The sequence below is a fragment of the Vulcanisaeta distributa JCM 11216 genome (assembly GCF_001315985.1).
Taxonomy (GTDB): Archaea; Thermoproteota; Thermoprotei; order Thermoproteales; family Thermocladiaceae; genus Vulcanisaeta; species Vulcanisaeta distributa_E.
Map to the genome: position 1 here is coordinate 220,710 of NZ_BBBI01000001.1, position 53,426 is coordinate 274,135.

79 protein-coding genes and 7 pseudogenes (1 of these 86 only partly in view) are annotated in these 53,426 nt (G+C 47.3%); 27 read left to right on the forward strand and 59 right to left on the reverse strand.

Translation table 11 applies throughout. The features are described 5' to 3' along the window. Nucleotides 1–826, reverse strand: partial view of an NAD(P)-dependent oxidoreductase gene (locus tag JCM11216_RS01285; RefSeq protein ID WP_054853050.1) — the 5' portion only. It extends 65 nt beyond the left edge of the window; only the first 826 of its 891 coding nucleotides appear in the window; it begins with the start codon at nt 824–826; its stop codon lies beyond the left edge, outside the window. A 93-nt stretch (nt 827–919) separates the two neighbouring features. Between JCM11216_RS01285 and JCM11216_RS14825 the strand changes: the two genes are divergently transcribed. Genes JCM11216_RS14825 through JCM11216_RS01295 form a run of 3 tightly spaced genes read left to right on the forward strand, consistent with a single transcriptional unit; the run spans nt 920 to nt 2,447 of the window. Continuing rightward, on the forward strand, nt 920–1,252 hold the full coding sequence (locus JCM11216_RS14825) for a hypothetical protein (RefSeq protein WP_243674732.1): 333 nt from the start codon (nt 920–922) through the stop codon (nt 1,250–1,252). Continuing rightward, nucleotides 1,249–1,917 carry a molybdopterin-binding protein gene (locus JCM11216_RS01290; protein WP_243674733.1) on the forward strand — a complete coding sequence of 223 codons (669 nt, stop codon included), beginning with the start codon at nt 1,249–1,251 and terminating at the stop codon, nt 1,915–1,917. Before JCM11216_RS14825 ends, JCM11216_RS01290 begins: the two co-directional genes overlap by 4 nt. Before the next feature lie 50 nt (nt 1,918–1,967). Next, complete coding sequence (locus JCM11216_RS01295) at nt 1,968–2,447, forward strand: PaREP1 family protein (protein WP_054853051.1); 480 nt, start codon at nt 1,968–1,970, stop codon at nt 2,445–2,447. Nucleotides 2,448–2,996: 549 nt separating this feature from the next. Here JCM11216_RS01295 and JCM11216_RS01300 read toward each other — a convergent pair. The 3 genes from JCM11216_RS01300 to JCM11216_RS01310 form a co-directional block, all read right to left on the reverse strand. Further along, a complete protein-coding gene (locus tag JCM11216_RS01300; RefSeq protein WP_054853052.1) occupies nt 2,997–3,473 on the reverse strand; it encodes a PaREP1 family protein in 477 nt (158 codons plus the stop codon). A gap of 32 nt (nt 3,474–3,505) precedes the next feature. Continuing rightward, entirely contained in the window at nt 3,506–3,979 is a 474-nt protein-coding gene (locus JCM11216_RS01305) for a PaREP1 family protein (protein ID WP_054853053.1), read from the reverse strand. A gap of 166 nt (nt 3,980–4,145) precedes the next feature. Next, entirely contained in the window at nt 4,146–4,553 is a 408-nt protein-coding gene (locus JCM11216_RS01310) for a PaREP1 family protein (protein ID WP_243674734.1), read from the reverse strand. A gap of 392 nt (nt 4,554–4,945) precedes the next feature. Here JCM11216_RS01310 and JCM11216_RS14830 point away from each other — a divergent pair, with 392 nt between their 5' ends. Further along, nucleotides 4,946–5,107, forward strand: coding sequence for a hypothetical protein (locus JCM11216_RS14830; RefSeq protein ID WP_243674735.1), 162 nt, complete (start codon nt 4,946–4,948; stop codon nt 5,105–5,107). Nucleotides 5,108–5,111: 4 nt separating this feature from the next. Here JCM11216_RS14830 and JCM11216_RS01315 read toward each other — a convergent pair. From JCM11216_RS01315 to JCM11216_RS14880, 14 genes and pseudogenes are all read right to left on the reverse strand, one after another. Further along, a pseudogene (locus tag JCM11216_RS01315) lies at nt 5,112–6,113 on the reverse strand (glucose 1-dehydrogenase). A 110-nt stretch (nt 6,114–6,223) separates the two neighbouring features. Next, the gene (locus tag JCM11216_RS14835) at nt 6,224–6,664 is read right to left on the reverse strand and encodes a transketolase C-terminal domain-containing protein (RefSeq protein WP_243674736.1); all 441 of its coding nucleotides are present in this window, start codon (nt 6,662–6,664) and stop codon (nt 6,224–6,226) included. Nucleotides 6,665–6,741: 77 nt separating this feature from the next. Continuing rightward, nucleotides 6,742–7,542, reverse strand: a complete 801-nt coding sequence (locus JCM11216_RS14840; RefSeq protein WP_243674737.1) for a hypothetical protein — start codon at nt 7,540–7,542, stop codon at nt 6,742–6,744. A 66-nt stretch (nt 7,543–7,608) separates the two neighbouring features. After that, a complete protein-coding gene (locus tag JCM11216_RS14845) occupies nt 7,609–8,160 on the reverse strand; it encodes a 2-oxoacid:acceptor oxidoreductase family protein (RefSeq protein WP_243674738.1) in 552 nt (183 codons plus the stop codon). A 126-nt stretch (nt 8,161–8,286) separates the two neighbouring features. Continuing rightward, nucleotides 8,287–8,538: a zinc-binding dehydrogenase gene (locus JCM11216_RS14850; RefSeq protein WP_243674739.1), complete on the reverse strand. Its 252-nt coding sequence runs from the start codon at nt 8,536–8,538 to the stop codon at nt 8,287–8,289. Further along, nucleotides 8,538–9,296: an alcohol dehydrogenase catalytic domain-containing protein gene (locus JCM11216_RS01325; protein WP_243674740.1), complete on the reverse strand. Its 759-nt coding sequence runs from the start codon at nt 9,294–9,296 to the stop codon at nt 8,538–8,540. The genes JCM11216_RS14850 and JCM11216_RS01325 overlap by 1 nt, the downstream gene beginning before the upstream one ends. 45 nt (nt 9,297–9,341) lie before the next feature. Continuing rightward, nucleotides 9,342–10,136, reverse strand: coding sequence for a hydroxyethylthiazole kinase (thiM, locus tag JCM11216_RS01330; protein WP_054853139.1), 795 nt, complete (start codon nt 10,134–10,136; stop codon nt 9,342–9,344). A gap of 109 nt (nt 10,137–10,245) precedes the next feature. Beyond that, nucleotides 10,246–12,223, reverse strand: a pseudogene (locus JCM11216_RS01335) (hydantoinase/oxoprolinase family protein). A 91-nt stretch (nt 12,224–12,314) separates the two neighbouring features. Then, nucleotides 12,315–12,587: a hypothetical protein gene (locus JCM11216_RS14855; protein ID WP_243674741.1), complete on the reverse strand. Its 273-nt coding sequence runs from the start codon at nt 12,585–12,587 to the stop codon at nt 12,315–12,317. Then, entirely contained in the window at nt 12,520–12,828 is a 309-nt protein-coding gene (locus tag JCM11216_RS14860) for a hypothetical protein (RefSeq protein WP_243674742.1), read from the reverse strand. The genes JCM11216_RS14855 and JCM11216_RS14860 overlap by 68 nt, the downstream gene beginning before the upstream one ends. Next, entirely contained in the window at nt 12,815–13,504 is a 690-nt protein-coding gene (locus JCM11216_RS14865) for a hypothetical protein (RefSeq protein ID WP_243674743.1), read from the reverse strand. Before JCM11216_RS14865 ends, JCM11216_RS14860 begins: the two co-directional genes overlap by 14 nt. 38 nt (nt 13,505–13,542) lie before the next feature. Beyond that, complete coding sequence (locus JCM11216_RS14870; RefSeq protein ID WP_243674744.1) at nt 13,543–14,145, reverse strand: hypothetical protein; 603 nt, start codon at nt 14,143–14,145, stop codon at nt 13,543–13,545. Nucleotides 14,146–14,147: 2 nt separating this feature from the next. Then, nucleotides 14,148–14,420, reverse strand: a complete 273-nt coding sequence (locus JCM11216_RS14875) for a hypothetical protein (RefSeq protein ID WP_243674745.1) — start codon at nt 14,418–14,420, stop codon at nt 14,148–14,150. After that, entirely contained in the window at nt 14,417–14,707 is a 291-nt protein-coding gene (locus JCM11216_RS14880; RefSeq protein WP_243674746.1) for a hypothetical protein, read from the reverse strand. The genes JCM11216_RS14875 and JCM11216_RS14880 overlap by 4 nt, the downstream gene beginning before the upstream one ends. Before the next feature lie 109 nt (nt 14,708–14,816). Here JCM11216_RS14880 and JCM11216_RS01350 point away from each other — a divergent pair, with 109 nt between their 5' ends. From JCM11216_RS01350 to JCM11216_RS01360, 5 genes are all read left to right on the forward strand, one after another. After that, a complete protein-coding gene (locus tag JCM11216_RS01350) occupies nt 14,817–15,581 on the forward strand; it encodes an A24 family peptidase (RefSeq protein ID WP_054853054.1) in 765 nt (254 codons plus the stop codon). 38 nt (nt 15,582–15,619) lie between these two features. Continuing rightward, the gene (locus JCM11216_RS14885) at nt 15,620–16,126 is read left to right on the forward strand and encodes an ATP phosphoribosyltransferase regulatory subunit (protein WP_243674747.1); all 507 of its coding nucleotides are present in this window, start codon (nt 15,620–15,622) and stop codon (nt 16,124–16,126) included. Between the two features lie 20 nt (nt 16,127–16,146). Further along, nucleotides 16,147–16,473 carry a hypothetical protein gene (locus JCM11216_RS14890; RefSeq protein ID WP_243674748.1) on the forward strand — a complete coding sequence of 109 codons (327 nt, stop codon included), beginning with the start codon at nt 16,147–16,149 and terminating at the stop codon, nt 16,471–16,473. 84 nt (nt 16,474–16,557) lie between these two features. Continuing rightward, a complete protein-coding gene (locus tag JCM11216_RS14895) occupies nt 16,558–16,920 on the forward strand; it encodes a His/Gly/Thr/Pro-type tRNA ligase C-terminal domain-containing protein (protein ID WP_243674749.1) in 363 nt (120 codons plus the stop codon). 41 nt (nt 16,921–16,961) lie between these two features. Beyond that, a complete protein-coding gene (locus JCM11216_RS01360) occupies nt 16,962–17,453 on the forward strand; it encodes a DUF151 domain-containing protein (RefSeq protein ID WP_054853055.1) in 492 nt (163 codons plus the stop codon). Between the two features lie 11 nt (nt 17,454–17,464). Here JCM11216_RS01360 and JCM11216_RS01365 read toward each other — a convergent pair whose 3' ends face one another. Genes JCM11216_RS01365 through JCM11216_RS01380 form a run of 4 tightly spaced genes read right to left on the reverse strand, consistent with a single transcriptional unit; the run spans nt 17,465 to nt 18,919 of the window. Then, the gene (locus tag JCM11216_RS01365; RefSeq protein ID WP_054853140.1) at nt 17,465–17,875 is read right to left on the reverse strand and encodes a secondary thiamine-phosphate synthase enzyme YjbQ; all 411 of its coding nucleotides are present in this window, start codon (nt 17,873–17,875) and stop codon (nt 17,465–17,467) included. 39 nt (nt 17,876–17,914) lie between these two features. Further along, nucleotides 17,915–18,295, reverse strand: a complete 381-nt coding sequence (locus JCM11216_RS01370; protein WP_054853056.1) for a roadblock/LC7 domain-containing protein — start codon at nt 18,293–18,295, stop codon at nt 17,915–17,917. 52 nt (nt 18,296–18,347) lie between these two features. After that, nucleotides 18,348–18,611 (reverse strand): hypothetical protein, encoded by a 264-nt coding sequence (locus JCM11216_RS01375; protein ID WP_054853057.1) that lies wholly within the window; start codon nt 18,609–18,611, stop codon nt 18,348–18,350. Nucleotides 18,612–18,625: 14 nt separating this feature from the next. Then, nucleotides 18,626–18,919 (reverse strand): ArsR family transcriptional regulator, encoded by a 294-nt coding sequence (locus JCM11216_RS01380; RefSeq protein ID WP_054853058.1) that lies wholly within the window; start codon nt 18,917–18,919, stop codon nt 18,626–18,628. 148 nt (nt 18,920–19,067) lie between these two features. Here JCM11216_RS01380 and JCM11216_RS01385 point away from each other — a divergent pair, with 148 nt between their 5' ends. Beyond that, nucleotides 19,068–19,451 (forward strand): dTDP-4-dehydrorhamnose 3,5-epimerase family protein, encoded by a 384-nt coding sequence (locus JCM11216_RS01385; RefSeq protein ID WP_243674750.1) that lies wholly within the window; start codon nt 19,068–19,070, stop codon nt 19,449–19,451. Between the two features lie 345 nt (nt 19,452–19,796). Here JCM11216_RS01385 and JCM11216_RS01390 read toward each other — a convergent pair whose 3' ends face one another. Then, entirely contained in the window at nt 19,797–20,342 is a 546-nt protein-coding gene (locus tag JCM11216_RS01390) for a hypothetical protein (protein ID WP_054853059.1), read from the reverse strand. Between the two features lie 60 nt (nt 20,343–20,402). Between JCM11216_RS01390 and JCM11216_RS14900 the strand changes: the two genes are divergently transcribed. From JCM11216_RS14900 to JCM11216_RS14915, 4 genes are read left to right on the forward strand one after another with little or no spacing between them, the layout of a single operon-like run. Next, nucleotides 20,403–20,663, forward strand: a complete 261-nt coding sequence (locus tag JCM11216_RS14900) for a hypothetical protein (protein ID WP_243674751.1) — start codon at nt 20,403–20,405, stop codon at nt 20,661–20,663. 22 nt (nt 20,664–20,685) lie between these two features. Then, nucleotides 20,686–21,300: a THUMP domain-containing protein gene (locus tag JCM11216_RS14905; protein WP_243674752.1), complete on the forward strand. Its 615-nt coding sequence runs from the start codon at nt 20,686–20,688 to the stop codon at nt 21,298–21,300. Beyond that, nucleotides 21,252–21,512 (forward strand): hypothetical protein, encoded by a 261-nt coding sequence (locus tag JCM11216_RS14910; RefSeq protein ID WP_243674753.1) that lies wholly within the window; start codon nt 21,252–21,254, stop codon nt 21,510–21,512. Before JCM11216_RS14905 ends, JCM11216_RS14910 begins: the two co-directional genes overlap by 49 nt. Beyond that, complete coding sequence (locus JCM11216_RS14915; protein WP_243674754.1) at nt 21,500–21,646, forward strand: hypothetical protein; 147 nt, start codon at nt 21,500–21,502, stop codon at nt 21,644–21,646. The genes JCM11216_RS14910 and JCM11216_RS14915 overlap by 13 nt, the downstream gene beginning before the upstream one ends. On the opposite strand, the pseudogene JCM11216_RS01400 reads toward JCM11216_RS14915, so the two are convergent. After that, nucleotides 21,647–21,974 (reverse strand): annotated as a pseudogene (locus JCM11216_RS01400) (50S ribosomal protein L21e). Nucleotides 21,975–22,088: 114 nt separating this feature from the next. On the opposite strand from JCM11216_RS01400, the gene JCM11216_RS01405 reads away from it, so the two are divergent. Further along, complete coding sequence (locus tag JCM11216_RS01405; RefSeq protein WP_054853060.1) at nt 22,089–22,442, forward strand: RNA polymerase Rpb4 family protein; 354 nt, start codon at nt 22,089–22,091, stop codon at nt 22,440–22,442. 15 nt (nt 22,443–22,457) lie between these two features. Further along, a complete protein-coding gene (locus JCM11216_RS01410) occupies nt 22,458–23,027 on the forward strand; it encodes a DUF655 domain-containing protein (protein WP_054853061.1) in 570 nt (189 codons plus the stop codon). Between the two features lie 6 nt (nt 23,028–23,033). On the opposite strand, the gene JCM11216_RS01415 is transcribed toward JCM11216_RS01410, so the two are convergent. After that, a complete protein-coding gene (locus JCM11216_RS01415) occupies nt 23,034–23,435 on the reverse strand; it encodes a translation initiation factor IF-5A (protein ID WP_054853062.1) in 402 nt (133 codons plus the stop codon). A 98-nt stretch (nt 23,436–23,533) separates the two neighbouring features. Here JCM11216_RS01415 and JCM11216_RS14920 point away from each other — a divergent pair, with 98 nt between their 5' ends. The 3 genes from JCM11216_RS14920 to JCM11216_RS01425 are packed head-to-tail and all read left to right on the forward strand — an operon-like array spanning nt 23,534 to nt 24,717. Next, nucleotides 23,534–23,704 (forward strand): hypothetical protein, encoded by a 171-nt coding sequence (locus JCM11216_RS14920; protein ID WP_243674755.1) that lies wholly within the window; start codon nt 23,534–23,536, stop codon nt 23,702–23,704. Continuing rightward, nucleotides 23,698–24,345, forward strand: a complete 648-nt coding sequence (locus tag JCM11216_RS01420; protein ID WP_054853063.1) for an NAD(+)/NADH kinase — start codon at nt 23,698–23,700, stop codon at nt 24,343–24,345. Before JCM11216_RS14920 ends, JCM11216_RS01420 begins: the two co-directional genes overlap by 7 nt. Before the next feature lie 15 nt (nt 24,346–24,360). Further along, the gene (locus tag JCM11216_RS01425; protein WP_243674756.1) at nt 24,361–24,717 is read left to right on the forward strand and encodes a twitching motility protein PilT; all 357 of its coding nucleotides are present in this window, start codon (nt 24,361–24,363) and stop codon (nt 24,715–24,717) included. On the opposite strand, the pseudogene JCM11216_RS01430 reads toward JCM11216_RS01425, so the two are convergent. The 25 genes and pseudogenes from JCM11216_RS01430 to JCM11216_RS01520 form a co-directional block, all read right to left on the reverse strand. Further along, nucleotides 24,711–25,269 (reverse strand): annotated as a pseudogene (locus tag JCM11216_RS01430) (50S ribosomal protein L22). The gene JCM11216_RS01425 and the pseudogene JCM11216_RS01430 sit on opposite strands and share 7 nt — an antisense overlap. Before the next feature lie 66 nt (nt 25,270–25,335). After that, nucleotides 25,336–26,392: pseudogene (locus tag JCM11216_RS14925) on the reverse strand (M20/M25/M40 family metallo-hydrolase). Between the two features lie 133 nt (nt 26,393–26,525). Continuing rightward, on the reverse strand, nt 26,526–26,876 hold the full coding sequence (locus JCM11216_RS01445; RefSeq protein WP_054853067.1) for a glycosyltransferase family 4 protein: 351 nt from the start codon (nt 26,874–26,876) through the stop codon (nt 26,526–26,528). Next, the gene (locus tag JCM11216_RS01450) at nt 26,873–27,217 is read right to left on the reverse strand and encodes a hypothetical protein (RefSeq protein WP_054853068.1); all 345 of its coding nucleotides are present in this window, start codon (nt 27,215–27,217) and stop codon (nt 26,873–26,875) included. The genes JCM11216_RS01445 and JCM11216_RS01450 overlap by 4 nt, the downstream gene beginning before the upstream one ends. 388 nt (nt 27,218–27,605) lie before the next feature. Then, entirely contained in the window at nt 27,606–28,271 is a 666-nt protein-coding gene (locus tag JCM11216_RS14930; RefSeq protein ID WP_243674757.1) for a helix-hairpin-helix domain-containing protein, read from the reverse strand. Between the two features lie 196 nt (nt 28,272–28,467). Beyond that, nucleotides 28,468–28,788, reverse strand: coding sequence for a hypothetical protein (locus tag JCM11216_RS14935; protein WP_243674758.1), 321 nt, complete (start codon nt 28,786–28,788; stop codon nt 28,468–28,470). After that, nucleotides 28,785–29,189, reverse strand: a complete 405-nt coding sequence (locus JCM11216_RS14940) for a helicase-related protein (RefSeq protein WP_243674835.1) — start codon at nt 29,187–29,189, stop codon at nt 28,785–28,787. Before JCM11216_RS14940 ends, JCM11216_RS14935 begins: the two co-directional genes overlap by 4 nt. A 222-nt stretch (nt 29,190–29,411) precedes the next feature. Next, nucleotides 29,412–29,770: pseudogene (locus tag JCM11216_RS14945) on the reverse strand (DEAD/DEAH box helicase); the annotation flags it as partial. A gap of 260 nt (nt 29,771–30,030) precedes the next feature. Beyond that, the gene (locus JCM11216_RS01460; protein ID WP_243674759.1) at nt 30,031–31,092 is read right to left on the reverse strand and encodes an FAD-dependent oxidoreductase; all 1,062 of its coding nucleotides are present in this window, start codon (nt 31,090–31,092) and stop codon (nt 30,031–30,033) included. A 26-nt stretch (nt 31,093–31,118) separates the two neighbouring features. Beyond that, on the reverse strand, nt 31,119–32,063 hold the full coding sequence (locus JCM11216_RS01465; protein ID WP_054853069.1) for a homoserine kinase: 945 nt from the start codon (nt 32,061–32,063) through the stop codon (nt 31,119–31,121). A gap of 225 nt (nt 32,064–32,288) precedes the next feature. Beyond that, nucleotides 32,289–32,549 carry a hypothetical protein gene (locus JCM11216_RS14950; protein WP_243674760.1) on the reverse strand — a complete coding sequence of 87 codons (261 nt, stop codon included), beginning with the start codon at nt 32,547–32,549 and terminating at the stop codon, nt 32,289–32,291. A 5-nt stretch (nt 32,550–32,554) separates the two neighbouring features. Further along, on the reverse strand, nt 32,555–32,767 hold the full coding sequence (locus JCM11216_RS14955; RefSeq protein WP_243674761.1) for a hypothetical protein: 213 nt from the start codon (nt 32,765–32,767) through the stop codon (nt 32,555–32,557). 5 nt (nt 32,768–32,772) lie between these two features. Next, nucleotides 32,773–33,297, reverse strand: a complete 525-nt coding sequence (locus tag JCM11216_RS14960) for a thiamine pyrophosphate-dependent enzyme (protein WP_243674762.1) — start codon at nt 33,295–33,297, stop codon at nt 32,773–32,775. 54 nt (nt 33,298–33,351) lie between these two features. Further along, a complete protein-coding gene (locus JCM11216_RS01475; protein WP_054853070.1) occupies nt 33,352–34,542 on the reverse strand; it encodes a pyruvate ferredoxin oxidoreductase in 1,191 nt (396 codons plus the stop codon). 70 nt (nt 34,543–34,612) lie between these two features. Next, nucleotides 34,613–35,350: a 4Fe-4S binding protein gene (locus JCM11216_RS01480; protein ID WP_243674763.1), complete on the reverse strand. Its 738-nt coding sequence runs from the start codon at nt 35,348–35,350 to the stop codon at nt 34,613–34,615. Between the two features lie 2 nt (nt 35,351–35,352). Beyond that, nucleotides 35,353–35,649, reverse strand: a complete 297-nt coding sequence (locus tag JCM11216_RS14965) for a hypothetical protein (protein ID WP_243674764.1) — start codon at nt 35,647–35,649, stop codon at nt 35,353–35,355. 195 nt (nt 35,650–35,844) lie between these two features. Beyond that, complete coding sequence (locus JCM11216_RS14970; protein ID WP_243674765.1) at nt 35,845–36,075, reverse strand: hypothetical protein; 231 nt, start codon at nt 36,073–36,075, stop codon at nt 35,845–35,847. Beyond that, nucleotides 36,026–36,214: a hypothetical protein gene (locus JCM11216_RS14975; RefSeq protein ID WP_243674766.1), complete on the reverse strand. Its 189-nt coding sequence runs from the start codon at nt 36,212–36,214 to the stop codon at nt 36,026–36,028. Before JCM11216_RS14975 ends, JCM11216_RS14970 begins: the two co-directional genes overlap by 50 nt. Before the next feature lie 57 nt (nt 36,215–36,271). Then, nucleotides 36,272–38,345, reverse strand: a pseudogene (locus JCM11216_RS01490) (minichromosome maintenance protein MCM). After that, nucleotides 38,342–38,851 carry a hypothetical protein gene (locus JCM11216_RS01495; RefSeq protein WP_054853071.1) on the reverse strand — a complete coding sequence of 170 codons (510 nt, stop codon included), beginning with the start codon at nt 38,849–38,851 and terminating at the stop codon, nt 38,342–38,344. The pseudogene JCM11216_RS01490 and the gene JCM11216_RS01495 overlap by 4 nt, the downstream one beginning before the upstream one ends. A 242-nt stretch (nt 38,852–39,093) precedes the next feature. Further along, nucleotides 39,094–39,495, reverse strand: a complete 402-nt coding sequence (locus JCM11216_RS01500) for a hypothetical protein (RefSeq protein ID WP_054853142.1) — start codon at nt 39,493–39,495, stop codon at nt 39,094–39,096. A gap of 4 nt (nt 39,496–39,499) precedes the next feature. Further along, the gene (locus tag JCM11216_RS01505; RefSeq protein ID WP_243674767.1) at nt 39,500–39,856 is read right to left on the reverse strand and encodes a hypothetical protein; all 357 of its coding nucleotides are present in this window, start codon (nt 39,854–39,856) and stop codon (nt 39,500–39,502) included. Nucleotides 39,857–39,903: 47 nt separating this feature from the next. After that, complete coding sequence (locus JCM11216_RS01510; protein WP_243674768.1) at nt 39,904–40,104, reverse strand: hypothetical protein; 201 nt, start codon at nt 40,102–40,104, stop codon at nt 39,904–39,906. 102 nt (nt 40,105–40,206) lie between these two features. After that, entirely contained in the window at nt 40,207–41,406 is a 1,200-nt protein-coding gene (locus tag JCM11216_RS01515; protein ID WP_054853074.1) for an AAA family ATPase, read from the reverse strand. Between the two features lie 21 nt (nt 41,407–41,427). Further along, nucleotides 41,428–41,898, reverse strand: a complete 471-nt coding sequence (locus JCM11216_RS01520; protein ID WP_243674769.1) for a hypothetical protein — start codon at nt 41,896–41,898, stop codon at nt 41,428–41,430. A gap of 623 nt (nt 41,899–42,521) precedes the next feature. On the opposite strand from JCM11216_RS01520, the gene JCM11216_RS14980 reads away from it, so the two are divergent. Beyond that, entirely contained in the window at nt 42,522–42,722 is a 201-nt protein-coding gene (locus JCM11216_RS14980; RefSeq protein WP_243674770.1) for a hypothetical protein, read from the forward strand. Beyond that, the gene (locus JCM11216_RS01525; protein WP_054853076.1) at nt 42,682–43,356 is read left to right on the forward strand and encodes a hypothetical protein; all 675 of its coding nucleotides are present in this window, start codon (nt 42,682–42,684) and stop codon (nt 43,354–43,356) included. The genes JCM11216_RS14980 and JCM11216_RS01525 overlap by 41 nt, the downstream gene beginning before the upstream one ends. Here JCM11216_RS01525 and JCM11216_RS01530 read toward each other — a convergent pair. Then, nucleotides 43,353–44,843: a hypothetical protein gene (locus JCM11216_RS01530; RefSeq protein ID WP_243674771.1), complete on the reverse strand. Its 1,491-nt coding sequence runs from the start codon at nt 44,841–44,843 to the stop codon at nt 43,353–43,355. The genes JCM11216_RS01525 and JCM11216_RS01530 overlap by 4 nt on opposite strands. Nucleotides 44,844–45,422: 579 nt before the next feature. Between JCM11216_RS01530 and JCM11216_RS01535 the strand changes: the two genes are divergently transcribed. After that, a complete protein-coding gene (locus JCM11216_RS01535) occupies nt 45,423–45,881 on the forward strand; it encodes a hypothetical protein (RefSeq protein WP_054853078.1) in 459 nt (152 codons plus the stop codon). A gap of 64 nt (nt 45,882–45,945) precedes the next feature. Here JCM11216_RS01535 and JCM11216_RS14985 read toward each other — a convergent pair whose 3' ends face one another. The 4 genes from JCM11216_RS14985 to JCM11216_RS01550 form a co-directional block, all read right to left on the reverse strand. Next, on the reverse strand, nt 45,946–46,125 hold the full coding sequence (locus JCM11216_RS14985; protein ID WP_243674772.1) for a hypothetical protein: 180 nt from the start codon (nt 46,123–46,125) through the stop codon (nt 45,946–45,948). After that, on the reverse strand, nt 46,097–46,519 hold the full coding sequence (locus JCM11216_RS14990) for a hypothetical protein (RefSeq protein ID WP_243674773.1): 423 nt from the start codon (nt 46,517–46,519) through the stop codon (nt 46,097–46,099). Before JCM11216_RS14990 ends, JCM11216_RS14985 begins: the two co-directional genes overlap by 29 nt. Next, on the reverse strand, nt 46,447–46,818 hold the full coding sequence (locus tag JCM11216_RS01545; RefSeq protein ID WP_054853080.1) for a hypothetical protein: 372 nt from the start codon (nt 46,816–46,818) through the stop codon (nt 46,447–46,449). The genes JCM11216_RS14990 and JCM11216_RS01545 overlap by 73 nt, the downstream gene beginning before the upstream one ends. Nucleotides 46,819–46,955: 137 nt before the next feature. Continuing rightward, a complete protein-coding gene (locus JCM11216_RS01550) occupies nt 46,956–47,396 on the reverse strand; it encodes a hypothetical protein (protein WP_243674774.1) in 441 nt (146 codons plus the stop codon). A gap of 402 nt (nt 47,397–47,798) precedes the next feature. Here JCM11216_RS01550 and JCM11216_RS14995 point away from each other — a divergent pair, with 402 nt between their 5' ends. From JCM11216_RS14995 to JCM11216_RS01570, 5 genes are all read left to right on the forward strand, one after another. Continuing rightward, nucleotides 47,799–47,957, forward strand: a complete 159-nt coding sequence (locus tag JCM11216_RS14995) for a 30S ribosomal protein S30e (protein WP_243674836.1) — start codon at nt 47,799–47,801, stop codon at nt 47,955–47,957. Nucleotides 47,958–48,118: 161 nt separating this feature from the next. Then, entirely contained in the window at nt 48,119–48,361 is a 243-nt protein-coding gene (locus tag JCM11216_RS01555) for a hypothetical protein (protein ID WP_054853082.1), read from the forward strand. Nucleotides 48,362–48,622: 261 nt separating this feature from the next. Further along, nucleotides 48,623–49,231, forward strand: coding sequence for a hypothetical protein (locus tag JCM11216_RS01560; RefSeq protein ID WP_243674775.1), 609 nt, complete (start codon nt 48,623–48,625; stop codon nt 49,229–49,231). A gap of 87 nt (nt 49,232–49,318) precedes the next feature. Then, nucleotides 49,319–49,852: a hypothetical protein gene (locus tag JCM11216_RS01565; RefSeq protein WP_243674776.1), complete on the forward strand. Its 534-nt coding sequence runs from the start codon at nt 49,319–49,321 to the stop codon at nt 49,850–49,852. Further along, nucleotides 49,839–50,345 carry a stage II sporulation protein M gene (locus tag JCM11216_RS01570; RefSeq protein WP_054853085.1) on the forward strand — a complete coding sequence of 169 codons (507 nt, stop codon included), beginning with the start codon at nt 49,839–49,841 and terminating at the stop codon, nt 50,343–50,345. Before JCM11216_RS01565 ends, JCM11216_RS01570 begins: the two co-directional genes overlap by 14 nt. 159 nt (nt 50,346–50,504) lie before the next feature. On the opposite strand, the gene JCM11216_RS01575 is transcribed toward JCM11216_RS01570, so the two are convergent. Genes JCM11216_RS01575 through JCM11216_RS01590 form a run of 4 tightly spaced genes read right to left on the reverse strand, consistent with a single transcriptional unit; the run spans nt 50,505 to nt 53,292 of the window. Beyond that, complete coding sequence (locus JCM11216_RS01575) at nt 50,505–50,900, reverse strand: hypothetical protein (protein WP_243674777.1); 396 nt, start codon at nt 50,898–50,900, stop codon at nt 50,505–50,507. A gap of 5 nt (nt 50,901–50,905) precedes the next feature. Further along, entirely contained in the window at nt 50,906–51,823 is a 918-nt protein-coding gene (locus JCM11216_RS01580; RefSeq protein ID WP_054853087.1) for a hypothetical protein, read from the reverse strand. A 49-nt stretch (nt 51,824–51,872) separates the two neighbouring features. After that, on the reverse strand, nt 51,873–52,460 hold the full coding sequence (locus tag JCM11216_RS01585; RefSeq protein ID WP_054853088.1) for a hypothetical protein: 588 nt from the start codon (nt 52,458–52,460) through the stop codon (nt 51,873–51,875). A gap of 52 nt (nt 52,461–52,512) precedes the next feature. Further along, the gene (locus tag JCM11216_RS01590; protein ID WP_054853089.1) at nt 52,513–53,292 is read right to left on the reverse strand and encodes a hypothetical protein; all 780 of its coding nucleotides are present in this window, start codon (nt 53,290–53,292) and stop codon (nt 52,513–52,515) included. Between the last annotated feature and the right edge of the window lie 134 nt (nt 53,293–53,426).

Below are 53,426 nucleotides of genomic sequence, written 5' to 3' on the forward strand. Positions count from 1 at the left end.
CCAGCCCCCTAGCCACTAAGGCATTGTATAGTTGCAGTGTTAATGCCGTGCCTGGAAGCGGCACGTTAAGCCTATTAGCCGTTTCAATGGCGTACCTAAGGTCCTTCTTCAGGTGAGCCGCCCTAAACCCGGGCTCGAAGTCTCCCCTCATCATTTTGGGCATGTAGTACTGAACAGTGAATGAGTTGGCAGCGCCGGTAGATAGCACTGTGAATAGCTTCTCCATGTCAATACCCGCCTTTTTAGCGAGTGCCATCGCCTCGGCTACGGCTAGCATGTCGATACCAACAACTATTTGATTGAGGAGCTTGAGCATCTGACCATTACCAACATCGCCGGCATATATTATCGTCTTACCCATCGCCTGGAGAATCGGCTTAACCTTCTCAAAGACCTCGTACTTACCACCGACCATTATGGTTAACGTGCCCTGTCTAGCTCCAATGTCACCGCCAGTCACCGGTGCATCCAGGAACTCAATGCCGTACTTACCCAACTCCCTGGCGAAGTACCTGGCGTAGTCGGGTGAGTTTGTGCTCATGTCAATGACTATAAGACCTGGGTGGGCACCATGAACAACACCATTAGGGCCCAGCAGGACTTCCTCCACGTCTGGCGCGTCTGTAACCATGTCAATGACGACGTCAGACCTCTCGGCAACCTCCCTTGGGCTCTCAGCGACGGATATGCCGAGCTTCGCGAAGGGCTCTGTCTTCGACCTGGTCCTATTGTAAACAATTAATGGGAAGCCAGCCCTGTGGATGTTCATGGCCATGGCACTACCCATGATACCAAGCCCTATGAACCCTACCCTAAGTCTCTCCATACAGGTAGCCCAAGACGCGCCACTTAATAATCATTGCCTATAACCTGTTTAATTGGGATCATTATTTAAAGGCGCATTTGGTAAGTCGGTAATGTGAGGCTTGTTAGGGTTGAGGATGCGGTTGGGCAAGTGCTTGGTTATGATACGACGTATGTGGGTAGGGATGGGGGGGCAACGGTATTACTGCCCAGGGGCCACGTGATCACAAGGGATGACGTCGAGAGGCTGAAGAACTCCGGTGTTTACTTCGTGTGGGTTGAGGGTAATGAGGAGTCAAGCGATTTAATGTATGAGTGGGAGATTGCCGAGACAGTGGCTAGGGCAGTGGCTGGGGGGGAGAATACGTACGTCAAGCCCGCTAGGCAGGGCTCAGCCTGGATCATGGCCAGCGTCAATGGTGTGCTTAGGTTGATATACACGGCTTGACCGAGTTAAACCTGGGCGGTAATGTTCTTTTGATTACTAGGCAGGGCATGAGCGGTGTTGTTAAGGATGAATTGGTTGGTGTTGTTGACGTGATACCACTTAGCATGAGGAGGGGCGAGGTTGAGGAATTACTGAGGTATAGGAATTTAGTCAGTGTCGTGCCGTTCAAAAGAAAGAGGATTGGCATCGTTGTCACGGGTACCGAGATTTACCAGGGCAGGAAGAAGGACCTTTACTACCCAGTGATTAAGGCGAGGGCTGATAAATACGGCTGGGAGGTGGTATTTAACACGGTGGTGCCTGACGACGAGGACAAGATAATGGGCGCCGTGAAGGAAGCCATAAACAATGGTGCGGAGGCCGTAGTAATCACGGGCGGCATGTCCGTGGATCCAACGGATAAGACACCAATCGCGGTCAGGAGGCTTGGGGGGGCTAGGGTCATAGCCTATGGTGTACCCATTAAGCCAACGACAATGACGATGATAGCCATACTCGATAATACACCAATACTCGCAGTGTCCGCCGGAGGAATATACTACAGCGACTACAACGCCATTGACATATTTCTACCAAGGTTAATGGCAGACCTAATGCCAGGCAGGGAGGAAATAGCGGCAATGGGCCACGGAGGGTTATTACCGAACTATAAATTGAGTCATTAAATCGTTATACTAAGTAGGCCTTATAAGTTTTGGAAATAGGGTGAGGTTAGATGGAAGAGTTGATTAGGGTTGCTGAGGAGCGTGGTATTGACGTTGAGGACTTAATAATAAATGCCATTAAGAGTAGGAGTAATGATCCATCAGAATCAATAAGAATAAGGCTTGAATTGGCGAGGAGATACATGACCGAGGCCAGGGAATACATGAGCAAGGGCGATTCCATTCAGGCCGGCGAGAAGGCTTACATGGCAGCTGAGGAGGTGGTGAAGGCATTGGCGGAGAAGTATGGATTACCTGAGTACCAGCAAGCCACGAGAGAGGGCAGGTGGTATACTCATCAATTAAGTTCTGCAGCCAATAAATTATCAAGGACACTGGGCAGTTGGGTCCTAAATGGCTGGAGTAGCGCCTACCTACTCCACGTCTGGGGGGGCTTCCATGAGGCTAAACTGGGTATTGATGACATAAATGGCTATGTCGATGAGGTTGAGAGAATGATTAAGGAGGCTGAGAAGGCATTAACGCACTAGATTTGAACTACTAAATATGTAAAATAAAGTGTTTTAAGATGTTCATATTATGGCGTAACCGTGGCATTGTTTGGTTGGGAGGGTATTATACGTTAATCTAAGTAATGGCAGGACCTAGGTAGAGGTTATTGGGGGGGATGATGTTTATGATAAGGTGCTCGTTGGTGAAGGACTTGTTGCTTACATAATCTATAAGCGCCCCAGGGAGATAAAAGGGCCCTCAATATAATAGAGACTGTGAATACCCTACTCCTCTTAAAAATTCTGGTGCTGGTTGAGCTAGGGCTCATATGCGTATTCTCAGTATGGATAGCATGTACGTGAGCGGCTTTAATTACAGGGATATTGAGGGTGCTCCGCCTCATAGACTCGTTATGGAGTATGGTGTTAGCACGAATGAGCTTTAAAGAATCTGATGAGTTTCCTGACACCAGTTAGGTGCCGCTGGTTACAATTACCTCGGTAGGCTTCTACACGATTTGCTATATTAAGGGTTTGTTCACGGCTGTGGCTAGGCAAGTGGTAGATGGTGGAGACCGGTTATTGGTGTCAAATTCTATTCTTTAACCTATTTCTTATGAAGTTGATAACTTCAGTTATGTCCTTCTTGACTAACTCCTCACTTGTGTATCTGGAAACCTCGCTGTCCCTGTCTAGGCCGTTGTATTGGAATTCATGTAAATTAAGGGCTATTTCTACGTAGAGCCTAAGCTCCTTATCGCCTATTATTGAGGCTACCTCCCTAAGTCTTGAACTTGGCATGACTGCTATCAGCCAATCAACTCTATCAACTACCTTATTTGGTCCTAACCTCCTGGTGCCTGGATAGTGCTTTGCTAATTCATCCCTATGATCAACGGTTAGCCCAGCCACGTAGGCCTTAATGGCTTGATAGGCCTTGCCGGCGGCGTTCCTCATTAATCCGTTCTGGAGAAACCTCTCGGCTAGGTCAACCTCGTAGAGGGCTTCCCTAAACCTATCCTCCTGGTACTTCTTAGCGTCTATCCAGGGTTTTGCGATTTCCACATTTCCAATTCTGCGTGAGGTGATAAAATACTTTAGGTCTCAATAACTCTCCTGGCGTTGGTGATTAGGTCCTCAATGAGCTTTAGGTAGCTCGTTAGGTCTTCAACGCCTAGTTTACCTTCATGGAAGCCCCCCCAAACATGCAGTGCGTACCCGGCCGCCCAACCAGCCGCAACCCAACTCCCCCCCAGCGTTGATGCGAGCCTATTACTGGCCTTTTGAAGGTAGTGCGTAAACCACCTTCCCTCCTTCAACGCCTGTTGGAACTCTGGCAAGTTGTATTTCTCTGCAAGGGCCTTAATGGCTTCTTCGGTTGCTTTATACGCCTTCTCAGAGGCTTGGGTTGCATCGCCCTTGGTCACGTATTCCTTAGCTTCCTTTAGGTATTTTTCGGCAAGTTCAAGCCTAGCCCTAGCCAGTTCCCTAGGGTCAAGACCCGCTACTTTAATAATGGAGTAGGTTAGTAGGTCCTCAACGTCAAGCCCCCAAATCCTTAATCTTATCATAAATCGCCCTAGGTAATTCTATTAAAACGATATTCTCACTCATCGAACGTATCTATCAAATATTATTAATAAGCCTAACTACGTAAGTTTTAAGATTCAACTACCCTCCTGGTGTTAGTTATTAGGTTTTCGATAGGTCTCATATACCTTATTAGGTCATCAGTATTCAATCTAGCTTCATGAAATCCCCCCAGACATGCAGGAAATACGCACTACTCCACCCGTTTAATACCCAATCACCTAACTGCTCAGCTAACCTACCGGCCACCGAACCCAATTGGTAGGTATACCACCTACCCTCCTTGATTGCTTGCTGGTGCTCGGGCGTGTCGAATTTCTCTGCCAACGCCTTGACGCACTCCTCGGCAGCCTTGTAAAGCTTCTCACTGGCTTGAACAGCATCACCCTTACTAACGTAATCCTTAGCCTCATTAAGGTATTTCTCAGCGAGTTGTAGTCGTAGCTTTACCCCCCCGATTGATGGATCGTTCTTACTTATTGCATTTATTATTAAGTCCGTGATGTCGATACCCCTCTCCTCAGCAGCCTTTATCAATTCCCTGGGTATTTCCATTTAATTAAGGGTTAATGATCTGGCTTATATTTTTACTTACCTAATTTTATCACGGGTGTTCTCTGTGTCCCAAGCCCTTATTGGTACCTCAACGATACCTCCCATGCATTAGGGTTATGGGCCTCGGCGGTATTACGGCGGTTCCTGTCGATAATAACGTTTCATCAGATACCGCATTATCCCTAGTTAAGTACCTTATCTATACCCTGGCTAGGTAACGTTGAGGAGGGTGATAAGCTCCTTGGGGGGGAGTACGTGAATAGGCTTGTCCAGGAGGTTCCGAGAGCGCAATCGTACTGTTCGGCTCCAGGGCGTGCGGTGATTACTTACCCAATAGTGACTATGATGTTGCGGTTATACTTAGGCATGTCACTGATGCGCGTGGTGAGTTATTGAGGCTTCGTTCATTGAAGCCTGAGGGTTTATTCCTGGACTTACTCGTGCTTAGTGTTGATGATGTTGATGACCCAGTCATTAAGGAGATGCTTAGGGGGGGCTGTAGGCTTCTCTATGATGGACTAGGTATGGGTAGCCGCCTCGGTTGTAAACAATAATATTTTATGATGGGGTTATTTCTAACACGGTCTTTATGTCATCGTGGGTCCACGTATATGCCTCCTGGTAATTACTTAGATTCGCCCTCTTGGTTATTAACTTGGCGGGCCAGTTATTGAACTCGTCCTTAGCCCTCCTCAGGTGTTCCAGGGCCATTTCGAAGTGCCTGATCCCGGCGTTCACGGAACCTATGATCACCTTATTATTAAGGACAACATTAGTCATTAACTCGCCAAGACCACTTAACGAACCACCGCCCGGGTATACGCCGAGTAGGACGTAGACACCATTTGGTGCGATGTGCCTGAGCCCCTCACTAATTACCTGTGGCGATCCAGTGGCCTCGATCACTATGTCAAATTCACCGCTTATCTGCTCAGTCATGGAGTCCACGTACGTACCGCCAAGCTCCTTAACGAGCCTCGCCTTTAGGCTATCCGGCGGCCTTGTGGCTGTCGTCACCGTGCTAAGGCCCATCAGTCTAAGGACCATCGTGGCCAGTAAACCCACGGGCCTGCGCCAAGCACTAATGCGGTCCTTGGTTTCCAGTCAAACCTGGCCTGCCCAATCCTCATGGCCATGTCAATCCCCTTCTCAACCACCGAGAGTGGTTCTGTGAGCACTGCAACGTCAATGGTCTCTTTCGGCACCCTAACCAAGTACTTGGCATCAGTCACTGAGTACTCGGCTGCGTGACCGTGTAATCCCCAAATGCCATGTTCCAGGTAATGACCAACTGGGCAGAAGTCCACGGGTAGGTCACAATTCAGTGGCCTCCTCACCGTTGGCACCACTATGTCGCCGACACCCACATTATCCACGCCATCACCAAGCTCAACAACCTCAGCAACCGCCTCGTGACCAAGGACTAGGTATTGACTGCCCTCGGGTGCCTTGCCATATCTGCCCTCGATTATCTCCTTATCCGTGCCACAAACACCTACCCTAATTGGCTTGAGCAGGACTTGCCCCCCCTTACTGGGGGTTGGGCTTGGGTACATCCATTAACCTCAGCGATTCTGGTACACCTGGGATAACCGTGACTGCTTCATATGACCACTATGTAGGGTACTAATATAAATATTTTAGAATAGTGGTTTCATTTAAAAATGATTTTAGGGACCCTTCATGAGTATTATCCTCTCATCCTTATCCTTCAATATCTTCTTAACGGCGTCGTAAACCTCATCAACGAATATGGGCCTCCCCGTGACCTTAACGACCTTGTGCCTAATCTCAATACCTGTCTTCTCCCTAATCACGCTGGCGGCTTGCGCGTCGTAGTTCGACTCAACATCAATTATTAACTGCCCCCCCTTACTTAGGGCGTTCTTCACGAAATCGCTTGGGAATGGTATGAACATCTTAAGCTGCAGGAAGTTAACCCTATAGCCCTCCCTGTTTAGCATGTTCATGACGTCTAGTAATACGCCCTTTGTTGATCCCCAACCAACGAGGGTTATGTCCGCACTCTCCGGCCCGTATAACCTAACTTTGTCCGTGATTGGTATTTCCCTATCCGCAAGCTCGAGCTTCTTCATCCTCTTCTCATACATCTCTGTCCTTGTGACTGGGTCCTCGGTTATGTGGCCGAACTCGTCATGTTCATCGCCAGTTAACCAGAATATTGGTCCTAACCGGGTATTGACCTTGGCGATACTCCATCCTTCGTTATCCTAAACCTCCTATAATCATTATCATCCTTCGTTACTATTAATCCCCTATCAATCTTGAGGGCCTTCTTGTCGATGTCCCAGATAACAGTTGAGTATGAATTGGCGAGGGCCTTATCAACCAGGTGGAACACGGGCATTTGATACCTCTCGGCCCAGTTGAGGGCTTTGTACGCGTCCTCAATCGTCTCCCTGTGATCACCCGATGAGATCACTATCCTTGGGAACTCGCCATGGCCCATGTGCATCACGAACCTAAGGTCTGACTGGCTATTCCTCGTTGCCATACCCGTGCTTGGTCCAGCCCTCTGGTAGTGCGTTATCACGATAGGCACCTCATTCATTCCCGCGAACCCCCCCGTACCCTCAACCATCAGACTCAATCCAGGCCCTGATGTCGCCGTCGCAGCCCTGGCACCAGCAATCCCGGCGCCAATTGCCATGTTTATTGCCGAGATCTCATCCTCAGTTTGGACAACCACTACACCAGCCTTCTCCAGGGCCTTGGCCTCCTCAGTGACCGGGTCAAGGCTAACTATGTTGTGAGCCTCTATGAAGAAGGACTCGTCGGCTGCGGGCGTTATTGGGTAATAGGTCTGGAACCTGAGGCCACCGAGTATCTTGCCTATTGCAGCTGCCTCATTGCCATTAACAATTATTGCCCTGACATCCCTCTTTATTGGTGGTAGTGATATATTGGTCTTTATGGACTTTGCATAATCATAAACAACCTCAACGATGGCCTTATTATACTCAAACAACTTACCCCCTCCTACCCGTGAACACATCCTCGAGGCCCTTAAACACATAATCAATGGGCAGACCCATCACGCTGTTGAGTAGGCCGTCATAACCACGTTCGAGTACCTACCAATGAGTGAGGGTAGGTCGATGTCATGTAACCTCTTCTTAACCTCCTGAAGTAGGTCAGCGTAGTGCATTGTTAGTACATTTACCCCATTATTCCTCAGGTAGTCGATGACGCCCTTTACCGTAGGCTCAATGCCGGACTTACTAAAGTACTCCTTAAGTCTCTCCTTAAACTCATCCTCCATGTATTGCATTTGATCAAGCCTTGTATTGAAGGTTGATGTATCGAGGATTACGTACCCACCACGCTTAACGTCCTGGAAGTGCGTGAATACTGACTCCGCATCGAGGGCCACCAAAACATCTATTGTACTTAGAAATCCTCCCCTGGGTTCATCACTGACCCTGACCATGAAGTAGCTATGCCTACCCTTAATGTTTGAGAAGTACTCCCTGTCACCAATTACGTAGTAGCCAGCCCTGGCGACAGACCTCATGAAAACATTAGCACCGGTGTCAATGCCTCCACCCTGTGGTCCACCAATAACCCACATTATGTCCGTAGGCATTACACTAAGCTCTCTGAGACCTATTTATTAAGTCTTCTCCCATTGTAGAATATGTATTGATCGTGTAAGCTTGAGTCTATGTAATTAATTCAATAAAATATAAATTTATTCGTATGAATTAATGAATTAAGGCTTAATAAGTACCTTCCCAATCCTAGAATTATTTCTCATAAAATCCAGGGCATCACTAAACTTATCCAATGGATATGTGGCAGCCACGATGGGCCTAACCAACCCCCCCCTACTCAGTATTCTGAGGGTCTCGGCAACGTCAGACCTATTAGACCTGACATTGCCGATGACAACTACGTCCTTCAATATCAAGTAACCAAGCCTCAGCGGATAGCTCTCATCAGGGTTTACATTCCCAATCACCACTACCCTACCCCCCCACTACGCAGGCTCTTTAGCGATTCATCAAGTGTGGGCGTCCCCACGGCCTCTATAACCACATCCGCACCAACACCATTGGTTAAGTCCTTAACGACCTTACTAAACCTCTGCTCGGTAATAACGTCATCCGTGAACTGCCTAATGAACTTGGCCTTGTCTGGCGACCGAGTAACCGCAATAACCCTAGCACCCAGCGCCTTGGCTAATTGAACCGCGTGAATACCAACACCGCCGCTTGCACCGGTCACGACAACGGTCTCACCATGTGTTAACCCAGCCCTCTTAATTCCCTTATATACCATGGCTATTACGCAGGGAACAAGCACAGCCAACTCATCGGGCACCTCATTGGGAACCTTAACCAATGCATTGCCTGAAACCCTCGCATACTCCGCGAAGAACCCATCAACGTTCTCACCATAACTAAGCGCATTGATGCAGTACGCGTCGAGACCGCGCATACAGAATTCACAGGTGCCATCAGGCTCATGTAACAGCGGCACAACCCTATCGCCTGGCCTAAACCTAGGATCCCTAGACTCAACCACTACGCCGACAGCCTCATGGCCCAAAATAACGGGGTACTTCATGCGCGGGTAATAACCAGCCAATTGGAGTAGGTCTCGGTAACACAGAGCGGCATAATTTATCTTTATCAGTACATCACCATCATTAAGCCTTGGCATCGGTACATCACGCACCTCGTACTTACCCCCCCTTTCATAAACAACGACTGCCTTCATTAATTAATAACAGAATTACCGCGTTTTAAGGAATTCCCCCCCTGCCTATTCCTTAAATTCAACCCTGGCTAGTTCATAATCATCGGGCTTCATGTTATATAGCTCATCAACGAGGTTCACCTTCAGTGACGCCGGGCCAAAGGATCTCTTCTCGGCCTTCTCTGCGGCTACCTCGAACGTGACCAAGCCCTCCACCGAGGCAATTAGGAAGTCCCTGTTCACGGCCATGAAGCCTGCAATTACTGAACCAACCATACAGCCACTACCCGTTATGTACTGCAGCATCGGTGTTCCATTACTAACAATCGCGGTTCTCCTGCCGTCAGACACGTAGTCCCTGGGCCCCCCCGTGATCACGGCGGTGACGCCGTACTCCCTAGCCAACTTCTCAGCAACCTCAGGGCTAGCCTCACCCAGCGAGTCCACGCCCTTAACCATGCCAGACACGCCGGCCAAAGCCATCATCTCACCGCCATTCCCCCCCTTAAGCACACTAACCTCGACCTCATTGAGTATCTTGAGCGTGGTCTCGGTCCTGAGCCTAGTGGCACCTGCACCGACTGGGTCCAGGAGAACAGGCACGTTATTCCTACTCGCGGCCTTACCGGCCAGTATGAAGGACTCTATCCACCTATCATCGAGTGTGCCAATATTTATGTAAACGACATCAGCCCTTGAGGCTAGCTCCTCAACCTCTTCCCTGGCATGGGCCATTATTGGTGATGCGCCTACGGCAAGGGTTATATTCGCGGCATCATTCATAACCACATAGTTCATTAGGTGATGAATTAGGGGTCTCTTTTTCCTGATGTTTTGTAGGTCATTCCAGTAGTTGATCATCACTTTTTCAATAACATTCTTATTAATAAACACTAAGTGTTTTATTCATTAATTTAGGACCAGGGGTAAATAATTACTCGCATAAAGTAATTCAACACCCAGCGACGCATCAGTGGTTCATCCTAACCTCCCCATGATTTCCAACAAGAGCCTTCCACCCTGGTGGAATAATTATTGTTGAACCATACTCCTCAATTATGGCTGGTCCCTCAATAGCCTGGTTCATCGGTACATCATCACGCCAGTAAATAGGCGCCTCAACCCAATCATCAAAGAACACCCTCCTAAAGCTCCTCGGCCTAGCCTCGCCCTCGGTCCTTGGCGCCCTAAACCTCGGCTTAACCCTGGTTATCACCGCGAATACCCTAATGGTAACAACCTCAATGGGCCTACTCAGCTTAAAACCATACGTCGCATAGTGCCTATCATTGAATACCCTCTCAATATCACTCATGCTCGCCGGCCTACCGATGGGTATTGTTAACTCCCAACCCTGCCCAACATACCTAACATCGGCATACCTAAGGAAGTAATCAACCTACTCAACCTACTGAGCAACTCATCCTCAAGCCTCCTAAATCCATCCTCAAGATCCCTTGGGAATGATGACCTAGCCTCAAACCTCTCATCAGCCATTAACAGGCCGAGGGCGCTGAAGGCACCTGGCTCAGGCGGCACAATCACGGAGCCAATCCCCAACTCCTCGGCTATGTAGGGCGCAAACTGAGGACCAGCACCACCAAAGGCCATTAACGTGAAGTCCCTCGGGTCAAGACCCCCTCTCGACAGTCACAAGCCTAACGGCCCTAGCCATCTCAACAACCGCAAGCCTAATGGCTCAAGGGCCACGTTGATGGGATCGCCAAGCCTCACCAATCCCTTAACGCAGCGTCCCTATCAAGTCTCATCTCACCGCCGAGTAGGTAGTCGCCAATCCTTCCAAGGACGACATTTGCATCAGTCAGCGTTGGTTCCTTACCACCCCCCCTACCATAGCATATAGGCCCCCCCGGATCAGCCCCCCCAGCGCTAATAGGGCCAACCCTAAGGGCCCCCGCCTCGTCACGCCAAATAATAGTCCCACCGCCACTTGAGACCTCGGCAAGGTCAATGAATGGGAACCTAACTGGGTAGCCACTGCCCTTGACTAGCCTCCCGTGGTGGACCTCACCGCCGACCTCGTATTCCGTGGTCACCTCAGGCTCATGCCTTAGTATTGAGGATGCCTTAGCCGTGGTGCCACCCATGTCAAAGCCAATAACATTCTCAACACCAATTAACTTAGAGAACTCCGCAGCAGCCACAGCACCGGCTGCGGGGGGGCCGGACTCGATTAATTGAACTGGCCTCTCCACAGCCTCATTCGCATCCACGAGACCACCTGCGCTGGACATTATGTAGAACTTACTAATACCAAGCTCCTTAAGGCCCTCTGAGAACCTGGCTATGTACTCACTGACTATCGGCATGAGCGCTGCGTTAACAACCGTCGTCGAAGTCCTCTCATACTCCCTAGGCTCAGGGGCTATCTTACTCGATAAACTAACGTATTTGAAGTACTTCCTAAGTACGTCACCTGTAACCTCCTCATTGGCTGGGTTAATGTATGAGTGAAGGTATGAAACAGCCACACTAACGACACCCATTGACCTAGCCTTAACGGCGTACTCCTCAACCTCCCTGGGATCAACCTGCTTAGCCACCGTGCCATCAGCCAAAACCCTCTCCTCAACCTCAAACCTAAGCTCCCTAGGGACCAGGGGTCTCGGTTTATCGAAGAACAGGTCATAAAGCCTAGGCCTATTTTGACGGCCGATTTCGACAATGTCCCTAAAACCCTTCGTAGTGAACAAAGCCACCTTGGGGGGGATCTCAAGGCCGACCTGCCCAAGCAGGGTATTAGTGCCGATGGTCGTCGCATGAAGAACCTCGGAAATAGGCTCCCTAATTCTCCTTAAGCCCTCGAGTACGGCAACCTCGGGACTCCTCGGAGTACTGAGGACTTTGATCGAGTATATAGTCCCATCATTCCTGAGGATAACGAAATCCGTAAATGTGCCACCAACATCAACGGCAACGACCACCATGTATAATCAGGGTGTGAAATTACCACATTATTATTTATGTTTTTACCATGCGTATATTGAGTAAATAAAATAGAAAATGAACAAAACAGTTTTACACCCTCATTATCACTACTGTGCTTGCCTGCATTAGGTCGCCCCCCCAGGCATGGGCAAGACCCGTATACACGGGCTTCTTAACCTGCCTCTTGCCTGCCTTCCCGGCTAGTTGCCAGTAGATCTCGTTAACCTTCATAACGCCGGCAGCGGCTATCGGGTTGCCAACACCGAGTAACCCACCCGATGGGTTTATTGGTAAGTCACCATCCCTCTGAGTAACGCCATCCTTGGTTAACCTTGGGGGCTTCGCATTTCTTGGCCAGCCCAAGACCCTCCATGTGATGTAACTCCTTATAGTCAAATGGGTCATAAACCTCCGCAACGTCGATTTCCCTCCTCGGGTTTGTTATGCCAGCCATTTTATAGGCCATCTGGGCGGCCACGTTGGCGTACTCGGGGAATGCCAAGTCCCTGTTGGTCCAGGACGTTGTGTCCAGAGCCCAACCAACTCCATCAATCCAGACCGGCGTGTCCGTCTGCCTCCTGGCAACGTCCTCACTGGCTACCACGAATGCCGCTGCCCCCATCACTTGCAGGCGATATGTCGAGTAGTTGGACGGGCCAGACCAAGACTTCGCTCTTGAGCACGTCGTCCACCGTTATGTTAGCGGCCACTTGGGCCGCTGGGTGGTCGAGGGCATTACGCTTATTCTTAACGCTGACTAGGGCTATGTCCTCCTTCTTAACGCCGCACTTATACATGTACCTATGCATCTCCATCGCGAATATCCAGATTAGGTTCGGCTGCAGTGGTACCTCAGTTACTGGGTCCCATATGTACCTAAACACGGCCTGTGGATGCGGTATATCCGCGTTGCTCATTTTCTCCTCAGCAACCGCCAGCACAGTCCTGCAGTGCCCACTGGCCACGTGCCACCAGGCTGCTATTGGTACCATCACGCCGGTAGCACCGCCAACGAAAACCCTCATTGTCGGCTTACCAACACCGCCAGCCCCCCCATCAGCCAGGTACTCACCCTTCATGTGAATCCCATCAAATGTGTCCGGCGCGGACCCAATGACCACGCAGTCAATATCCTTAAGCGTAAGCCCAGCCTCATCAAGTGCCTGCTTAGCCGCTATCCAGGCAAGCTCCTTGGGCGTCTCGAGCATCCTCCTTCTAAATAACGTGAGTCCTGCACCGATTACGGCGGGCCTATGCTTAATGTAAATGTTCCTACTCATGAAATACCACCCATGGCTTGCTTCTTAAGCATTACCGATCACCTACTTAACACGGCGACGACGCTTGTCGTGGTCGGCACACCACGCCATGAATGAACAACAGCCCTCTCAGCCCTATCCAACTGCATCCTACCAGCCTCACCCCTCAGTTGAAGTACTGCATTAACTAACCTGGCGAGACCATGAACCTCGAGTGGAACACCCTCACCAAGTGCGCCGCCGCTTGGGTTTACCGGGAATAGGCCATCCCTATCAAAGGCGCCCTCCAGGAGTAGTTTATGAGCCTCACCAATAGGGGGGGCCAGCTTCAGCGCCTCAATGAATTGCAACTCCTTGAAGCTGTACCTTGCATCAATTTCTGCAAAGTGAAGTTCCTTAATTGGGTCCTGAATACCAGCCATTTTATACGCCGCCTCGGCAGCCCTCATAGCGTGCACTGGGAATTCCCAATTATGGAATTCGAGGGATGGATCCTCAGTAATCCAGTGAACCCCCCCGTCAACCCACACGGGCGTGTCTGTGTACCTCCTCGCCACATCCTCGCTGGCTAGGACTACCACTATGGATGCATCGACAAATGGTGCTATGTCCAGCTTAGTCAATGGTGATACGGTGTATGGCGTATTAAGTACCTCGTCCATTGTTAGGTTGGCGCCGTAACTAGCTTCTCGTTATGGAGAGCATTCCTCTTATCTTTAACTACCACGTAGGCCAGGGCCTCCCGAGGCACGTTATAACGCGACATATACGCCTGGGCCTCCAATGCGGCTAATGCGTGGTAATTGGGTGTGTTTATTGCCCTTATGGTTATTGGGTCCATGGCAAAAAGCATCACATCATGCATATTGGCAATGTCGCTGGGCTTCGCGTGGGATTCCGCAACTACCACGTCGAACTGCCCGGTCTTAATCATCATATAGCATTGGCCACGCACTGAAGCCCATCACCGGGTGTTGTGAATACGGGCTTTAATGTACCACCAATGGGCTCCGGCGCGAATTCGTCGGCTATGGCTATACCCTCCCAAAAGTCCTCCTGGCAACTGGCGAAGGCGTCGACATCGGTCCTTGGGTTTAAACCACCGGCATCCTCATAGGCGCGGGTTGCGGCCTCAAACATCATCTCCCTAAACGATGCCTCCTCAACCACAGGCCTAAACCCGTACCAACCAACCCCCCCTATAATCGCAACCCTCCTTGACATAGTAATTATGGTGCCAGGGACCTTTTAATTTATTACCCACATACCCGTTGTTAACTCACCAAGCATTAATCTTAATAACTCCAGTCAGGTTTTAATTAATCGTAAATTCATGGTAAATCCATACGCATTGCTCATGATGGACTACCTAGTGGTAGTGATTATTCAAATCGCGGCCTCTGCGCAGGATTTAAGGACTAGGGAAATCAGTGACTGGACATGGATAATAGGTTCAATAATATGCATACCGCTTGGCTTGTACGTGGCCATCGCACTAAATCAATTAATCCTATACATCATTAATGTGGTCATTGGCTCGATATTCGCATTGTCGGTCTATTGGTTGAGGGCCATGGGTGGTGCAGACTCTAAGTCCATAGCCTTCATATCAGCCTCAATACCCACACTACCCATGACCAGCCCAGCACTAACTGTGATAAATATCACGCCATTATCAGTACTGATTAATTCACTAATCATAGCCCTGATAATATACATGCCCTACAATGTAATTCAAAACATTAAGTACAGCAGTAATTGCGAGGCCCTATCCAGGGTTAAGGGGGGGCTCAGCAGGATAATATACCTGGTGACCCTCATGTGCGTACCAGCACATAGGGTCTTTAGAAACCCCAATAACTACGCAATATCCCAGGAACCCGCTGACGGTGGTTTCCAACCAGTGATTAGGCTTGGTCTTGAGGTTGATGACCCCAGGGAATTACTAATTGAGTGGTTGTCCCAGGGCAGGATCAACGTGGACACGCCAGTGCTGACTTCATATCACATACCATTCATAGTACCCATAACCCTCGGCCTAGTAATGTACATAATAACCCATGCAAACTTCCTAACGCTTGCCCTGTCCTCACTATGAACACGAAAATTTTTATTTAACCACTGTATCGGTGATCTGTGGTATTTGATGACAAGGACCTAAGGCCTGTCAGGGGGGGAATGAAAGACCTAACGCCTGAGGAGTACTACCCAATGATGCAGATCTTCGATAAACTGGCCAGGGTCGCCGAATCCTTCGGTTACCTAAGGGTTGAGACACCGGCCCTGGAGCACTATGAAATACTTAAGGCCAAGGCCGGCGAAGACGTAATTAACGAGATCTACTACTTCAAGGATAAAGCCGGTAGGGAGGTTGGGCTTAGGTTCGACATGACCGTGCCTGTGGCCAGGGTCGTGTCGTACAGGGTCGATGTGCCGAAACCGATCAGGTGGTACTACATAACGAAGGTTTGGCGTTACGATGAGCCGCAGCACGGTAGGTATAGGGAGTTTCACCAATTCGGTATTGAGTTCATAGGTTCCTCAAGCGTTAGGGCTGACGCTGAGGTCCTTGCCATCGGTGTTGAGGCGCTCAGGCGCTCAATATTGGTGATTTCAGGGTTAGAATCAACGACAGGAGGGTAATTGATCAAATACTCGGCAAATTGGGCATTTCCAATGATCTTAGACCTGGTGTTCTCAGGATAATGGATAAGAGGGGGGGTAAGGTGCCTGATGATGAGTTACTAAGGATGCTGAGGGATCTCGGGTTAAATAATGACACATCTCAGGAGGTCCTTAAGCTAGCCAGCACTAGTGAGGGTATTGATAAGGCCATCGACTCATTTAGGGAATTTGGCGTTGACAATGAATTCATTAAGTACTATAGCGAGTTAATAGAGCTTCTCGACATGTATGGCATACGCAGTTACATGGACCTTGACATGGGCATTGTGAGGGGGCCTCGATTACTACACGGGCATAGTCTTTGAGATGTACGTACCGGATTATAAGCTGTCAGTGGGGGGGGTGGCGGTAGGTATGATAACCTAATCGAGATCTACAGCGGTAAGCCAATGCCAGCCTCGGGATTCGCCATGGGCATTGAGAGGTTACTCGAAGTACTTGAACAGAGGGGTTCGCTTAAGCGTGGTCTTCCGCAAGTTGATTACTACGTGTATGTACTTAGCAACGAAAGGAACCACTTGATGCTTGGTTATAAATTAGCGGGTAATTTGAGGGCCCGTGGCAGTAGGGTCATTGTTGACACGGGTGAGAAGAGCCTTAGGAGTGCCCTTGAGTATGCCTCCAAGATAAACGTAAGGTACTTCGTGATAGTTGGTCCCAGGGAGGTTTCCCAGGGCCTCGTTAAGGTTAGGGACATGAGCAGCTGGAGTGAAAGGGACGTCCCACTTACTGAGTTCGGGATTAATGCCTAGGGTAAATAAGTAAATAAAGGGGTTGCTTAAATATCAGTGTAATGGTTAGGGAGGAAAGTTCAGGTAATTCAAAGTACCTAAAGGCGGACCTTCTCGATGTAATTGAAATACCTGAAGAGGGCGTCGCAGTCATGCTGTTCACAACAGAGGAATGGGATGACAAGGTACTACCCATAAGGATCGACATAACCGCCTCATTCTCAATAAAGAAGGCCTTGGGACTGGTGACCTTTCATAGGCCATTAACCCATGACTTACTCGTCGACTTAATAAATAGGCTCGATGTCGTAGTGGAGAGGGTGACTATAGATGCCATGATCGACGGTGTCTACCTAGCCACAATATTCGTAAAGGATAACAGGACGAACGAGACCTTCCAACTCGACGCTAGGCCCAGCGATGCCACCGCAATAGCCGTGAGGCTTGGGGCACCTATATACGTGGCTGACCACCTCGCGGCTTACGCAGAACCACTTGAGAATTACAGGGAGTTGAGGGCGAGGTATGGCTTCAGCTTTAACAAAAACCTATGAATTACCTGGTACTACTCACCAATAGCCACAAGAACCATGCGCCTATTCCTAGGCCCATCGAATTCTGCAAGGAAGACTTCTTGCCATGTTCCGCGAATGAGTTCGCCATTAACGATGGGTAATACATAGAATTGCTTGAAGATTGTTGTCAGTAAGTGGGCGTCTGCGTTATTATCGATCTCATTATGAAAGTAATTGCCATCGGCAGGTACTAACCTCTCGAATAGGTTCTCGTAATCCCTCCTTACCCGCGGTTCATCCTCATTGGCGAATAGGGCCGAGGTTGCGTGCGGTAAAAATACAAGTACCATTCCATTCTTAATACCTGACTCCCTAACGAATTCCTCAACATGGCTTGTTACGTTAATAACCTCCCTACGTTTCCTACTTTGTACAGTAACCTCCTTGGTAACAACCCTCATACTACCCAAGTACTACCACGCACTTAGTAAAACCTTACTTCATAATCGCCTCAGCTGCTTCTTAATCGTGGAGATTAACCTCTCCAACTCAAGCATTGTGAGCCCAATCGTTGAGTCATCACCACCCTGAACCAAAACGCCAATCACGAAGTTATCAACCCTCTTAATCACTATGTAACCCGCGCGGGCTTGAACAATTGAGTGGTTTGAATCCTCATTCAGCAACTCCTTACTAACCCTGTCACCCACGGCACTCAATGACGCGATCATGGCGGCCACGCGGTCCGGGTCAACATTAATCCTAGACGCGTGGGCAATTAAAAGCCCGTCTAGTGACGCTATGTAGACACCGCTGATGCTACCCACTGTGTTCAGGAAGTCCTGGACAATCTTACCCATTGGTTCCTTTATCTCCTCCATACGCTCTATCTATTTTCTTCTGGGGAGAATATAAATATAACTTTCAATTCGCCTACCTCCTAACAACAATCCTCCAACCACCCCCCCTCAACCTCTTAATCAAATCCCTCCTAACCAACTCCCTAAACAACTCCACATAAGCCTCACTAGGCTCGGCACCCCCCCTTAGTTCAATCCCGTACCTCCTCGCCAAGGACTTAACATTATTGACGCATGCCTGCCTGAGCGGGCAGGTTGAGCAGTAGTTGGTTAGGGGGGGTTCGCCGTTTATTACCACGAGTCCGTGAATTGGGTCTATGAACGCGCCCTTATTCATCAATATACTGAGTATTATCTCCCATTAACGTCCCTGACCTCATAAACAACGTAAATCCGACCACTCGGTAAGTACCTACTACCCTCCTTAACAACCCAGCCTGAGTTGAGGAGTCTCCTTAAATGCCTCGATAACTTACCCCTCTGCAACCCAGTCCTCCTCATTATCTGTGTGAAACTATTATTACCGCCTATTACTGTGAGCATTATCTCCAGGTTAATATTATCAAGTATTGCATTGAAGTCCCTCTCCCTCATCAGCACGTACTCACTATCGTAACTGGGAATAGCAACCCCCGCCCTTTCCATTCAGTGTCACTATTATCTCGGGCTTAATGACAGCGTTCATCAAGCCAATGACTAATAACCGACTTATTAACCATTTTCCAAAAACCAAAATACCTAATAAGGGTCCATGAGGTACTCCTTATTAACTCAGCAATTGCACATGGGAAGTATGCCATTTAGGAGTTTCGTGAGGCTTGAGATACCTGACGTAATACTCGTAGAGCCCGTGGTATTCCCAGACATAAGGGGGGGCTTCTTCGCAGAGCTCTACAAGAGGACTGACTTCCTAGCCGGTGGCGTGCCCCACGACTTCGTCCAGGTAAGCCTAAGCAAGTCAAGACGCGGTGTCGTACGCGGACTACACTACCAACTCAAGCCCATGGAGCAGGGAAAACTAGTAACAGTGGTCAAGGGCCGCGTGGTTGACGTGGCAGTCGACGTCAGGAGGGGGGGCTCTCCCTGGTTCGGTAAGTACGTAATGGTGGAGCTCTCTGCCGACAACCCAAGCTTCTCTGGATACCGCCAGGCTTCGCCCATGCTTCCAAGCCCTTGAGGATGACACTCTATTCCTATACCTACAGACCAAGGAGTACAGCCCACAACATGAGAGGTGCATTGCCTGGAATGACCCTGAAATAGGCATACCATGGCCAATTAGGGAAAACGTGATAATCAGTGAGAAGGACAGTAAATGCCCGCCACTTAGGCAGGCAGAGACTAACTTCGATTACCCAATATGATCAGTCCTCACACGCATCATCACTGTTAAATCAGTGATCACTAATCATCACAACAAAGCTTAATATGCAGTCCCTTAAATAGTAATTGCAATGATGAGTTGAACCCACGCCGATCGATGGCGAGGCCTAAACCGGCTGAGGCGGTTCCTTAATGATCACTAAGGGTTCGCCAGAGCTATGTAATGCTTGATCCACTTATTTCTCAGGGCTATGTTCAGTTCAGGGTCTAAATGCGGCTTCACGGTCTTTATAAACCTGGCTATTGATTCCCTCTCGTGGATCACCAGGTAGAGTTTGCCGTCATTGCCGGGAAATACATTGCTATTAATACCCAGGAACTTCAATGCAATCCTCAATGCAAGCCCCCCCAGTGATTTATTCGGTATCCTAATGCTGAGTACGAAATTGGGGACATCAAGGCTGGGTTCTGGGTCGATTAATTCCCCCCCATAAAAGTCATAAAGCCCTCTGAGCAATTTAATCCAATCATTAACGTTGAAAAACATTAGTAACCTGGTTGGTTTCTGCAGGATTTTACTTACCTCATCGCATAGACTACCTGTTGCTTTGAGAATATTATTACTCATGGTGATCCCCCCCGGCTCCAATGACCTCACGTAGTCAACGGCGTCAGAAAAACCCTCAATGCTTCTCCAACTCACTGAGCACTCGTTCATGAAGGCGCCAATTAGGTAAGGGTTCACGAAGAACCTCTTAATTATATGCTTTAATATACTTATACTACGTCCAGTATACGCGTTGGTATGAGTATTGAGAGGGCCATGGACATACTGAGGAAGTACCCACTATGCAATCACTGCCTTGGCAGGTTATTCGCTAGGTTAGGCACAGGGCTTGATAATGAGGAGAGGGGGGGTAGGGCGATTAAGGACTACTTGTTAATGAGGATTCACGAGAGGATATTAAATGAGGGACTAAGCGATGAGTTGCTCAATGATATTAAGGCGCTGGCGATGAGTGGTCATGAACCAAGCATAAAATTCCTAGGTAACATGGGGGATTAATGTATCGCCGGTCAAATGCTACGTGTGCGGCGACAACATCTTCACTAGGCTTAATGAGTGGGCCGATAATATTGCGAATAGCCTTAGGTCCCTTGGTATTGAGTTTAGGTCCTTTAGGCTTGGTAGTAAGGTGCCGCTGGATATCCTGAGTAGGGAGTTAAGTATAACCACCGAGTTCAACGTATCGAGTGCCGAGTCCATCAAGCGCGAGATAAATAGGGAGTTGGGTAAGAGGGTCTCAGCAATACTCGGCGTACCATTCAATAGGGAGGAACCTGACGTGGAGGTGGTCATAGACATTAACACGGGCTCCGTGGAGACGCAGGTAATGCCAATATACATATCGGCTAGGTATAGGAAGGTACATAGGCTAGTTAATGAGGAGGGACAGGTAAGGTGGCCCATCGATAGGGTGATGCAGGCCTATGGGGGGGCTGAGGACGTGGTAATACACACCGGCGGTGAGGATCCAATGGGCGTCAGGGTCCTTGGTAACGGTAGACCAGTAATACTGCAGGTAATTAGGCCCAGTAAGAGACCGGCATTAATGATGTTTACGCATTACTTAGGGATTCAGACTATGACGTTGTGCTTGACAACCTATCCAGGGTTAGGGCCTCCGCAGTTGTTAGGATGAAGGCTAGGGTCAGGGATTACGTAATTACGTACAGGGTCCTGGCAATTACGGATAACCCGGTCACCGACGATAACATTAAGTCGCTACGTGAATACTTCAGGAATAGGCAGGTGGTTCAGGTGTTTAGGCGTGGTCGTAGGGTTAGGAGGAGGGTTAGCATGGTTTACGAGCTTGATGGTAGGGTTGTTAGGGTAGGCTTGTGGAGTTCCTGATTAGGTGTCAGGGCAACCTATACATTAGGGGTTTTGTACATGGTGGTTTCGGTGATGTCGAGCCGAGTATTGCTGGCACGCTGGGCTTTGGTATTAGGCCTATTGAGGTTGATATACTCGGCATAAGTGATTGATCATGATGCGGATGCCTTAGTCTCGGTGGATTGGGCCTTGAAGGGTACTATGTGGTCGGGTGTCGTTATTATGACCTTCCTCTTACCGCCAATGTATATCTCGATCTCGTAGGCCTTACCCCCTCCTACCAATTATTGTGCCTACCTTGCCCTGGTACCTCCTGTGGGGTGCCGTGGTTACGAATGTTGGGTCTATGTCGATTACGACCTTATCACCGACCTTATACTCATAGAGCCACCTGGAAATCCCTGGCCTACCCTTCTCCCTGGGCTTCTTTGCCAGTAGCTTCCTTGACTTGTAGCGTAGGCCGTGTGTTCGGTGCACGATGAACCCCCCCAAGCACCACAATTCTATGGAGTATTTAAGCATTCCCCCCCTCATTAATGATCTATGTTCACCAATCCTTAAATTTAAATAGGGATTTTTATTAGGGATTTAATTGTGGTTAAGCGTATCATTAATTCTGAGGATATTTCCATGCCCGAGGCACTCAGGATTCTCGAGGAGAAACTAGTCAGTGTTAATCCTGGGATTACCAACGAGGTCGTCAACAACACCCTGGACTACCTCAGGAAATTCTCTAAGGTCGGTTCTGACAAGGCTAGGGAATTAATTTCGGAATTAATGAAGAGGTTTGGCCTGGCTAGGTTAACAGCCATTCAGATAGTTGATTTAATGCCTCAGACCGCCGATGAACTTAGGGTATTACTCGGGGGGGCCGAGAAGAGGGAGTTCAGCGATAAGGATGTTGAGGAAATCCTGAACCTACTAAAGAGTGCCAGGGGGGGTTCTTAAGGGGGGGTGTTCTGAATGGTTAAGAGGGAGGACTATGCATACGTACTTGACGTAATACCTCCGGAGCAAATGCTCATTAAGGACCCGTCCCTCATCAAGAAGGGGGGGTTTCCAAGGAATGAGGCCTATGTGCAGGCCATTGGTGAGCAATTCTTCACGCTCCTTGAGTTAACGCTTAAGCCTAACGTCACTGCCGAGGTTGGTGAGAGGGTTTACATAGGTAGTGGGACCAGGGATAAGGTGAATAAGATTGTCAGGAGGATTAACTATGACGAACTCACTAATGAGGCCAAGAACGCGCTCCCCGAGGTTGTTGCTAAGATTGTTAAGGCCCAGGAGAGTAAGTTCGTGGACTTCTTCAATAAGGCTGGGCCAATAACCCTTAAGATGCATAGTCTCGAGCTTCTCAGGGGGGGCATTGGTAAGAAGACCCTTTGGCAGATACTTGAGGAGAGGAGGAAGAAGTCCTTCCAGTCCTTTGAGGATATTAAGAGTAGGGTTGGTATTGACCCTGAGAAGTTAATTATTGATAGGATATTGAGGGAGCTGCAGGGTGCTGATCAGTATAGGATCTTCGTTAGTTAATTTTAACTACCTAACCCTAATTATCTTCCTCCTACCTGCAATATCCCAAACCTCAACCTCAACGCCCGGCTCGATTTTACCCTTAATATCTTCCTCAATTTGATTCTGCGGGACCTCAAACGTTGTGTAATTCCTCAAGTCCATCAACTGCCAGGAATCACCGACCTTAGCCACGACCTGTGCAACAAACTTCTCAATAATTGGTACCTCGACCTGGGCATCGGCAGGCACTATTAGGGTCCTCTTAACATTATCGAAGACGCCAATACCCACAATCCTCACCTTGGCAGAGCCATGCTTACCAGTCTTGCTCTTTTCAACCTCGACTATCTTGCATGGTTCCCCCCCATCAATCATTAGGTAACTGCCCTCCTTCACAGAACCTGCCTCCGTCGGCTTCGTTGACATACAAGTCGATATACCTAAAGCTAATAAAAGGTTTTCTATCGAAGTAATTCCCTGAGAAATTACTTATTAATTCACCTATCTGCATTAACCTGGTATTAATGAGGATAATGATTTATATTGGCAAGTACGAGGATTACGCATTGGCGAAGTTGATAATCAATAGGCTTAGTAGTAATGGCGTAGAGATAGTGGCTGCCAGGGACGTGGAGGTTAAGAACCTCGGCATACCGAGATGGGACGGCGCTCAGGGCGTTGATATAGCATGGTGATTGGCGGAGATGGGACAGTACTAAGGTTTTTACACGAAATTATTAATTCCACGGACATACCCATATTTCATGTAGGTACTGGCAGGGTTAATTACCTAAGTGACGTGAGCGCCAGGGAGTTACCTCAGGTTCTTGATAAGATAGTTAAGGGTGAGTACACGATTGAGGAGAGACTCACGTTAAAGGCCATTGCCGTGGACTTCGAGTGCACCGCGTTAAATGAGGTCTTGGTTAAGGGCGTTGATCCTGGCCACTTAATAAATGTTACGATTGTTGAGAATAGCGGTGAGGAGTTAATAAGGGCTAGGATGGATGGCGTCATAATAGCGACGCCCACGGGCTCCACGGCATACGCACTAGCGGCAGGGGGGGGCCCGGCGGTCGATATTAGGTTGGCCGTGAAGTTAATAGTACCCCCCCTAGCACCCTTCTCCAGGGCCTTGGTCCCCATTATACACCCATACGAGATACCAATTAAGGTATTAACGAGTGAGGTGGCCCACATACTCTGTGACGGCATTGTTGCGCAGAGGGGGGGTGCCGAGATACGTATTACGCCGGGTGACCGGAGGGTTAGGTTTATCAGGACTCGTCAGTATAGGATGTATGATAGGTTGTTTAGGAGGTTATTCATACCATGAGCCCTGGGGGATACTGTGATACTTGACACATCGGCGATACTTCATATGAGGGATTTACGCCCATTAATGGATATGGGTGACCTGGTGACTACGAATTACGTGATCAGTGAGTTAAGGGATGCTAGGGCGGTTGTTATACCTGAAATACTAAATATAAGCGTTTATGAGATTAGTGAGGATGAGATTGCCAACGCCCGGAGGAATTATCATATACCGAGGTTACTAAGTGATGCCGATGTTTCATTAATAGTCCTGGCCATGAGATTGAGGAATAAAAATCCGCTGGTGATTACTGATGATTCAATGTTGATAAAATTCCTTAGGAAATTGAAGATTAGGTATTCAGTGGTTTTCCTGAGAAGGCGTCAGTAGGGCCTTGGCCTTAACTTGAGCTTCCTTGGCACGTTCTCCTCAGGTATCTCGGCACCGGCCAACTCTATCGTTACGGTGTCCTGGAACCAGGGTGTTGACCTACCGAAGGCCCTGGGCATGTAGTTCCTGATCTTACGACCCTTATGAACGGCAGCATGGACAATAACCACATTATCAACATTGAGACCCCCTATAATTGGCATTGTTCTCGAGGTTCTTAAGAACCTCCAGGTAGGCCTTGGCAACCCTAACGGGCCACTTGGCCACTGGCCAGCCCTCCCAGGGCGTTGTGTGGTGCGCCTGCTTCTTGGTGAACCTCCTTATTGGTATTGGAGCCTTCATCTTAATGACGTTATTCAGGTACTCCTCGGCCTGCTTAATGGTGAAGCCCCCCCTAATGAACCTGGCAACCTCAACAGCCTTCTTCCAACTAATCCTATACTCATAACCGAGGGCCTTAACCACTTGGTCCTCGGTAATACTCGCTCCATAAGTCTCCCTAACCCTCTTGATGATATCCTCGGCATCAATGCTCCAGTCAATCCTAGCCATACCCAAACCAACGCGAGTAATGCAATATAAAAATATTTACCTACCGTAATTCACGAGGCAAATAACCTACGCGTCACTATAGACCTCCTTGATCAATTGTAAGTATACATATATGGACTTAATAATGTCATTAACCTCTACGTACTCGTCAGGTCCATGGGCACTGTTGATATTGCCAGGTCCATATGTCAATGCGTCTATGCCGGCTCTCTGTAAGTAACGAGTGTCAACAGGAACCCTTGATACGCCTACCCTGGGACTTATACGTAGTACATTACCTATGGCATTAATCAACTTATTTAACAACCTTGATCGATCATTTAGTGCAGATTCTATCTTACTTACTACGTAAATATCTATGGCCGATTTAATACCGCCCCTTAACTCGTTCATGTAATTTATTAATTCATTAAGTGCGGTCTCAACATCCTCGTTTGGTAGTATCCTCCTATCTATTGAAAATTGAAAGTAATCAGGCACGAGATTACGAGAATTACCACCCCCCCTAACGAAACCTCCTAACGTAATGGCCGCCCTCTCGCCCATGAACTGCCTACCCTCAATCCTAGGCTTCAACTCCTTAATTAATGCATAGGCCTCCCTAACACCGTCCTCGAAGGCATTAACTCCATACCAAGGCTGCGCGGCATGGCTTGGTATGCCCCCCCTAACAATAACATCCAACTGTAGTATTCCCATACTACCAATCCACACAGTGTCAAGCCCAGTGGGTTCTGCCACTATGGCGTAATCAGGCTTACTAACCTGGTCGATGAGGTAATTAACGCCTGTTAAGCGCCGATCTCCTCGTCCGGGGTGAAGGAGAATTCGACACACCCATGAAAGTCCTTAGCCTCACTAAGTTTCTTTGCTAGTAATACCAGGCTGTCACACCGCCCTTATCATCAGACGCGCCCCTACCGTAAATCCTATCATTAATAAGAACGGGCCTAAAGGGTTCCGTAATTAACCAACCTCCCCCTCCAGGAACCACATCATAGTGGGCATTAAAATGAATCCTATGGTCCCTGGAATTACACAGCTCAGCCACTAGTATGTATCTTGGGTAATCAATATACTCAGGATAATACCTCTCAATCACTGGCTTAGGTACCTCAATCATCCTCGTACTCAACCCAAAGTCCACTAACAACCTATCTAGGTAAGTTACGATTTCCAGGTAATTCTCGCCAGGCGGTGCTACCGTCCTCAGCCCAATTAGGTCCATTAATACGTTAATTACCTGCCTAGTGAATTCACTCATCTTCACTTAATTCATTATATATTGCTAATAATTCCTTACCAACAATACCCGGTGAGTGCCTTTGGGTAACAATAGCCTTAGCCCTGGCGCCAAGCTCCATGGCGTAATCAGGGTAGTTTATGAGCTCCTTAGCACTATCCAGGAAGCACTTAACGTCATCGACCTCGCACAATATGCCACCGTCGCCAACAACCTCGGGCATTGAATCCACGTTAGACGCAACGACAGGTATGCCCATGCTCATAGCCTCGAGCGCCGTGAATCCATAAGCCTCACCCCCCCTGGTTGGGAAGAGAAGCACGTCAAACTCAGCCATTAACTTAAGTAGTTCATCCCTCCTCATTGGATTGTGTACTCAATACCCTCAATCCTCCTTGGGCTTTTACCAACATAAACCTTCCTAACATGCCTTGGTAATTTAGACATTACGTTCTCTGCAATATCACCACCCTTCCTATGATACTCAACGCCGACGAAGCCCACTGTTATCTTATTATCGATTTTCCTAAAGCTCGTCCTCATTGGTGGTGGCACAACCCTAACGTCCCTAAACCCCCCCTCCTCCTCAAGGCCCTCCTTACTCCATTGCGTCCAGGTTATCATCACCACATTATCCCTATTGAATAAGTACCTAAAGGTCTTTACAGCAAGCCCATATAGTGAGTCCCTCCTTGATTTGCCCATGTACTTCTCGAATAAGTTGAATATTGGTTGGTCAATCTCCTGAACCCAGGGTGTGCGTGGTATGAAGAGGTTCAGGAAGAATGCATGGGTTAGACCCTTAATCTTAAGGGAGTATATGGGCTCTATTATAGCCTTGAGAAACCACTTTGATGAATTTATTGTTTCATTAATAACTTTATAACTAATGCCTGGGGGGGTGGGTATTCAAGTCTCAGCCTTACCCCAGTCCTCATTTCCCCAGAAACCTTATTCCTACTTACTATAATATTTACAAGCATAAATTAGGTTGAATAGGCGCAGGATTATTATAAATATTAATTTCCCTTCGCAATTCTCTGCCACTCATTATTAGTCTCACGTTAGTATGGCATGGCCGCTCAACAATAAATTAGAGGTAATCAAGCAATGAACCACGTCTCCTATTATAACCCGATTTACTACCCTCTTGTCTCGTAACCTCCACCGTTGATGGTTTCATTACTTTACCCTCCTTAATTAATTTCCTGGCCTGCTCAACTATCGAGTGGGCAAGCTTATCACCAAAACCCCTAATAGTGCTTATGACCCTCGGATCCGCATTGGCCAAGTCCTCAATGCTCCTGAAGCCAGCATTATAAAGTGCCCTAGCTCTGGCCCTGCCAATGCCTTCGAGGTTTGTTACGAATTCAATCAACTCATCTTTAACGCCGTATGTCAACCTCCACCTAAGTATGTTCAGTCTCTCCTCATGTCTTCTCATGTTGAGGGCATTGGCGAGCTTAGTCACCGCGCTGGCTAACCAATCCATCAAGTCACTATATACTCTCAAATCACCGGGCCCCCCCACGTCATAGTTCTTGTACAGCTCATCCTCGGAAACCTCGTTAGCCCAGTCAAGGAGCATCACTGCGGTCTTCACTGTGGAGAGGTAATCCTCAACCTCCTCATCCTCAAACTCCCCATTCTCAATTTCATCCCTAGTAATTGGTGGCTTAATCAATAGGTAATCCCAGTTATCGAGTACGAGTTCCAGGTAATCCTCGAACTCATTCCTCCTAACCCTCAGCCTCGGCACCTCCGGTGACTGAACAATTAAGTGAACGTAGCCTAGGTTGTTAGTTTCATCCCTAGTCCTAAGTCCACGAATATAGGTATTCGCCGTGTACGGGTCCAGGTATAGGTTATTTAGTAATGAACCCAGTACTGTTGCGGATATGTAATCATCCCTCCTCTCAAGGAACCCCCCCGACTCAACCAGAAAGTTAATGATGTCATCTACTCCTCCTCAACAGGTCTCTAAGGAATTCATTCCTGTGAAAGCCACCTTGCACGTATCCGAGGGTTGATGATATGAACCTCATCACGTCATCAATACTCGAGGCATAGCCGCTGGCTATTGCCGATAGCATGTGCGTGGCCAGGTTCTTATCAGTCAGGAACTTGGACTTTATGTCCTCAACCTTAGCACCTATATAGTTCCTAATTAGGTAATCAACCTCATCCTCGCCCCCCCTGGCAATGAGTATAGCCTCGCCGTACGGGTCAAGCCCAGGCCTACCGGCCCTACCGGCCATCTGCTTGTACTCCATCACGGGGAGCTCCTCCATGCCAATGCCGGCTCGTACCTCCTATACTCATGGATAATAACCCTCCTAGCCGGTAAATTAACGCCTGCGGCCAATGTCGTTGTCGCAACAACGACCTTGATCAGCCTATCCCTAAAGGATGATTCTATGATTGTCCTAGTTTCCATGTCGAGACCAGCATGATGAAACGCAACACCGCATCTAACAGTTTTCGATAACTCCTCACCAAGCAACTTGGATTGGGAGGCCTCGATTATCGCGCCAGAAATCCTCGCTAATGCGTTGGGTTCTATGAGCTTTGTGCCGTAATTGCATACGTAGTGGGCGATTTGCTGGGCGAGCTTGACCGTGTTTGCCCTTGAGTTAGTGAATACAAGAGCTTGACCGCCATTAATTATCGTATCCATCACAAGCGTTAATACGGGATTGCCCAAGTCCTTAATAGTCTCCCTGGACCCATCAGCATAGTAAATAACTCCATCATAGTACACACCCTCTCTAAGCTTCACGGGTCTCCAATCAGAGATCACGAGCTCTGCATTTAGGTAATTTGCGACCTCTTCGGCATTACCCACGGTAGCCGACAGGGCAAGCATCTGGGTATTAAGACCCAGTGCTTTTACCTTTGCAATTATTGATTCGATGGTTGGGCCTCTCCTATCATCATCGATATAGTGAATCTCATCAATGACCAAAACACCGACCTGCCTAAGCCACTCAGCCCTATGTCTCAGTATGCTGTCGAGCTTCTCATACGTGGTAACCACTATGTCATAATTCATGAGCCAGGCATCCTCCTATCATACTCACCGGTTGTTACGGCAATCCTAACACCAAGCTTCTCGTAAATCCTCAAGTCCCTGGCCTTCTCGTAGGCCAGGGCCCTCAGTGGTACGGCCATTATTGCCTTAACATTCCTCGTAAGCACGGCATTTACCATTGCCAATTCAGCCATTAGGGTCTTCCCAGTGGCTGTGCTTGTGCACATGACAATGTTCTTACCATCAAACAAGCCCTTGCGCACGGCCTCCTCCTGCGGTGGGTAAAGTTCCTGAATGCCCCCCCTCTCCCTAATTATGAAATCCCTCAATATGTCTGGAAGCGGCAGGTCAGTAACACGCAAACCAATCAACCAATTACCAATCTTCAACAGGATTAATAAAGAGTTAAGGCCTTATCAAACGCATAATTCATGGGCCTCGGTATCAATGTCCCAAGTACTCGGCCAATTACCACCAAACCTATCAATTAGGTATGGCCTTGCGTAGTCAGGCCATGAACCATCAAGCACGTAATTAGTAACGGCCAGGGCAAGGGCAGGGCCGACCTCGGCCCCCCCATACCCATTAAACCCACCAATAAGGAGTAGTCCATCATTGATGCGCCAATCACAGGTCTCGTGTCTGGTGTTCCCTCGCAATAACCAAACCTGGAACCAATGAGCCTGACCCTACCGAGCCTGGCCCTAACCTTTTTTCTGACCTCGTCTAGGAAATCATTGTCGACACCCCCCCTCTCCCTGCCTGGTTCCGTGACCTTAAAATTGCCATCACCGCCAACGATTATCGAAAGCCTCAAACTACTTAATGCATTATCGAGCATGGAACCAAGGGGGGGTCTCACGTAAATGCCGAGAACGTAATCATAAATTATATCATTTACCACCCTACCAAGGAACGCCGCTGCTTGGCACTTATAGGGCAGTAATGGCACCTTTAAATTGGCGTTCCTAATGATCATGGAATTCCAAGCACCAGAGGCAATAATTACGTAGTCACCACGGAACTCCCTACCATTTACCAAGACCTTAATGCCGCCATCAACAAACTTAATACTTGCGAAGCCATTAACGTAGTTGATACCCTTGATCTTACGAACCCTACTTATTAATAATGGGTAATTAACGAGGTTATCACCATTACTACTAAGTATGTAAACCTCCTCCTCACTAACCCTCTTGATACCGTACTCACTTACGTCACTTATGATTCGTGTACTCGCCCCAGCGTCATGCCACATACTCATTATTTGCATGGTATCGTTATAGCACGTGGTTGGTATTATCGTGATCGAATCCACGGGTCTCAACACATTGGTCCCAACCTCCCTGGACAATTCCCCCCCATACACATCCTCACTAATCCTCGCCAGCCTTATGTCCTCAGGAAACCTCAGGAGCTTTGAGTGGATAAGTGGGAACCTTGGCTTCTGTAGGTCTGAGTTTATCAGGGTGACGTTTACATTCCTCGAACTAAATAAGTACGTGAGCACCGTCCCTATAACACCTCCGCCAATTATCACGACATTCATGCACTGCCCAGACCTGGAATTAGGTATTAAGTATTAAGTTCTTTGCAGGGTATTTCATGAACGCCCACATTACTCGGCCGCGTAATGATTAATACATAGTCCCTCAACCCACCTTTATTCAGTAATTCGCCTATTCGGTCTCTAGGCGGTTCACGGTCAAAGACCCCAAATAGTGACGGACCAGCGCCGGATAATGCCACGCCAATCGCGCCAATCCTTAACAGGGCATCCTTAACCACTTGGTAGTGTGGGTAGAACTTGGCCCTTATTGGTTCAACGATTGAGTCACCCATCAACGCCTTACCGAGTATCTCCCTATTATTCGTTATCAATGAGTAAACTAGCATGGATACATAGGCCGAGTTATTCTTGAGGTCCTTCATGTCCACGGCGCTCGGCAACACCCTACGCATCTCCCCCCCCGTACTCACCTTACTACCGGCCAACACAATCGCAAGCCAATAATTACCGGGCACCTCAACCTTTACGAAATCCCCAGTCACAGGGTTAATAATGACCAAGCCACCCAGCAAGGACGCAGCCACATTATCCATGTGAGGAACACCAGCCGCCGCGGTTTCACCTAAGGCCGCGATATTTATTAATGACTTATAATCAAGGTTAGCACCCAATAACTTATTCAATGCGTAGGTTAGGGCTGCAGCGTCGGCACCACTACTACCCAAACCGCTTGCTGGTTTAATTTCCTTCTTAACGATAACCCTCACACTGAAGTCAAGCCCCCCCGTAACCCTCCTAAACTCCTCAATTACTGGGTAAAGCGTGGTGGCTCTATAATCGCTTGGTAAATAATGTGAGTAACTTCCAACAAATTTGATATCGTCATTACCACCCCCCCGTCTTACTTCCACGTAGATATCATCGTATGGTTCTATAATGGCAAGCGACATTATGTCAAATCCAGGTCCTAAATTGGCTATAGAGGCTGGGCTCCTAATACATATTGGCATTGTTAATAAATACGGTACCTATTTATAATCATTAACCTAGGCGTTCACTAATGAATGCCTTTTGTTTCGTTGACATGGAGGATCACTGGGTGTCGACCCACGTATTTAATTAATTACCTAAATACAGGGCAAGAACCTAGGCGTTGCATTAACTAAGGATTTAATGCACAGTGCATTCATGTAAGGATTTTAAGCCTTAATATCGATTCGTTGATCAGCGAATTATTACCGCTCTGGGTATGGTAACTCCTTCATTAGCGGTATTAAACCAGGTATCAACCACTTCTCCCACATCTCATCAACCCTCCTCTGTATGTACTCAATATCCTCATCAGTTAGGTGCTTAAACCTAGTCTGTCTCCTTATGTACTCCTTAACGGGCTTCCTCTTAATCTCGCCACTTGCTATTCTGGCGCTCGTGCTCGTCAGCTTGAACTTACCATACTCTATCTCAAAGAGCGGCCATATGCCCGTTTCGACTGCCAACTTACCTATTTCATGGCTGTACTTAGGTCGAAGCCCCCCCAGCCCTTCGGGCATGGGTCTAGGGTGTGTATGAATGTTGGTCCACCAATCTCCAGTGCCTTCCTTACCTTATTGTATAGGTCTATTGGGTCTGCCGCTATTGCCGTGGCCACGTACCTAACCTCCGGGTGCCCAACGGCCATCATTGCGGCCATGTTCTTCTTCCACCTATACTTCATGATCCTTACCTGCTTACCACTTGGCTGAAGGTCGTAAGTGCTCCGTATGGCGTCATTGTTGTTTCCTGTATATCCGTGTTTGCGCTGGATTCGTTATCATACATGAGTATTAGGAAGTTATACTTCGTGTGAGTCAGCGCATTGGAGACCTCCGACAGCCCCCCCGCATCTGCGCAGCCTAAGTCACCGCAAATGCCTATCACGTTTATCTTTTCATTGGGCAGCTTGCCCTTCTCCATAAGTGCCTTCAACGCGGCTGCCGTACCAACCACGGCCGACCCAGTCCCAGACAGTTGAGTGTGTATCCAGGGTAGCGCCCAGGCCGTTGTGTAATACGTCGTGTTAGCAACGTACATGCACCCAGTCGCTCCAATAACAATTGTGTTAGGGCCAGCCGCCTTGGCAACCCACCTAAGCACCATTGCCGACTCACAGCCCTGGCAGGTCCTATGACCAGCATCAAAATACTCAGTCTGAGCCATCTGTAGTAGGTCCTTGACTGTTCTGGCGAGCTTGATCGATACCGTCACACCCAATCACCCCCCCATACCCTCCTTATAAATTTTTCTTCTATCCCCCCCATTTTACTCTCTAACTCCATACCAAATCACCCTCTGCTCAACCCTACCTTTTCTAGCTGCATCCAAAGCCATATTGAACATATTAATCGCATCGTTATAGGTGATCTCCCTACCACCAAGACCACCAATGAAGTTCATCATCAATGGCCTATGCTCCGCCTCGTACAATGCACTCCTAATCTCGGTGAAGACAGCACCACCGTCAAATGGCGAACCAAAGGAGTAATCCCTATCCACGACAGCCACGACCTTAACGCCACTCAAGTAGCGTATTATATCATCAGTTGGGAATGGCCTGAACCACCTAATCCTCAGGAAACCAACTCTCTCACCCTTAGCCCTTAATCTCCTAACGGCCTCCTTAATTGGCTTAGAAACGGTGCCCATGCCGACCATGACCACATCAGCATCCTCAACCATGTACGGCTCAACAAATGGGTTCCCATAGTCTCTACCGAAGATCTTCGCGAAGTCCCTATAGGCCTCCTCAATAACCTTCCTCGCATTCTTCATCGCCTCATCCATCTGCTTCCTAATCTCCGTAACCCAATCCTCATTGACCTGCGGCGCCACACTAATCACATTGCTTGGGTGTAGCTTCCTATTGCCTAGGTCGTATGGCGGTAGGAACTTCTGAACCTTTGACTTAGGCGGTATCTTAAACACGTGCTCACTATGCGTCAGGAATGCACCATCCATTGAGATGCCCACCGGAAGCATGACCCTCGGGTCCTCAGCAACCCTGTACGCAATTAACGTGGTGTCTAAGGCCTCCTGGGCCGTATCAACCCAGACCAGGAGCCAGCCCACGTCCCTGACCATTAATGCGTCATTATGTTCGACACCATATGCGCCGGGGGGGTCGTCCAACGCCCTATTGCCTATCAATGCAACCACTGGGTACCTATCGGTGCTTATGGCCACGATGGCCTCAATAGCCAGTAACCAACCGACACCGCTTGACCCAACGAATGTCCTGGCGCCAACCGCGGATGCGTGCTTAACAATCTCGAACTGGTCATGCTCGTGGGCAGCCACTATGTACTCGGCCTTCAGGTATCCATCAGCTATTAACCTAGCCACTGTCTGCATGACACCGCCATAGGGCCTTATTGGGTATGCTGACGTCACGTCAATGTCGGCAAGCATTAATGCGTAGGCAACGGCGTCGGTGCCCGTACCAACAACCTCCACCTCCTCATCCCCCCCTTAAGCACTGCCTCGAGACGCTTGGATTCAAGTGCGGAGACGGACATGCCCCCCCTCACCTCTTCCTCACACTTATTACCTGCGCCTTTGGTAATAATGACTCAAACCACTTCCTATAGGCCTCCCTATTCTCCTTCCAAGCCCTGTACTCATCAATGAACTTCCCATAGCCATCCTCAAACTCCATCTCATCAACCATAATTATTGTGTCAGGCACTGGGCAAACCTCAGCGCACACTCCGCAACCCTTGCAGTAGGCTAGTGCTGGGTTGAAGTAGCCGTCTGGCGTGACGTCAAACACAGAGTCTGGGCAATACTCCCAACACAGGCTGCACTTTATGCACTTGTCGAAGTTAATCACGGGCCTATAATGCTTGGCAGTGCCGCCAGTGAAGTATGGGTTCCTCTGGTTCGGCTTTAGGCCTGGTATTGCGCCGCCAATCATCATGTCCTTCCAACCGGGTAAGTGCGGTGGTTCATACTTATACGGCAGGCCCTCGCCAGGTCTGACCTCCCTCAACTTAACGAGTGATTGATAGGCCTCTAAAGCCCTGTTAACCCTCTCGCTGGGCTTATCAAGGCTCTCCAGGTACCTCTTAACATCATCAAGAGTGAGTATGCTGGGCATTACCTTGGCAATGGCGCCGAGGACCCTCTCCACAGTGCCGTCATCCGGGAATGTCCAGAAATCACCAATACTCCTCTCACCATAAACAACGACCAGGGTGTATGGGGGGGAGTCCCTGGCAGGTATGAACTTAAGTAACTCATCTGGGTTCCTCTTGGAAACCACGATTAATAAACCACCAGCCTCAACTTAAGATGGACTGGCTGAATGCCCTGCCAAGCCCAGGACTCAACACCCTTGAGTATGGTGTCATCAAGCACTATCGATACATCAACGTAGTCGGGCTCAACCCTAGCAGCCTCAGCATCCAGAACCTCCTCGCTTGCGCCCTTGGCTACAACCACGAAGTACTTCGCAGGTGAACCATCCCTCTCCGGGTCATCACCATACCTCTGGTAGGACAATGCAACATTACCAGCCATCCTAGCCGCGTAAACAATCCCCCTGGCTAAATTCCTGGCCAAGTGTCTCTGGTGTATCCCCCCTATAAATGATCTCTATCGTGTATATACTTGAAGCTTGAACAGACATTCTAATCAGAGATTGATTATATTGTACTTTTAAAGCAATGCCCTCCCAAGTATATTAAAAATAACACATTCGATACGTTCTTTACGTGGACTCCGGTTTATAAACAATAATATATAGCATATATAGATCTACGAAACCAACTGATTAATCCGTTCCCTAACCCTGGCCAGGGCCTCCGCGTTCTCCCTAAAATCATCCATTAGGTTATTTACGAAGTTTTCATCGATCTCCTCAGGCCTAGACAACGCCTCCCTAACCATCTCCTCAAGTGTGGCGCATCTTCTGAATACGTAATAAATAGCGTCGATATCAGCATCGCTTAGGCTTATTATCCCGGCCTCCAAGGCCTTGGAGACCACGTTCCATCCCCCAATCACCGATAGTACTCTCGCTAGGAATTTCTATGTTTGCTTCCCTCAATTTCTCAAGCAATTTCTCCACAGTAAGTGCAACGGCATTCCTCAACCCAACAATTATCGCATTTAACCTGTCAATCACGACAATATAAAACTAAATTAATAATTATAAGTATTTCGTAATTAAATAAAAAGTGTTTCAAATAAGCACCCTCTTAACGTAACCAGGCTTAGGCATATAAATATCCCCTGACTTAAGTAGAATATTTATTGCCTTATCCACCGCCTGCCTATCAAGGCCTGCGGCCTCGGCCTCCTTATACAGGTCCTCGACTCTAACGGCTTACCGCCACTGGACTCCTCGAGTTGAGCCAGTAGGTTCATTATCAATGCCATCCTCTCCTGGGTTGACTTCGGCTTTCCAGTCATTATTATGTCAATATCGATCTTCCCAGACTCAACATCAATACCAACACTACTCAGGTACTTCATGAAGAGCCTAATGGCCCTATCAGCATCCTCAGCCTCAACCACGGGGGGGCTAAGCCTCATCTTAGCCTCAGCCTCGGAAAGCCTAATCAAGGCTTCCAACTGCCTAGCCGTTATGGCAATTGGCGAATCCGGTTCCCTGGACTTCGCCCTCATCTGCACGTAGAACTGCACAATCCTCTCCCTGGCCTCTGGCGTTAGTACTGGCTTGACGTGCTTACGGGCATAGGCAATGTACTTCCTAAGTAGGTCAGGCGGTATAATATCGGCAAAACCCTCGGGAACCTCGCCAGCATGCAGTGTCGTTATGTGCTCGGCAATTGCCTTGTCTCTATCTAAGTTTGGCTCATCCCTAATGATGAATATTAGGTCAAACCTCGATAATAAGGTGACGGGTAGGTCCACGTTCTCAGCCACAGTCCTATTGGGCAGGTACCTACCGAAGGCCGGATTAGCGGCGGCTAGAACACTACACCTGGCGTTCAGCGTTGCCACAATGCCAGCCTTGGCTATAGATACCGTTTGCTGCTCAAGGGCTTCATGAATCGCTACCCTGTCCTTGGTATCCATCTTATCAATCTCGTCAATAACAGCCACACCCGTGTCAGCAAGGACCAATGCACCGGCCTCTAGGTAGAACTCGCCAGTGTCCTTCTCGCGCACGACGGCCGCCGTCAGGCCGGCCGCCGAGCTACCCTTGCCTGTGGTGTATACGGCCCTTGGGGGGGCTATCTTGGTTACGAACCTAAGCAACTGCGTCTTAGCCATACCTGGGTCGCCAACGAGCAGTATGTGTATGTCACCCCTAACCCTAATGCCGTCTGGGTAGACCTTGGGTACGCCGCCGAAGAGTAGGCAGCTATGGATTCCTTAATGTCCTCCATGCCGTATATGGAGGGCGCTATTGACTTGATTATCCTCTCCCTAACGTCGGGCATCTTCGAAAGCTCCAGTATCCTCTTCTCATCCTCCGGCGTAATCTCGATCTCCACCAACTCCCTCTGCTGGCTCTCCACGTAATTAACCTCCATGAAGCTGGAGACAACGGGTGGCTTACCCTTCCTTAAGTCGGCTAGGTCGAGGTTCATGATACCAACCAGGTAAACCCTATCGCCGGGCTTCACGGTATCGACCAAGTCATCAAGCAGTATCGCCTCAATACTCCTAGGCAACTGACCCGGTGGCAACTCCTCGGGCTTCTCCTGAACGATTACCTTCTGCCAATCAATGAACTCACTCCTCTCCTCAACAAACACCATACTATTCAATGCACCACACTTGGGACAACGCTTCGGCGGCTGAACAAAGCCCGTGGTTGGTTGGGGAATCTCAACCTCATAGCCACACTGCGAGCACCTGAACACGGACCTCCTAAGGTAATGCTTGGGCGGCGTCTGCCTGGTTATTATACCCTCAACCATTATCAACTTACCCAAGACCTCACTCCTCAATCTCCTAATGGGCAGAGACTCAGGGAGTCTCCTAAACCTCATGTAGAAATTCCTAACCGACTTAGCCAGCTCTGGATCCCTCTCAGTTATCGCCTGCCTAACAGCCTCAGAACCGGCCTGAATAACCAACTGAGGTCTCTCAAGAAGCATGTCGGCGAGGTCCTTATTGCTAATTAGTAGGTCGTGGAAGTCAATCACCAAGGACCTCTTCCTCTGTATGATCATGTTATTAATCTCATCAACATACCTATCACTCGACTCAATAAAGCCCCCCCTAAGCCCCCCCTGGATCAACGAGTCGAGACTAACCTCGGCGGTTTCCGGCGTAGTCATTGCAGGCCCACCACTGCATTGAGGAATTCCTTGATTAATGGTGCGATGGATTTAACGAGCTCCTCCTCCTCAATAGTTAGCTTGTCCAGGAAGTCCCTGGAATCCGCAATGCCGGGGGGGTTGACGGCAATTAACGTGAGTATCTTCCTAAGCCTCAACTGGGCGAGCTCCCTCAATTGCTGGGCGTAGATCCTAACGCTCTTCTGATCACCACTAACCATGCTGAGCCTAGCCCTGATGTAGAAGTCCCTGGGCAACTCCCTTAATTCACTGGGAGCCCTATTCTCAAGCCAAACCCTCTTAAGAATCTCCTCACTACCGACCCTATCCTCATCAAGCAGGGAGGCAACACCGCGCTTAATCAGGACCTCAAGCACGTTGGGTGGTGCATTAATTACGGAACCAGCCTTGGCAGGGGGGGCAATACTGATTATGCCTAGGTCAACCCCATCAACGTCCCGCGTCAACACAGCCCTAACGCTAGGCATTAAGTACGAAAAACCCATCAAAAGTAACTACCACAAACCAATTAAAAAGGCACTACAGGAAAAGGATAAGTAATATTGATGAGATCCTAAGATGCAAAATCACGGCAATCCCCATCCATCACATCCTCAATAGCCCTCTCAATCTCCTCAACAGCGATAGACCACCAAGCCTAATCACAATCCTCCCAGCAGCGTCCTTAACCATACCCTCACTAATGGCATATCAAGCCACTAAATTAAGCATTCACCTAACCCACAACCTAACCCAACTGCTGGGATTTAGTAACATCCATGTAATCAACCTCAACCACATCCCTAGGATCAACACCAAGAGACTTGCTCAGGCGGTCAAGCACGTCAAGGGCATAATCAGCACTGGCGCCATAATCGGAGAAGGCAGAGAACTGAAGACCGGAATGCGCGATAATCCTAACCTCAGTCTCTGAGCCACGCTCAATAATCAAGGTCATGCAGGCGAGGTAATGACCAATCCTAAAGAAGAACTTCTGCCCAAACGCAACGGCAACCCTGGGGGGGTTAGTACCCAAAACCGTGAAGTAAATATTAGAGGCTGGGTCATAATCCTTAATCACGTTAATGACAGAATCGAAACTCACAGGGAAGATGGCCCTAACTCCGTGAGCCAAAACCCTATTACTCATCAAATCAGCATGAACCAAACGCATTCTTAAAGATATTTACTACATCGTTATTCCTTGGATCACTAAGGGCCTTCTCAATAGCATTGTGAAGACTTGAATCATCATTAACATACCCATAATCACGAAGAAAACTCTCCAAAGACGGAACTACAAAGATAAAACGAAAATGAACAATGCCGCCCTTATACCTCAAGGCACAGTCATAGTACGTGAAGGACCTCACACGAACTTCCTGCCCACAATCCATGCCCGGTTTATGCTGTGGAAACCTATAATAGTTACTAATGAGATTATCAACGTCACGTCTCAATTTATTGAAGGCACCAACCGCATCGTTAGAGTCGGAATCGCGTAAGACCAATACCCTAGTAAATGATTCACGGATAGAACGTAATTTACTAATTAGGATCATGACATTACGATTAAGCTATCCCTACCACCCTCAACAATGATTGGAACGTAAGGAAGCCGCCTGCTATCTATAATATGCCTAATAATGGAGTCCTTATACTCAGGGCCCTGGTCCTTAACCTTGCAATTAACGTTAATCCTTCTGATCAATTCCTTAATAAATTCATAATCGTGCTTACCCTCACATAATATAATCAAGGCGTGGTTAGGGACCCCCCCTGAGGTCTGACTCGAGTTCATGTCTCTCGTCATACGCCTCCTCACCGCTCAACTGCTCATAATCAATACTACCATCAGGCATTAAGTAAAGCCTAACCAACCTAACCCTATCAAGAACACCACCCTCCTTAGCCGCATTAAGCAGGTAATCAAGGAACTCAAGGGACTGCGTGGCCATAACGAACTGAATACGATTAAGGAACCTAGCTCGACAATGTACTTAGTTATTACCTCCATAAAGCCAGGGTGTAAGTGAGTCTCAGGCTCGTCGATTAAGGCAACGTCAATGCCCATGATAATGAGACTAAGCATCCTAACCAAGGCCTTAAAGCCATCACCCATCAAGTCATAGGGTACGGAGACCCTATTACCATTAAAATCAAGAATAACCTGCCCGCCCCCCCTATAATCATAGAAATAATGAACCTCCTTCCTCAATAGGTCAATTAACTCCGTCTGCTTATCGGGAGATAAATCATCTATTAAAAATGGGTATAACGACGAGTGTTGTATATGTATTGGTTCAACTTTCACCCTTTTACCAGTAATGATTATCTGACTTTCCGAAATAACTTTTCTTAACTGAATATTTACTAATCTCTTGGCTTCGAATGAATTTAATCCTAGCCCTTTCAACTCATTAATTATATTCTCACTAACTCCTACTTCACTTAAGGGCGGTAATGCAACATTAAGCAGCTCACCATCAACATACGTACTTATGAAAATAGCATCCATTAACAGATCACTTACATGATTACTAAATACGGAAATCACACCGTCAACAAATTCCTTAATTGCATCAGGAAGATTCTTAACATCTTTACGTTCATGGACTAAGCGATCCCGCAATCCTCTACGAAACGCTTCCATAAGAATTTCTTGAGATCTCGGCGTTAACTCGGTGATCGATTTCACTACTTCTTGCATCACGTTATCGCGGAGATCACCAAGCCCATTGATGCCCTTGGTCACCCTCACCTCAATACTATGCTTCACGCCTTGGTCAACCACATCGCCAGAAATAATGGCAAGGCCCTTACTACTCCTTAAATTAATTAAGTACCTACTCTTTGACTTAAGGTTTGAGAGCACATCGATGTTGGATGTGGCGACTTTAAAGTCATTAATTGATGAGAGGAGTAACTCGATGGCTTCCAGTGCCGTGCTCTTACCCGTATTATTCCTGCCAACGAATATCGTAATATCGCCAAGCTCAATATCAAGCCTGGTGAAGGGACCGTAATCCTCAAGCAGCAGCTGCCTCAATACAGTAACCACAAAGCAATTATAATAACTCAGTTAAAATGCCTTTTGAGGAGTTAAGTCACGACATACTCGCCCCCTCATCGTCGATCTCGACCACCACGTACTGAGAAGGGTTGTGACAAAGGCGTAGGCGGGCATTAAAGCCGCTATCATTATTGGTACGTAAGTAGCCGTGTAAAGGACTATTAAATCATTAGGCGTTGGCGTGGTGGTTATTAAGTGGGGGGGTGGAAAACCTAGAACTACGTATAAGTAAGCAACTTCAAAAATGGGCGTGATTAGACATATGGCTAGATAAATCAGGGATTGAAGAAGAGCTCTCCTAAACCCATATTTAAACTCCACAATATCGTCTCTAAGGAACTTAGCCACAAGGACAAAACCAATTATTGAAATAGCCACTTGGTAGAGCATTGACAGTGAAAAACCCTTAACTACTACGGGCGGAACAATGAAAACCCAGGCAAATGGATTAAGAAAAACGGCAACACCAAGCCCGTACAATAAGCGGATATAATTTTGAGACATACTTATCACCATTAATTTCTGAGCCTAAGAGACATTTAAGTTTTGGCAGGACCACATAATTTAAACCCACACCCTCAGTTTTAGTAAGAGACGCCATATGACAGCTTCATTATGGTGGGCTTTTTCTCCGGATATTCAGACAAAAATACTCGAGAAATGATGAGGAAGATTAATAAGCGGTGCTGATGGTTAAGTAATTGGATGAGCTCCTCCCGTCCCCCCCACTGAACAGTGATGTGAACCGGGCCGGCAGTGATCAACCCCCCCTAATAAATCAACACATTAATGATCATCTAACCCCCCCACCTCATCACACCTCAGCCTAGGATGCCCAATCACCATCACTCAATGCCCAAAATGTCTCATCAACCTTACCCAGGAATTTTCAAAAATAATACCAGCGATATCTATATATATTAGTTAAAATAAGGTGACTTAATGAACCGAGCAATGAATAAGAGGGGCTCATAATCATCCTTGGCGCGGCTGCCCTATTCACCGCCGTATTACTCACGTACCTACTCCCATCGTACTATGAACTTGCCTACCTCACGGTTAGGCCAGGCTTCCCTGTCATTAAGTATCCCAACGGCACCACCGTGGTTAATCCAACGCTGCAATTCGTCAATGGTGGCTTAGCCGTGCTAATGCTGCCGAATGGATCGCAGTACGTATTCAATATAACGAGTGTTAATGGGTTCATGAGCCTATACAGGGTGATGCCTCAAGCATTTATCAAGCTCAGCGGGTCTAGGGCTATTGTCCTGGTCATACCGAACGCATTCAGGGGGTTGGGTTAAGATAAGGGGCGTTAATGTAACACTAACGTACTACTTCTACAATTACACCGTCATAAATGGCTCATCCCTAGAACTCACGTACCTACTCGATAGTCAGGTATTGCAGGAGTTAAATAAAACGAATTCAAGTCTCCTCAGGTATGCGCCCTACGCCATAAACGTACTACTAGCGAAGCCCAGCGAATACGGTGATAACCTAATTGTGACCGATTATGTTGAGTGGGATCTTAAGGACTTGCTTGGATTAACAGTAGCCAAGGCTGATCAGTATGTGCAGTATGAGACTGACTGCGTATCAAGTATTTACTGGGCCACGGGCTGGATAGACGTCGGCGGCATACCTGGGTACACCTTCTACAACGAAATAACCATTGGTGGGCAGATGTGGAGCGGTTGGGGGGGCAGTTTATCGGCGCCTCAAGTCACGTTCCCGCAACCGGTCTCATTTATTCAGGTTAAGGAATCGACAAGCTTCTATTTCGGCATTAATGAGAATGGTTATGGCGCCTATGGGCAGGTTGCGTCTGGAACAGTTGTTTGGGACCTATACCCAACGGGTATTTACTACGTTGCATCGGGCACGGCAATACTCAACTCGCCATCAAGCTCCGGTTGGCAGTCTGTCTGCAGTTAATGAAAACCTAAGATTAGTGAAATTTCATAGACTTGGAACCCGGAGTCTATCCAGCTTGTCGTGCCGTAATAATAATACTCAGTCGGGCATGCACTTTGGTCGTAATTATTATAAAAAGATAGAACGTAGGCGAGAAAGCCCTGTGAGTTCCAGTTGAAAGCTCCTAAATCACCAATGGGATAGACGTAGCAGTTATACAGCCCTATCGATGGAAAGCTTGGCACCAATACCTCACCTTGATTCGGCGATTCAACTATATATTGGGCATATGGGAAGTACGTTGAGTAACCATTGAAGTTATTGGACACGGTTACCGTGACGCACTGGCCCTGGCCATTACCCTGCTGATTAACCACCTCGTAGCACACGGTCCATAGCTCAGTATTACCATTATTTGTAAAGGACGGGCTACTTATGTACGAATAAATGTAATAACCCTCATACTGTGAATAAGGACCCTCCGCAAGAACCTGTGGTTCGTAATTAAAGGCCGTCCCAGTATACCAAATAATTATGGTAGGTCCAGATCCCTCCCACATATATCCGGTCTGCATGTAGGGTACTAAATAATTATAGCTTGGTCCGTAGCCTACCCAGACTGCGACTGCTGTGTTTGAACCGCCGCTTATGCCTGAGGGTACGTATAGGTAGGCAGATACATCAGATAGTGAGTAATTGTTATAATAAACCACGTAACCAGCCCAACTTACTGTAGTTTCTGTTTCGTTTATTAGTCTTATCTTATTTATTTCCTGCACTATGCTCTTCGGTATTAAGGTTATCTCTATTCTCTCTATCCCCCCCATTGGTTCCAGCGGATAATACTTGACGTGTATTATGCCGATTCTAGTGCCGTTTGGCGCAATTACGCTTATTGCGTACTCAACACCAACCACACCGACGACTAGGTAATTCCCAACCCTAATAATGTTCATTATGAAGCCCTCACTAGCTGGGACAAGACTACCATCGCCTACATACTCCTTAACCACGGGTATGCCCATCAGTAACTTCACAGTACCATTGAACGCCTTATCTAGGCTAAGCCTATTGTAGTTAAGGAACTCGCTAATTAAGCCCATGACGCCACCGAGACTGCTCTGTGCGAATATCGATGTTGGGATAACGAATTGGGAAGCGCCGCTAATGATGTAGCACGTGAAATTAACAACACCCACTGGCGGGGGGGTTATGCCGGTTAGGTTAATACAGTGTTGTTCACTGAGTGGTGGTTGTAGTGGCATGAACACTGGAGGTATCCAGCCACGTAGACCGGCGCAGGGGCATGGAGGACCGGCGGTAAGCGTCTCATTGAGTAGGGTCTTACTACCCTCATAAACAATGAGATCAACCCAAGATCCAGCAGGGCATGGGCAAATAGGGGGCCTAGACATTTCATAAGCAAGATAAGCAGAGGCAATAGCAGCCGCAATAACCATCATTAACACCATCACGACCAACCACCTTATTCTTGGGCCCATAGTCATTGGGTTCTCCTAATCCGCGGGACTTTTTTTAACTTGAGTGTTCAGACAAAATACTCGAGAGATGATGAAGACTAATAAGTGATGCTGATGATTAATAGATGAGCTTTTCCTGTCCCCCCACTGATCTGTTGATGTGAACCAGCCGGCAGTGATTGCGATAATGCCATAAGTATTCAACAAACTATCCTCATCGCATCCTCAGCCTAGAATGTTTTAATTACCCTAATATACTTATTATATTGTATGAATTACGAAGTTAAATTGTTTTGGATTACTTATGTTCTTTTCAAAATAACTCCGGCGATATATATTAGTTAAAATAAGGTTGCTTGATGAACAAGCAAATTATCATATGGAGCCTGATAATCCTTATGGCAGTGTTAAGTACAGTAATGGTCTTACTTCCCGTATATCGTGCACCACCGCCATGGCTTGGAGGAGGGACATGGAAGAGCTATCCTATGTCTATTAATCCCATAAGCCCGCTATGCGGACCTACGCCTCTTCCTCCTTGCTGGGCAATGTAGTTATTTTTAATTTTAGCTAAAAGTTTAAAATAAAATTATTAAATTTTATTCGATGAGGCGCTTATTTGATTTATTAATTGGATTTATAATAATTATTACGGGCATAACCATCGCATTACTCCTTTATCCATTTTACTTTCAAATCAATAGTGGTGCCATAATCATAATCGCCCTACTAATTCCGCTTCTATTTGGCGCCGTTGGCATTGGTTGGATCCTAGGTGGTTGGGCTGGGGGGGTTGGCGCGGCCATTGAGGAGTTGGGTCTCAGGTTCAGGATTTGGCTGCTCATGCACTTGCTATACGGTGATAGGGAATTCCTCATAGACCTAATGCTGATACAACACGTATTAATGAAAATATATGAAATACCCTACGAACTCTCCATAAACGGGCGCGAGGTCATAATCAAGGCACCACTGAGTAGGGACGCGGGTATCAGGCTCATGAACTACCTAAACCAGAGAATGAGTAAATTACTTATTGTAGGTGTAGAATCAATGGAGCAATGAGTAAGGTGGCAAATACTACTGTGGCTTCGCGATACTCAGGGCGTTGATGAGTAGTTCCCTATCCTCACCGTTGCATACGATCACCGTACCCAACCACCTTACGAACCCTAACACCAAGCCCAACAAGCTCATCCCTAAGCCTCCTGGCCTCCCCCCCAGAATCACCCAATGAAATCAATACGCAGGACTCGGTATACTCGTAGCCCCCCCTCCCATTACGGCCCTGGACGCGTGCACATGCCACCTCCCGACCCTGTACCTCCTAAGCACACCAACCACATCATCAATGCTCGGCATCCTCCTCGGCTCACCATAAAACCTCTCATAAACACCGAGCATCCTAAGAATGCGACTAGTGTCCTCAATGGGCACATAAATCTCGAACTCACCATCACGCTATTAACACTGACGTTGAACCCAATAGCCCTCAGATCATTGGCTATGGCCGTTGCTAACCCCCCCTCATCACTGGTGGACTTAGCCAAATACCAACCACGCCCTATGTTGTGCTTCCTCAATATTAATTCATGACCAAGCACGTTAATGACTGGGTACTTGGCGTAGGTCAGGCAGGGCGTCGAGTACCTAACGGCATCCACCAACTTAACAACCCTATCAGTAAGCCCGTACGTAGCCACGAACCAGCCAAACCAACGATGTCACCAATCACCAACGCCTTAACCGGGCAAAGGATGTAATGCTCACTACCCCTAGCCGAGGAACCACCAAAGAACCCACCAGAACAACCATAAAGCCCACACAGGAACTCATCCATAAACCTCCTAACAGGCTCATCAACAACAAAGGAAAAACCAATGTCAAAGGAGCCACGACCAACATGACCAAGAACACCATCACCCAAAAACCAACCAAGCAACGAAGCCCTACCAATAAAACCATTAACCGCATAATAAACAAACCTGATCTGCTTCTTCACTTTAACACTGTTCCAGTTGTTTATGGCGTTTCTGAGCCAGGGGGTTAGGTGGTTGGGTATCTTGGGATTATTGAGGAGATCTTGGGCTTTGATGTTATTAACCCTGAATATGTCTAGGTCGTGCTTATTCGTAATAACTACGTGGTATGAGACGGATAGCCCCCCCTCTTTCCCTCTGCCGCTGTTATGTAGAAGCGCATTGTCAATTTCTTCTCACGTAGGTAATTCCCCCCCACCGCGAATATAAATGACGATATTAAGTGCGGATCTGGCGTTGATGTTGATGTTATATTGCCACTTAAGTACACGTCACTTATTGCGAGCCCTGCTAAGACCTGCCTTAAGGCATCATGGTCAAGATTCACCTCATCTAACTCAATATTTAATTTGAACGATTCACTTAACTCGTGCATCCTAGTGCCTAATCCTGAATTTCGCACATTCTTAACGCTATTGCGCTTTATTTCATCCCAATTATTTACTATCTCATTGCTTAAGTTCGTCAGCAAGTTGTTGAGCTCTGACAACCTAATCTCTGAGCCATGTAGGTCCTTCGTTAGGTCCCGAATTGTGGCCATAGTTGATGCCCTTAACCACGGGTATTTAAGCATTACCCCCCCAATTGGTGTATTGTAAAATTGAACATTAAATAAAGGATAGCATTATAAAGCCTTGCACTAAGTTAGGTGCAATGGTCTACATAAACACGGGCATAAGAATTCGCTGCCCCCAAATGTGGTAATTATGGAACATTAATCATAAAGACTAAAGGTAAGTATAGGCAGGCCTACGTAATCCACTGGCCAGATAAGCAGCACTACATATCAAAGTTCCTCCTCCTTGAAATGGGAATAGACATTGACAAAATCCCTCCCGCAACTAATGAGGCGGAAAATCACCGTTAAATCAAATAATCCTCATTTAACCAATGAAGAAACACTTATAAATAATAGGACCCCATAAAAATGCGGTGATAGAATATACCATCCCACGGCAGTCTTACGAAAGCGGGCAAGGTGAGGAGTCAGACGCCTAGGATTCCGCCTAAGCCTAGGAAGAATCTTATTCCTAGGAGGAGGAATAGTCGTAATTATAGGCGTTTGCTTTTTAGGCTTGGTCAGGGTCAGCAGGTTTCGTGATTTTGTTGTTTAAAATTTGTTTTGTTTCTTTGGTTTTGTTGTTTCCTTGTTTGTGGTGGGTGTTAATTGTGTGTTATGTTATTTTAAGTGGTTGGTGAGGTAATATATATATCAGATAAAATAAATAAGATACGTATGTGGTCTGTGGGTACTAAGGGGGGATGCGTAGGAAGGAGGTTATTGAGGCAGTTGTTGCTGTGTCAATCGTGTTGCTTTTTGAGTTTGCGGCGCCAGCGATTGCTTTAGGTATTGGTACGATGGGTGTTGGTGATATAGTGGCTGCGGCAACCTTTGCGGCTGGTTTTGGAGAGGGGGGGGTTGCGTTTTGGGGGGGGAGGGTTCGTGGGAAACTGTGCTTACTCAATCTATTTAGGAATCACTCATGGTTGGGGGGGTGCGTTTAATAGTCCATATCCCTGGTTTTGTACCTTTGTTACTGTGGGTATTGCGTGACGGTGTAATAAACAATGCCGGCACTTAGGTTAAAAACGAAGATTTATAATTTATTTTTCGGCATTTTAATAGCCGCATTGGTATTTTTCACGGAGCTTTACCTGTCTGGGATTCTCAAGAACGTGAGGCTTTCGCCCACCCTGAATTATGTTGTAGGTAGTGCATGGAGCCTTCTAATAATTGCATATCTAGTTCGTGGGGCGTACCGCGCGGTGTTCGGGTCTGTCAGGGATGAGGCGCTGCGACACATGGTGATTAATATCATTACATTGCTCGCGGTATTACTTACCGCGGAACTTACGGGCATTATCTTCGTGTATCTTCATTATCTGTTTAGGCTTTCGATAGGTTATTTCGTGGGTTTTGTCATTGCCTATTTCATATTGTCTATGTTGATTAATGAAGCTTTGATATACACCTACATTAAGGGTGCTAAGAGCTTTGATATTCATGGAAGTAAGCGTACGCCGATTCATTTAGTTAGTGATGGCAAGTATGGTGGTTATACCATAAGCATGCTTTACCATGATTTAATCATTCTGATGCATCCTGAGGTCTATGAGGGTGGTGTTATCGAGGTTATTAATGCTCATGAGGACTATCACGCTAGGTATAAGCATACCGTGATCCTCAATGCCGTTTTATTCATTAGTGTATCCATCCTGGTTTATTACGGTGTTAGGGGTTACTCAATGCTGTGGACTGCGTTGCCCCCCCTCCTAGCAGTGCTAATTCTAATACTAATCAGGTCCTTTGAATTACTTGCTGACAAGGCGCCTATGGTAAGTTGGGGCCTAAGTCCCTGGATTACTTTAAGGTAATACTTAAGTCGCTCTATGGCGTTAACGACCCGAGGAGAGCCCCCCCATTAAGTCTAGGATTACCCACCCGGTAGGAGGGACTTGGTGTTGTCGAGGGGTGATATGATTGGCGCTTACGCGCCCTGGGAGTTTCCACTGCTTGCATCCTTAGTTGCCGGCTTCCTCGTTGTTATCCCCACATATGATTTACCTAGTGTTTATCTTAAGTTGGCGTTGCTTATTTACGTCGGAGTTATCATCGGTTCATTCTTATTAACTATCCTGCTTGGTGTTATTTTTAGGCCTATCGTTAGATTGTTTAGTGGGGGCTTAGGTGATGAGCTAGTCGTGAACCTCTCCATGATGGGTGCGTCGATATTTACAATGGTTTTTGCAGCATCTCCCGCCTTATATCTAGTCTATCATGTATGGCTTTACTCGAATATTACAGCCACGCTAATCTCGTTTTTGCTTCTGTCGTTAGTTTCTTGGCTCGCCCTGCGTAGTATAGGTCGTGCCTTTATGACTGCCGCTGTCCTCACGGCGATATTCATTGCCTTGAATTACTCACTATATTCGGTGTTGTCCCTTGTCCACGCCCTTTACATGCATGTATTGTTTAGGGGGGGTGATCCGTATTAGGAGCGTTTATGCCATTTTGGGTGGTGTGGTTATTATGTGGGTTGGCGTTGTAGGCGGTGTTTTGTTGGGTTATGTCTTTTCGCATGGCGTGTGCCTACATGCGGTGTATGATGTATCGCCGCTGGGCTTACTCTTAATAATAATTGTTAGAAATGCGTCTTTTTCGCTGGCGGTCTTCCTAGTTAGTTATTCATTGTTCATAGCTTATCTCGTATTGTTTACTGAGGGTTTGTATGTTGGGTTCTCCATGTCTTTCACTGTGAGGAGTCTCACGGCCTTAATACCCCTGCTCCCTCACGGAATTATTGAGTTACTTGGTTACTCGTTGTTTGCATTGGCTGGTGTCAAGTACCATAGTGGTGACGTGGGTTATTGGAGACTTCTCGCCTTTGGAATTGCCGCGATAGTGGTGGCTGCGTTCATAGAGGCCTTTATATCGACACTAATAGCAAGGCAGTTATTTAGTAAGGCCTTATGCAGTGTCGTTATTTAGCCCTTGGTACTTTATCATTCAATTCCGAGGAATGATTATGCCGTATGATTAACTCAAAAAGTGCAGCCAATGTAATTAGTAGGATAGTGATGAGTGCGATGTATGATGTGTCGTTTGTTAGGTAGTACCATTGGTCTTTGATTAGGGTTTTTGGTGTTGTTAGGTATGTGGTGCAGTGCCTAGTTGGCATTGTGTGTAGATGATTGTGTTGTTGCTGGTGTAGTCCATGTATAGGCTTGGTCCTAGGTCTCCGCTTATCCCTGACCATGAGAACCTGGTTACCCTGGTCAGCACTTCACCGTTGCTCACATTAACTATTATGAGGACCTCGGGTAAGCACACGTAGCCGCTCGCTGTGTACGTTAATGCGAATGGGCTTGCCAGTACTAGGAAGTAATCGCCCATTAGGTGGATTGCGCCGGCGCTGAAGGAGTATATCTTCACGGCGTAGCTCGGTGCGCACCAGGGTGGTTTGTAGCTCCAGATCGCCCTGTCCATGAGTACCGTGCCATTTAGGGTCACTGTGCTCATGATAAGCGTGTTGTCGTTCATCATTAGTACTATGCTTTGCCTTCATACGTCGTTACAGAGGTTAGATAGCCCATTATTGGTATTGACCAGGTCTCGTTGGTCACCATGTTCGTACCGCATATGCGGGTTCCGCATAGGTAGATTACCGTGTTGTTTATTACGCCGTAAATCCTGGCGACACCTGATGGCGACGTAATGAATATACTCCTTATCACCCCCCCGCCGCTTGCCCTATTTAGTAAGTATACGTGTATTGTCTTGTTGCATGGCACGGTCATTAGTACGTATTTGGTGCCTTCATGGATTCCTATATTACCTGTTGTGCTGTATGGACCACATACGTCAGTTAATGTTTGATTCCAGGCCAGCGTGATGTATGGTGGCGAATCGCTCAGTTTGTAATAGGTTATGATCATGCTGTTGGTTGATGGTGGGAGTATCATTATATACACGTGATTGCTGATCACGTTAAGTACGGTGGCGTACGGCGTGACTGCAATCACCGTGGAGTTTATTACGTTGCCCATTAATGTGTTTATCACAGTTACATTTATTGTTGTCTCGGTGATGAGCCATTTACCAGTATGGTAAATATATTGGCCGTATGTTATGAGAAATAGATCATTATTAACTAGGGAGAAGGCGATCAACGGTGGTATGAGGCTGCTCGATACCACGTTCGTTACCCACAGCGTTTTGCCATTAATTACGTTAACACCCTTAATTATTATTTCAGTGATTAATGTACGAAACGACAGTGGCGAATACTCACTGTATAGGATTATCTCATTATTTCTCATAGTGACTAACTGGTACGGGCCTATAATCAATGTCCCTATGTATGGGAATGGGCTACCGAATATATACATATATGCTAAGTAGCCGTTAAGTAGGGCCAATACTATTATGGCGATTAACAGTGCCTTACGGATTAGCTGCCCGCTCATTAATAAATTACTTGCTAATGCAGTTTCTTATAAAAGATTGTTAACGCAACTAATAGTGCGGTTGTGGCGAATGCATGTATGGTGTGTCGTTTATTAGGTAGTACCACCATTCATTGGTTATGGCTTTGGGTGTTGTTAGGTAGTAGGTGTATTGGTGATGGAATGTGCGTGAGTTTAGGGCGTTGTTTATTGAGTATACCACGTAGTCGTTACTTAGGTAGTTAATACCCAATGCTTGCCAGAGATTGTTAAATGAGTATGGGTATGCGTATAGGTACGCGATCCAGGCGGGTTTAGTAATGCTTACTACTACATGGCCGCTGCTTAGGTTTAGGATCACTATTGATTGAGGCATGCAGCCAAATCCTCCGCCACTGATGTACCATATTCCCTCAGGGAGTATGATTATTAATGCGTAGTTCCTGATTGGGTATGACTTAGCCATAAATATGTACCTAAGTCCCACTGAGCATAGCATTAGTGGTGTTGTGTATGTCCATAATTCCCTGCGGAATAGTAATGAGCCGTTGCTTGAAATGCCGTAGGCCCATATTGTGTATCCCGTGGTTGCTAGTACCAGGCTTTGTCTCCACTGATTGTTACTGATGTTACGCTGCCAATTATTGATAGTGTCCACGTTCTATTGCTAATGAAATCTAACCCACAAATTTTACCTCCACACTGATAAATTAATGTGTTTCCGGCAATGCCGTACACGCTTGAGCCACGTCAGCCCTTAGCATTAACTTTCCATTACTTGCATTTAACACGTATGTGAGAGGTTTATCATTGCACGATACTGTTATTACGACGTAATTACCAAACCTCTTGATTCCAGTCACAGCTATTGAGAATGGTATACAGGAATTAATAACCTCAGTACGCCAAACCTCAATGCCGTATGGTTCCCTGCTTAACAACTTGATGTCAATTACCGTAGTGTTTACGGGCCTTAATGGATCACTCAATGGTATTATCACCACATACACGTCATTATCTATGGCATCCATAGCCATGTAATACCTCGTTGATGATGCTGCCGCCAGTACCGTATGGTTAATAATTTTTCCCGTAAATATGTTAATTATGGTTGCGTTAACAACAATCGGTGACTCCAGGTCATTATATATACCTCCATAAAGATTATACGTCGTGATGAACAATTTATTACCAATTGGTATGAAGCGTATTAGTGGAAGGAGGCCTGGTACGTAGATGGTCTTCATCCAAATATACTTACCACTGGTTATATTCACTCCCTTAAGGTCTATTGAAGCCAGCGATACATCATAAAGTACTAGTACGCCTTTATACACACTGGCTACGTCATAATCCCCATAATAACCAAGCACCTTTACGTAGGGTAATGGCGGTGCCAGTAAGTATATGTAAATTGAGTATGCATCAGTAATTACCAACACTACAATGATTACTATTAGCAATGTCCTGGTACTGATTCGCCTAATCATTTTGAGTATTTCCTAGGGTATTCTTAAATTCTTTATACATTCATGCTTGGCTATAAGTCCTTTTAAATTGGCTATTGCCCTTGATTTTAAATGAATGCATGCAGTGAGCAATGCCTTAAGGTGTTGAGTGTTGT

What these genes read in the sequence shown, in the direction of transcription:
- JCM11216_RS01295 (WP_054853051.1), top strand. Translation starts at nt 1,968, where the DNA reads ATGGAAGAGTTGATTAGGGTTGCTGAGGAGCGTGGTATTGACGTTGAG.
- JCM11216_RS01305 (WP_054853053.1), bottom strand. Translation starts at nt 3,979, where the DNA reads ATGATAAGATTAAGGATTTGGGGGCTTGACGTTGAGGACCTACTAACC.
- JCM11216_RS01310 (WP_243674734.1), bottom strand. Translation starts at nt 4,553, where the DNA reads ATGGAAATACCCAGGGAATTGATAAAGGCTGCTGAGGAGAGGGGTATC.
- JCM11216_RS14835 (WP_243674736.1), bottom strand. Translation starts at nt 6,664, where the DNA reads ATGTATGAGAAGAGGATGAAGAAGCTCGAGCTTGCGGATAGGGAAATA.
- JCM11216_RS14845 (WP_243674738.1), bottom strand. Translation starts at nt 8,160, where the DNA reads ATGCCTACGGACATAATGTGGGTTATTGGTGGACCACAGGGTGGAGGC.
- JCM11216_RS01325 (WP_243674740.1), bottom strand. Translation starts at nt 9,296, where the DNA reads ATGAAGGCAGTCGTTGTTTATGAAAGGGGGGGTAAGTACGAGGTGCGT.
- thiM (WP_054853139.1), bottom strand. Translation starts at nt 10,136, where the DNA reads ATGATCAACTACTGGAATGACCTACAAAACATCAGGAAAAAGAGACCC.
- JCM11216_RS14865 (WP_243674743.1), bottom strand. Translation starts at nt 13,504, where the DNA reads ATGAGTAGGAACATTTACATTAAGCATAGGCCCGCCGTAATCGGTGCA.
- JCM11216_RS14870 (WP_243674744.1), bottom strand. Translation starts at nt 14,145, where the DNA reads ATGGACGAGGTACTTAATACGCCATACACCGTATCACCATTGACTAAG.
- JCM11216_RS14875 (WP_243674745.1), bottom strand. Translation starts at nt 14,420, where the DNA reads ATGATGATTAAGACCGGGCAGTTCGACGTGGTAGTTGCGGAATCCCAC.
- JCM11216_RS14880 (WP_243674746.1), bottom strand. Translation starts at nt 14,707, where the DNA reads ATGTCAAGGAGGGTTGCGATTATAGGGGGGGTTGGTTGGTACGGGTTT.
- JCM11216_RS01350 (WP_054853054.1), top strand. Translation starts at nt 14,817, where the DNA reads ATGGTAAATCCATACGCATTGCTCATGATGGACTACCTAGTGGTAGTG.
- JCM11216_RS14895 (WP_243674749.1), top strand. Translation starts at nt 16,558, where the DNA reads ATGCCAGCCTCGGGATTCGCCATGGGCATTGAGAGGTTACTCGAAGTA.
- JCM11216_RS01360 (WP_054853055.1), top strand. Translation starts at nt 16,962, where the DNA reads ATGGTTAGGGAGGAAAGTTCAGGTAATTCAAAGTACCTAAAGGCGGAC.
- JCM11216_RS01365 (WP_054853140.1), bottom strand. Translation starts at nt 17,875, where the DNA reads ATGAGGGTTGTTACCAAGGAGGTTACTGTACAAAGTAGGAAACGTAGG.
- JCM11216_RS01370 (WP_054853056.1), bottom strand. Translation starts at nt 18,295, where the DNA reads ATGGAGGAGATAAAGGAACCAATGGGTAAGATTGTCCAGGACTTCCTG.
- JCM11216_RS01375 (WP_054853057.1), bottom strand. Translation starts at nt 18,611, where the DNA reads ATGAATAAGGGCGCGTTCATAGACCCAATTCACGGACTCGTGGTAATA.
- JCM11216_RS01380 (WP_054853058.1), bottom strand. Translation starts at nt 18,919, where the DNA reads ATGGAAAGGGCGGGGGTTGCTATTCCCAGTTACGATAGTGAGTACGTG.
- JCM11216_RS01385 (WP_243674750.1), top strand. Translation starts at nt 19,068, where the DNA reads ATGCCATTTAGGAGTTTCGTGAGGCTTGAGATACCTGACGTAATACTC.
- JCM11216_RS14900 (WP_243674751.1), top strand. Translation starts at nt 20,403, where the DNA reads ATGAGTATTGAGAGGGCCATGGACATACTGAGGAAGTACCCACTATGC.
- JCM11216_RS01410 (WP_054853061.1), top strand. Translation starts at nt 22,458, where the DNA reads ATGGTTAAGAGGGAGGACTATGCATACGTACTTGACGTAATACCTCCG.
- JCM11216_RS01415 (WP_054853062.1), bottom strand. Translation starts at nt 23,435, where the DNA reads ATGTCAACGAAGCCGACGGAGGCAGGTTCTGTGAAGGAGGGCAGTTAC.
- JCM11216_RS14920 (WP_243674755.1), top strand. Translation starts at nt 23,534, where the DNA reads ATGAGGATAATGATTTATATTGGCAAGTACGAGGATTACGCATTGGCG.
- JCM11216_RS01420 (WP_054853063.1), top strand. Translation starts at nt 23,698, where the DNA reads ATGGTGATTGGCGGAGATGGGACAGTACTAAGGTTTTTACACGAAATT.
- JCM11216_RS01445 (WP_054853067.1), bottom strand. Translation starts at nt 26,876, where the DNA reads ATGAGGAGGGATGAACTACTTAAGTTAATGGCTGAGTTTGACGTGCTT.
- JCM11216_RS01450 (WP_054853068.1), bottom strand. Translation starts at nt 27,217, where the DNA reads ATGGGCAAATCAAGGAGGGACTCACTATATGGGCTTGCTGTAAAGACC.
- JCM11216_RS14940 (WP_243674835.1), bottom strand. Translation starts at nt 29,189, where the DNA reads ATGGATACGATAATTAATGGCGGTCAAGCTCTTGTATTCACTAACTCA.
- JCM11216_RS01460 (WP_243674759.1), bottom strand. Translation starts at nt 31,092, where the DNA reads ATGAATGTCGTGATAATTGGCGGAGGTGTTATAGGGACGGTGCTCACG.
- JCM11216_RS01465 (WP_054853069.1), bottom strand. Translation starts at nt 32,063, where the DNA reads ATGCCAATATGTATTAGGAGCCCAGCCTCTATAGCCAATTTAGGACCT.
- JCM11216_RS14955 (WP_243674761.1), bottom strand. Translation starts at nt 32,767, where the DNA reads ATGAAGTATAGGTGGAAGAAGAACATGGCCGCAATGATGGCCGTTGGG.
- JCM11216_RS01495 (WP_054853071.1), bottom strand. Translation starts at nt 38,851, where the DNA reads ATGGGTTTTTCGTACTTAATGCCTAGCGTTAGGGCTGTGTTGACGCGG.
- JCM11216_RS01500 (WP_054853142.1), bottom strand. Translation starts at nt 39,495, where the DNA reads ATGAGTAATAGGGTTTTGGCTCACGGAGTTAGGGCCATCTTCCCTGTG.
- JCM11216_RS01530 (WP_243674771.1), bottom strand. Translation starts at nt 44,843, where the DNA reads ATGACTATGGGCCCAAGAATAAGGTGGTTGGTCGTGATGGTGTTAATG.
- JCM11216_RS01535 (WP_054853078.1), top strand. Translation starts at nt 45,423, where the DNA reads ATGAGGCGCTTATTTGATTTATTAATTGGATTTATAATAATTATTACG.
- JCM11216_RS01550 (WP_243674774.1), bottom strand. Translation starts at nt 47,396, where the DNA reads ATGGCCACAATTCGGGACCTAACGAAGGACCTACATGGCTCAGAGATT.
- JCM11216_RS01555 (WP_054853082.1), top strand. Translation starts at nt 48,119, where the DNA reads ATGCGTAGGAAGGAGGTTATTGAGGCAGTTGTTGCTGTGTCAATCGTG.
- JCM11216_RS01575 (WP_243674777.1), bottom strand. Translation starts at nt 50,900, where the DNA reads ATGATGAACGACAACACGCTTATCATGAGCACAGTGACCCTAAATGGC.
- JCM11216_RS01580 (WP_054853087.1), bottom strand. Translation starts at nt 51,823, where the DNA reads ATGAGCGGGCAGCTAATCCGTAAGGCACTGTTAATCGCCATAATAGTA.
- JCM11216_RS01590 (WP_054853089.1), bottom strand. Translation starts at nt 53,292, where the DNA reads ATGATTAGGCGAATCAGTACCAGGACATTGCTAATAGTAATCATTGTA.